We start from the raw sequence: 57671 nt of genomic DNA, 5'->3' as shown, positions 1-57671 counted from the left end.
TGTTTAGCTTATGATTCTCCAAATCCGGCCAGACCTTGCGGGCTATCGCCACCGTATCGCAATAGGCAAAATCCGGATTGGCCAATCCGTATTTTGCCAGACAGGCCCCCAGCACCCCCATATCGAAGCGGGCGTTATGCGCTACTACCATGCGGCCTTCCAAGTGCTGGCAAAGCTCCGGCCAAATCTGCGCAAAATCCGGCGCATCCACAGTATCTTCCCGCGTTATCCCATGAATGCGGGTATTGAAATAATTATACCGGTTAGCCGGCGGCTGAATCAGCGTATAGTAGGAATCATAAAGCTTTCCGTCCTTAACCTCAACTACAGCCACACTACAGGCCGAATCCCTGGATGCCGTTGCTGTCTCAAAGTCAATGGCAGCAAAATTCATCATTTGTTGTTTTTTCCTTCTTTCCCAAATACAATAGATAAATCCGCCTCAATACATAGCTGCGACTGAGACGGACTCTATTCGGTCTTCATTGACCGGAACTATTTCTTATTTCTTTTTGCTTTTCAGATATTCATCGATAGCAGCGGCTGCCTTACGGCCAGCCCCCATAGCAAGGATTACCGTAGCGGCCCCCGTGACGATATCACCACCGGCAAACACGCCCGGTTTGGAGGTGGCGCAGGACTCTTCATCCGCCTCAATATTGCCGCGTTTCGTCGTAACCAGGCCCGGCGTCGTATGGGCAATGATCGGGTTTGGCCCCGTACCAATCGACACGATGACCGTATCGACGGGCAGTTCGAACTCCGAACCTTCCACCGGAACCGGACGACGGCGGCCAGAATCATCGGGCTCACCCAGTTCCATGCGGATGCACTTCATGCCGCTGACCCAGCCATCTTCGTTGCCGAGAATCTCCACCGGGTTGTTGAGCAGTTTAAAGTCAATGCCCTCTTCCTTGGCATGCTCCACTTCTTCCTTACGTGCCGGCAGCTCTGCCTCACTGCGGCGATATACGATATAGACATGCTCAGCCCCCAGGCGCAGTGCCGTGCGGGCAGCATCCATGGCTACGTTGCCGCCGCCGATAACAGCGACATTTTTGCCCACTTTAATCGGGGTTGCATATTCGGGGAACTTATAGGCCTTCATGAGATTGCAGCGGGTCAGGAATTCGTTGGCGGAATAAACGCCGTTAAGGCCTTCCCCCGGAATCCCCTGGAAACGCGGCAGACCGGCACCAGTGCCGATAAATACCGCATCAAAGCCCTCTTCTTCCATGAGCTCATCCACGGTGAACAGGCGGCCAGCGACAGAATCAAGCTCGAACTTAACCCCGAGTTTCTCGATGTTTTCGATTTCCTTTTTGACAACCTTATCCTTCGGCAGACGGAATTCCGGAATGCCGTAGGACAACACACCACCGGCTTTGTGCAGCGCCTCAAAGACCGTGACCTTATAGCCCTTCTTGGCAAGATCCCCAGCACAGGAAAGGCCGGAGGGGCCGGACCCCAGTACAGCAACCTTCTGGGCGTCAGCTGCAAATTCGATGGGCTTTACTTCCTCATTCTTGGCCATATAACGGTCAGCAACGAAGCGCTCCAGACGGCCGATGCCGACCGACTCGCCCTTCTTAGCCAGTACGCAGTACTTCTCGCACTGGTTTTCCTGGGGGCAGACGCGGCCGCAGACAGCGGGCAGGGCATTGGCTTCCTTGATTTTCTCGATAGCACCATCAAAATCGCGCTCTTTGATTTTGCCAATGAATTCCGGAATATCCACCGATACCGGGCAGCCCTTGCGGCACTGCGGGATCTTGCAATGCAAGCAGCGTTCTGCCTCGGCCACAGCCGTTTCTTCATCGTAGCCAAGGGCTACCTCATCAAAGTTATGGGCACGGACTTTCGGATCCTGTACCGGCATTTCGTGTTTTTTCAAAGACAGAGCCATTGCTTACTTCCTCCCCAGTCCGATGTTGCAGATATGTTCTTTTTCCTCGGTCTCGAGGTCGCGATACATGCGCTGGCGGCTCATAAGTGCCTTGAAATCAACCAGATGTCCATCAAATTCCGGGCCATCGACGCAGGCAAACTTCGTCTCATCGCCTACCTGCACACGACAGCCGCCACACATGCCCGTGCCATCAACCATAATCGGGTTGAGGCTGACCACCGTATGGATGCCGAGCTCACGCGTGCAGTCGGCAACGCTCTTCATCATGATAACCGGGCCGATTGCCGTAATCTGGGCAATCTTTTCGCCACGCTCCACCAGTTCCTGCACCGCATAAGTGACAAAGCCCTTGATGCCGCGGGAACCATCATCGGTGGTGATGAGGATTTCATCGGTGATTTCCTTCATTTCATCTTCCATAATCAGAATGTCTTTCGTCTTAGCACCCATGATGGCAATGACCTTATTGCCAGCCTCTTTCATGGCCCGGGCAATGGGGAAAGTCGGCGCTACACCGATACCGCCCCCCACGACGACAACAGTACCATCAAATTTTTTGATTTCCGAAGGCTGCCCCAGCGGACCGACGAAATCCACAATGGATTCTCCTTCTTCCACAGCGGCTAATGCCATAGTCGATGCCCCAATGACCTGGAAGACGATATTGACGACACCGGTTTCACGGTTAAAGTTCGCAATCGTCAGCGGAATGCGCTCGCCCTTTTCATCTACGCGCAGAACGATAAACTGCCCTGCCTGGGCCTTCTTAGCGACGCGCGGTGCATCAATATCCATCGAGAAGACATTCGGGGAAAGCTCCTCTTTCTTCAGGATTTTAAACATGTTTCACTCTCCTAAAATATAACCTAACCTCCGCAAACACAGCGGATTTGTTTGCAAACCTTACAATGTGGCAAAGACACCAGCCAGGTATTCCTCAAGATTCGTGCGGATTGGCATCAAATAGATATTGGCGTCATTCTTTTCCGCCCACGCTTTAACTTCGCGGGAAAAAGCCACACTCCACTCAAGGCCTGGCTCAAAGGCCTTAGGGAATACCACGTTATTCTTACGCTCCCAATAACTCTGCGAACCAGCAGTCATGACCGGCGATACACCCCAGTATACGTTCAAACCATCCAACATGTCCGCATACATCTCCAAATAACGCATATCGTAAAAGGGTTGCGTAAAGAAGCCCTTGGCCCCTGCCTGTACTTTGCGATGAACCCGATAGAGTTCCTCCCGCATGGAGCTTCGATACTGGTCAATGCCGGCATAGACATCAACCTCAGGCATCTCCTCACGGAATTTGCGAATGACATCGGTGCTTTCCGTCGGATAGACTGCATGGGTCATGCGCTGGGGTGGGTCACCTTCGATGACCAGCACTTCCCGGATATCATGTTCCCGCAAATAATCCTTCATCGGCAGCTCCTCACCAAGGTTTATGTCCATAGCGCGGATGTGCGGCATCGCCTGAGGGAAGTATTCCTTAGCCATAGCCGCGCCCTGCCAGCTGCGCGTTTCAAAGCGCAAAAGGTCGGGGATATTGATGACATCAATCTTGTCCTTGTACTGCTGTAAAAGCGCGAGTTCCGCGCGCAGCGATTCTTCATCGCGTGGCACCAGCTCAACCGATACACGTTTCATAGGCAGCCTCCAGATAATTTTTCTACTGGTTATTAGTTACATAGATTATATTGTAAAATGTTTTTATGGATTTTGCAAGTAGATGCCCAATGGTTTAGATAAACTTGATTAATCATAAAATAAGCGCATTGAGAAATCACCTCTCAATGCGCTTATCCTTTCACTTGTCACATAAAGCGACACGAGGATTAAAAGAGTCCCGTAATCTTGCCGCTTTCGTCAATATCCATATTCTCAGCCGCTGGCTTCTTGGGAAGGCCCGGCATCGTGAGGATATTTCCCGTCAGAGCAACGATAAATCCTGCCCCGGCAGCGATGCGAAGTTCCCGCACAGTAATGGTAAAGCCGCTGGGGCGTCCAAGCTTCGTGGCATCATCTGACAGGGAATACTGGGTTTTCGCCATGCAAACCGGCATCTTATCAAAGCCCAGGGCTTCGATTTCCTGCAACTGTTTCTTAGCTGCTGCCGTGAAGTTCACACCATCGGCACCGTAAATCTCCCGTGCGATAGCCGTGATTTTCTCTGGAATCGACTGCTCTGTCTCATAGATGAAATGGAAGTTCTTCTGCTTGGCAAAGGCCTCTTCCACTTTCTCCGCCAGTTTCAGGCCACCTTCGCCGCCTTTAGCCCAAACCTCCGACAAGGCGACTTCGGCGCCAAGCTCGTTGCACTTCTTCTCGACAAAATCCAGTTCTTCCTTCGTATCCGTCGGGAAGGCATTGATGGCAACCACTGCCGGCAAGCCAAACTTCTGGATGTTTTCAATATGCTTGGTAAGGTTGGCCAGCCCCTTTTCAAGGGCTGCCATATCGACATGGTCAAGCTCTTTCTTATCCAGACCGCCATGCATTTTAAGGGCGCGAACCGTCGCCACAATGACCACCGCATCGGGATGGATGCCAGCAAAGCGGCACTTGATGTCGAGGAATTTCTCGGCACCGAGGTCCGCCCCGAAACCAGCCTCCGTGACTACGTAATCGGCAAACTTCAGGGCAAACTTCGTCGCCATGACGCTGTTGCACCCATGGGCGATATTAGCAAACGGCCCGCCATGAATAAAGGCCGGCGTTCCCTCAAGGGTCTGCACGAGATTCGGCTTGATGGCATCTTTAAACAGCAGAGTCAAAGCTCCCGTTACATTGAGCTCCTTGGCCCGTACAGCCCGGCCATCCCGGGTATAGGCGACGACGATTTCTCCCAGGCGCTTTTTCATGTCCTCAAGACCCGAAGCCAGACACAGGATAGCCATCATCTCCGAGGCCACCGTAATATCAAAGCCAGTCTCCCGAGGCACGCCATGTGCCTTGCCCCCCATGCCGATGACCACATGGCGCAGGGCACGGTCGTTAAGGTCTAGCACGCGTTTCCAAACTACTCGGCGCACATCGATATCCAGAGCATTCCCCTGCTGGATGTGGTTATCGATGACAGCAGCCAGTAGGTTATGAGCCGTCGTAATCGCATGGAAGTCCCCGGTAAAGTGCAGGTTGATATCCTCCATCGGTACCACCTGAGCATAACCACCACCAGCGGCGCCGCCTTTGAGGCCAAAGCAAGGCCCCAGCGACGGTTCACGCAAGGCAACGGCCACCTTCTTCCCCTGCTTATGGAAGGCATCGGCCAGCCCTACACTGGTCGTCGTCTTGCCTTCCCCAGCCGGCGTCGGATTGATGGCCGTCACGAGAACCAGCTTACCATTGGGACGATCCTTGACCTTTTCCCAAGCAGCCAGCGTGATTTTCGCCTTGTACTTGCCATAGAGTTCCAGTTCATCTTCCGAGATTTCCAGTTTCTCGGCAATTTTCCGGATGTCCTGCATCTCTGCTTCCTGAGCAATCTCCACATCAGTTTTCATTAGGCTTTCTTCTCCTCTGTTTGTTTCCGTGAAAGATATTCGGTTATTTATTTGCAGGCTGCCTTTTCGGCCGCCTTGACAACATTCTGCATGAGCATAGCCACCGTCAGGAGTCCTACACCTCCCGGCACTGGCGTAATTGCTCCGGCCACTTCCTTGACAGCCTCAAAGTCCACATCACCCACAAGTTTTTTCGGGGCAATGCGGTTGATGCCGACATCGATAACGGTGGCACCCGGTTTTACCATATCCGCCGTGACAAAGTTCGGCTTGCCGATAGCAGCCACCAGGATATCCGCCTCCCGCGTAATCTCCGCCAAGTTCTCCGTATGGGAATGACAGATGGTCACCGTGGCATTCTTGGCCAGCAGCAGGTGCAGCATGGGCTTGCCCACGATATTGCTGCGGCCAATGACCACTGCCCGCTTACCATCTAGGGGAATGTCAGCAAGTTCCAGCATGCGGATACAGCCTGCTGGCGTACAGGGAACCAGTCCATCCTCGCCAGTTACCAGCCGTCCTACGTTGACCGGATGGAATCCATCCACGTCCTTGGCCGGGTCGATGCGATTGAGGATTTCCGCCTCGTCTTTGGCAATCTGTGCCGGAAGCGGCAGCTGTACCAAAATGCCATGGATGCGCTTATCGAGATTGAGTTCATCAATCTTGGCGATAAGCTCCTGTTTCGATGTCGTCTCCGGCATCTCCACCACTTCCGAATAGATTCCCAAAGCCTCACAAGACTTATTCTTATTGCGGACATAAACCTGCGACGCCGGATTGCTGCCGACAATGATGACGGAAAGTCCCGGATTCACACCGTATTTTTCCCGCAAGGCTTCGGCCCGGCGGCCGGCATCCTCCTTGAACTGCTGTGCAAAGACTTTTCCTTCGAGAATTCTCGCTGACATAGAGTCCCTCCCAGATAAATGGATTAAAGATAAAAACTAAGCCAGGTGCATACGCAAATTGCCACCGATACGATGCCATTGCGCATGAAATAGCGCTGCGTGACCCGGGAAAAATCCGTGGGGCTCACGATTTTATGCTGATAAACCAACGTTCCCGCCGCAATACCAACCCCGAAATAATACAGGGAGGACAGCTGCAGCATCACGCCCACCGCCAAGAAACAGACGACACAAATGATATGCAGGGCAACAGCAATCTTAAACGCCCCCGCAGCCCCGTACTCCGTTGCCAGCGAATGCAGGCCCTGACTCTTGTCAAACGCCTCATCCTGAGCGCCATACATGGCATCAAAGCCGCCAATCCAGAGCGCAACAGCAATGCAGAGCAGTACCATCGGCACCGTGACCTGACCGCTGACACCGACCCAGCCCCCTGCCGGCGCCATGCCGATGGCAAGGCCAAGGAACAGGTGGCACCAGCCTGTAAAACGCTTCGTGAACGGATAGATCATAAAGGGAACAGCGGCGATGGGCAAAAGATAAATGCAGATGGGGTGAAGCTGGGTGACAGATGCTACCATCAAAGCCAGGCAGATCACGATAAAGACCTTGGCTTCCCGCTTAGAGATATCCCCTCGCACCATGGCACGATACTGCATGCGCGGCTGCTGGCTGTCATATTTGACATCGGCCAGATTATCCATAGCCAGTGCAGCTGCCCTTCCCGTCGTGATGGCTACCGCAATCCAAAACAAATCATGGAGCGATGGATGTCCACCGGCGGCCAACAGTGCTGCCATAAAGGCAAAGGGCAAATCAAAGATCGTATGATGGAGCGCCACGTTATTGATATGTGCTTTTATGTTAATCAATCGAGACCAAGCTCCTTCCACTTGGCATCGACCTTTTTGCGGATATCCTCAGACATGCTGATCTCTTCCGGCCACTCACGGGTATGGCCCTCTTCCGGCCAGGTCTTCGTAGCATCAATGCCGAGTTTGGCACCCCATTTCGCCATGGGCGAGGAATGATCGAGAACATCGAGGGGGCCTTCCACAATCTCCAGGTCATGTTTCGCGTCGATGTTATTGTAGACGCGCCACCAGACTTCCTTCAGATCCTGGACATTGACATGGGCATCGACAACGATGATCATCTTGACGTTCATCATCTGTCCCATGCCCCAAAGCGCATGCATGACCTTGCGCGCCTGCATCGGATACGATTTCTTGATGGATACGATGCAGCAGTCATGGAATACGCCTTCCAGCGGCATGTTGATGTCAAGGATTTCCGGCTGCATCTGCTGCAATAGCGGCAGGAAGATGCGCTCCGTAGCCTTGGCCAGATAGCAGTCCTCCATTGGCGGCTTGCCGACAACTGTAGACGAATAGATGGCGTCCTTGCGGTGAGTAATAGCCGTGATATGGAATACCGGATAATCGTCAGCCAGGGAATAATAGCCCGTATGATCGCCAAAGGGGCCTTCGCGGCGCACTTCGTCAGTCATTACATAGCCTTCGAGGATGATTTCCGCATTGGCCGGTACTTCGATATCCACGGTCTTGCACTTGACCATCTCGACGGATTTATGACGCAGGAAGCCGGCAAAGACCATCTCATCGATATCCCGTGGCAACGGAGCCGTCGCCGCATAGGTCACAACCGGATCCGTACCGATAGCCACAGCGGCCTCGATGCGGTCGCCGCCCTGTGCCTTCGTATCGCGGAAGTTCTCGGCACCATTCTTATGGATATGCCAATGCATGCCCGTCGTGCGGCTGTCGTACTTCTGCAGGCGATACATGCCCACATTGCGCTTGCCCGTCTTGGGATTCTTCGTAAATACCAAAGGCAGGGTGACAAAGGGCCCCCCATCATCCGGCCAACACTTGAGAATAGGAATCTCATCAAGATTTGGATTCTCCGTCTCGACAACCTCCTGACAAGGTGCATTCTTCACATATTTCGGGAAATTGATGGCGCGCTTAATCATCGGAATCATCGTGACAACGCTCATCTTATTCTGCAACGAAACATACGGAAGTTTCATCATCTCGCGCAGTTCATCGGCAACATCGTCGAGTTTTTCCACCCCTAGCGCCAGCGCCATGCGCTCATAGCTGCCAAAAGCATTCATGAGCACCGGCATCTTGGACCCCTTCACATTTTCAAACAACAAGGCCACATTCTTGTCGCCTTCCATCTTGGACACACGATCCGTGATTTCCGTGATTTCCAGTTCCGGGTCTACCTCCGTCTGGATGCGCTTGAGCAGGCCGCGCTTTTCAAGCTCCGCGATAAATTCCCGTAAATCCTTAAAAGCCAAAATATTTCCTCCCTAAACCAGCCTCAGTGGCGCAGAACATAACGAACGATAAAATAACCGACTTCGTATAGAATGATAATCGGCAAGGCAATCATCGACTGCGTGAAGATATCCGGTGTCGGCGTAATGATAGCACCTACCACAAAGGACAGGAAAATGACGATACGCTGGTACTTCTTCAAAAACGCTGAGGTTATAATTCCCATTTTTCCCATAATTGTAATTACAAGGGGTAATTCAAAAATAAAGCCAAAGGGCATTACGAACATAATGACAAAGTCAAAATATTTGTCAACCGAAAACATCGCTTCCAGTTCGGCACTGTTAAAGCCCATAAAGAAGCGAATCCCCGCCGGCAACACCAAGAAAAAGGAAAAGGCCAATCCTGCAAAGAACAGGACGACCGAAGTCGGCACAATAATGCCGAGAACTGCACGTTCCTTATGGGTAAGTGCCGGCAGAAAAAACCGCCAAACGTGCCAGAACACAACGGGCAGTGCCAACAGGAATCCGGTCACACAGGCAACTTTCAAATACGTGAAAAAAGCCTCTGAAGGCTGCATGTAGTAGAGCTTGCCCGCCGGCAGGGTTATGTAATGCATGATTTTATCAATAAAGAAATACCCTACACAACTGCCCAGGGCAACGGCCACCAGGCATTTGATAAGCCGGCTGCGAAGTTCTGTTAAATGGGCCACCAGTGACATGGTGCCATCATCATCACGAACGTATTCCACCGATCCTGGCTCAATTACTCCTCGCGGCTGCGGCGCCGCGATTTCTTCATATTGTTTCTCTTCTGCCATGTAACTCCACCTGGCTTACTGTTTTGTCGTGTCAGACTTCGACGGCAATTCCTTCGGCTGCTCCGTTACATTAGTCATCGTCTGTTCTGCCTGCTTTGCATCATCGCCAGTTGCACTCGACTTGAATTCACGGATGCCCTTGCCCAGTGCCTTGCCAATTTCCGGCAGACGGCTCGGTCCAAAAATAACGAGGGCAATCAACACTACAATTCCGGCTTGCCATGGACTAAACATAAAAAATCCTCCTAAAAAACAATTCATCTACGCGATTATATTTTCTCTTTTTTATTATAACGAAAAAACATAAAAATCTCAACGAAACATATTGGGCCTATCATATGAAATCCTTATGATGGATATAATAAAAACCATCATTGCCACAGACAATGATGGTTTTTTCACGGTCAACAATTTATTCTGCTTTTTTCCCAGCCTGCTCCTGAATCTGCTGACGCACGGATTCCTGAGTTGGAGCCTGATAAGCCGGAGCAGCAGGCTGCGAAGCCTCCTTTGAAGCGGGCTGTTCAGCCGCCGCATTTACCGTAGGCTCCGGAGCAGTTGGTGCCGGCTGCTGCGCCTGGGGCTGAGCTGTCGCCTGCTGCTGTACGGGAGCCTGCTCCGGTGCATTGATTGCCTGTGAAAGTGCATTGGTCGCCTTTTTGAATTCCCGAACCCCCTTGCCTAAGGAACGGGCTACCTCAGGGAGCTTACCTGGGCCAAAAACCACCAACCCCACTACCAAAATCATGATAAGTTCAGGAGCACTCAACATAATTATCTTCCTCCATACATTCCCAAATCTCTAATCCATCAAAAATCACGGTCGCCAATAAAGTCCGCCACCATGACAAAGGCCTCGCGAATTTCCAGCGCCAGGCTCTCCGGCAGTACCTCACGGGCACGGTCGAGATATTCCTCCACCTTGGCCTTAGCAATCTCAACGCCATCGGTTGCCTTGACGATTGCCAAGGCCCGCGCCACCATTTCATCCGTCATAGCGGGGTCCGTCACGATATTCTCAAGCTCAGCAGCATCCGCGCTTACATTAAGGGCATGGATAACCGGCAACGTGACAATTCCCTGGCGGATGTCATTGCCTGCCGGTTTGCCGATTTTCTCCGAGGTCTGCAGGATATCCAGCAAATCATCGGTAATCTGGAAGGCCATGCCAATGCAATGGCCGTATTCAGCCAGGCGGCGAACTTCCTCTTGCTCGAACCCGCCCACATAGGCACCGAGTTCACAGCATATCTCCAAAAAGTCCGCCGTTTTCTTCTGAATGCGATTGTAGTAGTTATCCAAATCCTTTACCGCATGATAAACCGTATGGTTCTGGATAATCTCCCCAACGCTCAAATTGCAGACTAAATCAGCCAGCCGCTTTGATACATAATTTCCATATTCGCCATCGGCAATGAGACCAAATGCCTTCGCAAAGATATAGTCACCGCTCAAAATTGCCACTTGATTATCCCATTTGGCATTTGCCGTAATGCAGCCGCGGCGCGTATCTGCCTCATCGATAACATCATCGTGTACCAAAGATGCCGTATGGATGAGCTCTAGGGCCTCAGCTAGCGGCAGCAGCCGTTCCAGGCTGTAAGCGGGGCCGCCATGAGCAGCCAGCAGGCAAAGAGCCGGACGAATGCGTTTGCCACCGGCCGTCACCAGATGCGTACCGATTTCCGTCACCAGGTCTACTGGCGAGGACACTGCACCAATCAAGCCCTCATTGAGCTTCTCTATATCCTCTTGTATAACATCAAACATGGAGTTTGACACGCTTATCACCTACAAAAATTCGTATTTCTTTCTTCATAGCATATTGTTCTATTTTACTACAAATACCCATTTTTGTCATCGATAAAACGCATAAAATTTATCGTTAACGGCGTCTACGATAAGCCTTCGGCCGGCCAAGGATTTCCGCAAAAACTACTGCCTGCTGCGCCGTTTCAGGGGTAAGGACAGGAATTTGTAATTTGGGTTTTCTTTTGGAAACACTAACCAATTTCGCCTGCACCTCATAAGCAGCTTCCTCAGCCGCCCGAATATCTGCTTCCTGCTGCAAGCGCTGTTTCTTGTATTCCGCCTCGCGCCGCTTCGCCTCTTGCTCTTTCCGGTATGCTTGTTCCTGCAGACGTATCCATTCCGCATCCCGCTTCGATGAATCCGGCGCATTGCGCAATTCCGGAATCTTGAACCCCAGATTTCCGCTGGTTTTCGCCGCTGAATTTTCCGGTCTTGGCACTGGGGCTTTTTTCTTGCTGCCACTTTTATCCGACAGCACGGCAAACAAGACAAATACGATAATCATCAGGATTGATTCCATGATGACCTCCTTACTTTACTGGCGCCGTTGGTGCCTGGAGCTTCCCTTGTCCTTCGCCAGAGGCACTAATGGCATTGCGCATATCCGTATCTGCCTGAACGTTGTTCAAATTGTAATAATCCATAACTCCTAGTTTGCCTTCGCGCAGAGCCTGGGCCATAGCATGAGGAACTTCGGCCTGAGCCTCGACAACTTTAGCTTCCATCTCCTGGGTATAAGCCTTCATTTCCTGCTCTTTGGCTACGGCCATAGCACGGCGTTCCTCCGCCTTGGCCTGAGCAATGCGCTTGTCTGCCTCGGCCTGATCCGTCTGGAGTTCTGCACCGATATTGCGCCCTACATCCACATCGGCAATATCAATGGAGAGGATTTCAAAAGCAGTACCGGCATCGAGACCTTTGCCCAGTACCGTCTTCGAAATATCGTCCGGATTGGCCAACACATCATTATGACTTTCCGAAGAACCTACTGTTGTAACAATGCCTTCACCAACACGGGCAATGATCGTGGGTTCACCGGCACCACCCACCAGGCGGTCGATGTTGGCACGAACCGTGACACGGGCCTTAATCTTAAGCTCGATACCATTCTTGGCCACCGCCGAAACCACCGGCGTCTCGATAACCTTCGGGTTTACACTCATCTGCACAGCTTCCAATACATCACGGCCTGCCAGATCAATGGCAGCCGAGCGCTCAAAGGGCAGGGGGATCTGGGCACGGTGAGCCGCTATCAGCGCATCTACCACCTTATCGACATTACCGCCAGCCAAATAGTGGGCCTCAAGCTGATTAACCGCCACATTCAGACCGGCTTTATTGGCCTTGATAAGGGGCAGGATAATCTTTGCCGGCGGAACCCGGCGCATGCGCATACCAACCAGCGTGACAATTCCTACCCGAACATCGGCAGCCAGCGCCGAAATCCATAGCCCCAGCGGCACGAAATGCAAAAATATCATGACAAAAGCAATGAGTAATACCAGGAAAAAACCCGATCCGATTATTCCGACCATAACAATACCTCCAGAAAATTAAACTTTACGAACTACTACCCGAACACCTTCAACGGCTACTACCCGTACTTTTTCCCCCTTGGGGATAAAAGCCCCTTCGGAAATCACATCCACGGGAACGCCATCGAGGAGCACCGCGCCGGATGGGCGCAGTTCACTTAACACTTCTCCCTCTTTACCCAGCAAAGACTGTTTGGGTGTTGTGCTGACATACCCTCGGGCAGATTCGGACTGATCCTTCAAAACCACCTTATTCCAAAGCCTGCTGGAAGGAAGGCGTTTTACAATCAGGGCAAAGCCTGCTACCGATACCACGAAGGCAATCAGCATCGCGTAGATAGCCTGAATATCGCCCCCCAGTGCCAGTACCACACTGTATAGCATTGCGGCCACACCAACGCCAGCCAAGAGCCCTATCGTCGGCATGAGCATCTCAAAAACAATGCAAAGGATTCCCGCCAAGAACATGGCAATCTGATAGAGGTCTACTAAGCCCCTTACATATTGGCTTCCCCAAAACACCGCTGCTGCTACCAGCCCCAACAACACGCCAGCGCCCATCCCGCCGGTTTTTATTTCCACCAAAACCGCCAGGAACATAATCGCCAGCAGTAAAACCTGCAGCGCAGGAATACTCACCACATCCATCGATATCACCTCCTAATACTATATTCCCTGCCCAAAGGAAATCACCTGCTTACACACAGAAAAGGCAACAGGTGTTACCTGTTGCCCTTATCTTTGGCACCATTCAATTCAATTAGAGTTTGAACGTCAGGCCCGTGTAAAGGCCTCTGGTCTTGACATCAACCCGATCATCGACATTTTTGGCATCCGTATACTGATAAGAAAGATCCCAATCTACATTCGGAGCCAGCGCATAGGAACCGCCGATTTCTGCACGCCAAAGGTCATCGCCAACGGCGCCGCCAACCCACCAGTTCGTCTTATCACCAGCCGGAGCGACGTACTTAACGCCAACCTGCACACGGTTATCGGAAATGCCCGATGCAGCCGAAGTACCTTTGACATTCAGGTTGCCGGCATAGATGTAGGTGTTTTTACCAGCCTGATAGTTCAGGTTGAACTCCTGCATTCTCATACCAACATTGCTTGCCTTGTTATCGGCATATTTATACTGAAGTGCAAAATTGCTGCCAAGACCAACCGTAGCACCTGCATAGGGTCGAGTCTTATCATCGCCGGAAAAACCGTTGATCTGCATATCCGGAGCAACGCTCATACCTGCCTCAACCGTAACAGCGCCAGCATCGTAATTCGTAGCCGGTGCAGCAAAGCCCGTACCAGCACACATGGTAATCCCCATAACCGCAGCAAATAAAGCCTTCTTCTTCATTGAATTGATCCTCCAAACTTCATGAACAACAGATAAACAATCATTTAACATGCATACTGTATCATTGCCATGTTAACCTTTCCTAAATAACAGTTATTATGTTCATTAGTTTTTCCTTGGAGTTTCATTAGACACCAACAATTTCCTTAACCCTGCAAAAAGCTGCGGACAATCGTATTAACCATTTTACCATCGGCACGCCCTTTTACCTTTGGCATCAGAACACCCATAACCTTGCCCATATCTTTCGGCGAAGCGGCACCAGTCTGCTCGACAGCAGCCTTGACCAATTCACGTACTTCCTCTTCCGACAGCTGAGCCGGTAAGTACGGAAGCAGTACATCAATTTCTGCCTGGGTTTTCTCCACCAAATCCTCACGGCCGCCCTTTTTGAACTCCTCTATGGAATCCTTGCGCATTTTGACTTCTTTGCTCAGTACCGCAATGACATCCTCATCACCCAGTTCCTTCTGTCCATCGATTTCCTGCTGGCGGATTGCACCACGAACCATGCGGATAACTGCCAGGCGATCCTTCTCATGATTTTTCATGGCTTCTTTCATATCATTCGTCAACTGTTCTTTCAGAGACATCGTATTTCCTTCTTTCTATCAAAATAAAATGAGGCGCCTGTCCATAAGACAGGCGCCTCACGCAAAAACCTAGGATTAGCCGCGGAACTTGCGTTTACGAGCTGCCTCAGATTTCTTCTTGCGGCGAACGCTCGGTTTCTCGTAATGTTCACGTTTTCTCACTTCAGCAAGCGTACCAGCTTTCTGGGACATACGCTTGAAGCGGCGGAGAGCACTATCGATTGATTCATTTTTACCAACTTTGATTTCGTTTGCCATCTATTTTTCCCCCCCTCCACTTAACTTGGGAGTTTGTGTTTCATAACTACACCACACAATTATACATCAGCTGGCGCAGCCATGTCAACCACAAACTGATTAGCCTGGAGGCCACTGCAGGGAACGGCCGCCCAGGAGGTGGAAATGCAGATGTTTGACGCTCTGCCCGCCTTCGTCGCCCGTATTGGTGACAACGCGGAATCCCTTCTCATCTACACCCAGTTCACGAGCCAGCTGCGGGATTACATCCACCAGGATATGTGCCGCCAAATCCTTGTCTTCCTTCGTAAAAGCCAGGACACTTTCCACATGTTTCTTGGGAATGACCAGCACATGGACTGGAGCCTGCGGTTCCAAATCCTTGAATGCTACCACCTGATCATCTTCGTAGACAAGATTTGAAGGAATCTCCTTATGAGCAATCTTGCAAAAAATACAATCTGCCATCTTTAACACCTCCCTTGTTGGATTTATCCGTCCATAATGGCAAATACTGCGCATAAACCGGATACATCTATAATAATTCGCCACCAAAAGCGAATTACCTGCTTAATACGGAATTTTATTTTACCTTTTCTACGACTTTACCGAAGACGCCATCTTTATAAAGCCGTTCCAAACGCACCTCATAAAGGTCGCCACAAATAACGGCATCATCGGTGTATACGCGAATGTAATTGTCCGTAAGACCATCCGTAATTCCTTCATTGTTGGTCTCAAACAGGACCCGCATGGTCTTACCGATAAACATGCGGTGGAACTCTTCGGTCTTGCTGGCCGCCAGTGCCTGCATGCGGTGAACCCGTTCCTTTTTCACCGGCTCAGGAATCTGATCCTTCCGCTCGGCCGCTGGCGTCCCGCTGCGGCGGGAATAGGGGAATACATGCATACGGGAAAAATTCATCTTCGCCACAAAATCCAATCCCTGCTGGAATTGTTCTTCGGTCTCCCCTGGGAAGCCCACAATGATATCCGTGGATACCGCCACCCCTGGAACTTCCTTCTCCACATGTTCAATGAGACGGGCAAATTCTGCCGTATCATAATGACGGTTCATATCCTTGAGCACCGAATCCGAACCTGCCTGCAAGGGCAGATGGAGATGGGCACAGAAGCGTTCGTCCTGACGAATGAGTTCAAATAGTTCTGGGGAAAGCTCGATGGATTCCAACGACCCCAAACGAAGCCGCTTTAAGCCCGCTACCTTCAGCACTTCCCGGCAGGCGTCGGCCAGATTGACCTCCTCTGGCAAATCACGACCGTAGGCCCCCAGGTGAATTCCCGTCAAAACGATTTCCTTAAAACCAGCGTCCACCAGTTTTTTAGCCTCAGCATGAATCTTATCCAACTGCCGGGATTTTACCGGGCCCCGGGCGTAGGGAATAATGCAATAGGAACAGAAATTCTGGCACCCATCTTCGATTTTCAGGAATGCCCGGGTGCGCTGTGGCATATCGTAGAGGGGAATATCTTCAAAGTCGCGGGCCTCCATGATATTGCCCACCTCATCGAGAATCCCATCTTCCCGCGCCGCCTGTTCCACGTACTCGACGATGCGGCTACGCTCTTTCGTTCCCAGGACTACCCGGACCCCTTCAATCGCTTTGATTTCTTCCGGATGAACCTGAGCATAGCAGCCGCATACCGCAATGATTGCCTGCTCGTTCTGCCGTTTTGCCCGGCGAATAATCTGACGGGATTTGCGATCACCAAGGCTGGTGACGGAGCAGGTATTGATAACATAGAAGTCTGCCGTTTCGTCAAAGGGCACAATCTCATAGCCCTTCTGCTTGAACAGACCTTCCATCGTTTCCGTTTCAAACTGGTTGACTTTGCACCCCAGTGTTGTTAATGCCACCTTTGGCAAGGTAAAAATCCTCCTTATCCTAAATCTCCACATTCGTATTGAACGACGGACATCGCCGTCAGTGCTGCTGTTTCCGCGCGCAATATCCGAGGTCCCAGCGTTACGCTTTTGCCTCCAGCCTCTTCTACGGCCTTGGCTTCTTCCAATGAGAAGCCGCCTTCGGGACCAACCAGCAGCACAATGCGTCTAGCAGTAATCTTTTGCAAATAATCCTTAACCGTTTGTTGGTCTTCATTTTCATAAAAGAAAACCAGCACGCTGTCCTGCTGCCCATTTTCCGATTCCAGCAACGATTTGATGTCGGTTACCGGAGCCACTTCCAAGAGTGCCGTCCTTCCACATTGCTTTGCCGCTTCATCGGCAATCTTTTGCCAGCGCTGCTGGCGGGCAGCTGCTTTTTTTGCATCATAGCGCACGACACAATTCTGGCTGCGGACCGGAATGACACCTACTGCTCCCAGCTCCACGGCTTTCTGCACGACCATGTCCATCTTATCGGACTTTAACAGGCATTGGGCTAGTATCAGGTCAATGGGTGATTCGGTATCGGCTTGCAGCCGTTCCAAAAGCGTAAGCGTCACCGCGTCTTCGCAAAAAGCCGTCATCTCCATGCGGGCTACCTGATTGGCATCGTCTACCAGAATGATTTGCTGGCCGGCTTTTGCCCGCATGACGTGCATCAGATGATGGGCATCGCTGCCCGTAATCTCAACGGTATCGGCCAGCCGACCCTTATAAAACAAACGCCTCATTTGTCTTCTCCGCGGCTGATGACCATTGCCGCCCAGCCTTTCTCTTCGATGACCTTATCGACGACAAAGCCATTGGCAATGCAGGCTTCCGTAACATCAGCCACCCGTTCAGTGATAATTCCCGACGCCAGCAATTTGCCGCCTGGGGCCAGATGTGCATCGAGCTCCTCAAACAGGCGGATGATAATATCGGCAATGATATTGGCCACGACGAGGTCAGCCTTGCCGTCGAAGGACTTCAAAATATCACTGATACCAGTCTTTACAATATCCTCTACGTGATTTTCACGGATATTTTCCGCCGCCACATTAACGGCCGTGCGGTCATAGTCCATAGCTGTCACATCGCTGGCACCGAGCTTAGCTGCCGCAATCGAGAGCACACCGGACCCCGTTCCGACATCAAATACCCGCATGCCGCCGCGCACGAGTTTTTCGAGTTCGCGGATGCACATTGCTGTCGTAGGATGCGTTCCCGTACCAAAGGCAGCCCCAGGGTCGAGTTCAATGACGATATCGTCCGGACTTGCCGTATAATCCTCCCAAGTCGGTTTGATGACAATCATGCCGCCGACTTTCTCAGGATGGAAATATTTCTTCCAGTTATCCGACCAGTCTTCATCCTGAACCGATTTCCAGGAAATCTCGCATGAGCCCTTCGTGATGCCGTCGCCTTCAACTTCACGGAACTTTTTGATCCGCTGTTCGAAGTCCCGCAGCCTGCCATCGAGGTCTTCATCCATGGGCAGGTATGCCTTGACCGTAACAATCTCTGTATCTTCAGCGCGCTGGATATCGGAAAAGTCCCACATCCCCGAATCTATATAACTGTTCAGGAGTTCCGGGTCCTCGATAACGACACCCTGCGCACCGATATCGTGATAGATTTCCGCCACAACATCTGTAGCTTCATGGGTGGTCAGGATACTTACTTCTGCCCATTTCAAAATACATCGCTCCTTTGCCGTACCTACTATATACGTTGACAATCTATTATACGTTTATCCGCTGAAAAAAACAAGTGAGAGTGTCACACTCTCACTTGTTTGATAATTTCTTGGATTACTTAAAGAGATTCTTGAGGTTATCAAGGAAGCTCTTCTGTTCCGGATTGACTTTATCGCCGCTGATTTCGCCGAACTCTTTGAGAAGTTCTTTCTGGCGCTGGTTGAGATTCTGAGGCGTGAGCACCTTGATGACAACGTGTTCATCACCACGTCCCGTACCGCGCAGATGGGGAATACCTCGTTCGCGCAGGCGCAGGATTTTGCCCGACTGGGTACCAGCCGGCACTTTGACCTCCACCGTGCCGTCAATGGTCGGCACCTGGATTTTATCTCCCAAAGCTGCCTGAACAAAGGAAATCGGCACTTCCACTACAACATCCGTACCCTGGCGCTGGTAAATCTTATGCGGCTTGATAAAGATATATACGTAAAGGTCGCCATGCTCACCGCCGAGTTTGCCGGCTTCACCGCCGCCGCGGACGCGAACCCGCTGGCCATTGTCGATGCCCTTCGGGATATTGACCTTAATCTTGCTGCGGACTTTCTTTTTACCAGTACCATGGCACTCACCGCAAGGATTCTTGACAATCTTGCCGGTACCATGACAACGGCTGCAGGTGGTCTGATTAACCATGCGGCCAAAGGGCGTGTTCTGTACCTGCTGGCGCACGCCCGTGCCATGACAGTCCGGACAGGTTTCCGGGCTGGTTCCCGCCGCTGCCCCAGAGCCATGGCAGGCTTCACACGTTTCCATGCGCGGAATACTTAGTTCCACCTCTTTGCCAAAGGCTGCTTCTTCAAAGGTAATCTCCAAATCATAGCGCAGGTCACTGCCCCGTTCCGGCTGCGGGCCGCGGGAACGCTGACGTCCACCGCCGCCAAAGAACATATCGAAGATGTCATCCATTCCGCCGCCACCGAAACCGCCGAAGCCGCCTCCGCCGAAACCACCAAAGCCGCCTCCGCCGCCCATACCGCCTTCAAAGGCCGCATGACCGAACTGATCGTACTGGGCTTTCTTCTGCGGATCCTTCAAGACATCATAAGCTTCGTTGACTTCCTTGAATTTCTCCTCAGCTTCTTTCGGATTATCGCGGTTGAGGTCCGGATGATATTTACGGGCCATTTTTTTGTAGGCCTTTTTTATATCAGCTGCCGATGCGCCTTTATCAACGCCCAGCACCTCATAGTAATCGCGTTTCTCGCTCACGTTGCACCATCCTTAAATATAATTGTTGGGAGCCCGCAGGCTCCCAACAATCCTTCCATCAAAACCGTGAATTATTTCTTGTCGTCTTTGACTTCCGTATACTCTGCATCAACAACATCGTCGTCGTTCTTGGCATCAGCCTGAGCTGCCTGGTCTGCACCCGGAGCTCCCTGGCCAGCAGCCTGAGCCTGCTGATAAGCAGCAGCACTCATTTCATAAAGCGGTTTCTGAGCCTCTTCCATTGCCTTCTTGATCGTTTCCGTATCATTGCTCTTGAGTGCCTCTTTTACCTTATCGACACCTTCCTGAACTTTGGCAATCTGTGCTTTATCTGCCTTGTCGCCCAGATCCTTAATGGTCTTTTCTGCCTGATATACAAAGCTGTCAGCCTGATTCTTAACATCGATGGCTTCTTTCTGCTTCTTATCCTCTGCTGCATGTGCCTCAGCCTCTTTGACCATGCGGTCGATATCTTCTTTGCTCATACCGCCATCGGACTGAATCGTGATTTTCTGCTCTTTGCCCGTACCGAGGTCTTTGGCCGATACGTGAACGATACCGTTGGCATCGATATCGAAGGATACTTCGATTTTAGGAACCCCACGCGGAGCTGGCGGGATATCGGAGAGCTCAAAGCGGCCCAGCGTCTTGTTACCGGCAGCCATCTCACGCTCACCCTGAAGGACGTGGATATCAACGGAAGGCTGGTTATCGGCAGCCGTGGAGAATACCTGGCTCTTATGGGTCGGAATCGTCGTGTTGCGCTCGATGATTTTCGTGCAAACACCGCCAAGAGTCTCAATACCAAGGGAAAGCGGCGTTACATCGAGAAGCAGTACATCTTTGACTTCACCCACGAGGATACCACCCTGGATAGCAGCACCAACGGATACGCACTCATCCGGGTTAACGCCCTTGGACGGCTCTTTTGCCAGGAACTTGCGGATAGCTTCCTGAACAGCCGGGATACGGGAAGAACCACCGACGAGGATAATCTTGTTGATATCGCTGCCAGAAAGGTCAGCATCAGCCATAGCCTTGCGGGTCGGCTCCATCGTGCGCTCAACCAGGCTGCTGGTGAGTTCATCGAACTTAGCACGGGACAGCGTGAGGTCGAGATGTTTCGGGCCCGTAGCATCAGCCGTGATAAACGGCAGATTGATGTTCGTCTGGGTCATGCTGGAAAGCTCAATCTTAGCTTTCTCGGCAGCCTCTTTGAGGCGCTGAGCAGCCATCTTGTCCTGGGACAGGTCAATGTTGTTCTCTTTCTTGAACTCCTCAACCATCCAGTCCATGATAGCCTGGTCGAAGTCATCACCGCCGAGGTGGGTGTCACCATTGGTTGCCAGAACTTCGAAGGTACCGCCAGAAAGTTCGAGAATCGAGACATCAAACGTACCACCACCGAGGTCAAATACCAGAACCGTCTCGTCATCGTCTTTATCCAGACCATAAGCCAGGGCTGCTGCCGTCGGCTCGTTGACGATACGCAGAACCTCGAGGCCAGCAATCTTACCAGCGTCTTTTGTTGCCTGGCGCTGGCTGTCGTTGAAGTAAGCCGGAACCGTGATGACGGCCTGGCTGACCGTTTCACCGAGATATGCCTCTGCATCAGCCTTGAGCTTCTGCAGAACCATAGCGGAAATTTCCTGCGGCGTGTAGCTCTTGCCATCCACCGTTACTTTGTAGCTGGAATCACCCATGTGACGTTTAATGGATGCAATCGTGCGATCCGGGTTGGATACAGCCTGGCGTTTTGCCAACTGGCCTACGAGACGCTGACCGTCTTTCGTGAAACCGACAACAGACGGGGTGATGCGGCTGCCTTCCGGATTCGTGATGACAGTCGGCTCGCCGCCTTCCATAACAGATACAACGGAGTTGGTCGTACCTAAGTCAATACCAATTACTTTAGACATTTTAAAATCCTCCTAAAAATATCTTTATCCAAAATATATAGAGAAAAACTTTATAAACAACCTTAGTTGGCTACAACCTGAACCATGCTCGGGCGGATTACCCGTCCCTTAACCATGTAGCCCTTCTGAAGTTCCTGAGCGATATCATCATCTTCCAGCTCTTCATTCTGGACACGCATAACCGCCTGGTGGAAATTCGGATCAAATTTCTGACCCTCGGTTTCGATTTTTTCCAAACCATTCTTTTTGAGCACTTCACCAAACTGCGTGAAAATCATCTCAACGCCCTTCTGGAACGCTTCCCCGTCCTTGGCCTCAGCAGCCATAGCACGTTCAAAGTTGTCCAAAAGCGGCAGCATATCCTTGAGGATACCCTGAGTTACGACGGCCGAAAGTTCCTCTTTCTCTTTGGCCGTGCGGCGGCGGAAATTCTCAAAATCAGCCTGCAGGCGAAGAACGCGTTCTTCTTTTTCCTTCAGGTCTGCCATGAGCTTTTCAAGCTGTTGTGCCTCATCGGAAGCTTCCGTCTCCGCAGCCTCCGCTACCTCAGCATCGTCCTGACCTTCAACTTCCTCGGCCTCAGCTTCAGCACTGGCCTCATTGATTTCCTGCTGCATCTCGTCAAGTTTCTGCTCATCTTTTTTCTTTAATTCATCTTTCATAAATGATGGCAATTCCTTCACCTCTTTCAAAGGGGATATCTTATTGCTAAGCACCAGCAGGTTCTACCAGTGAAAGCGTTTGATGACATTGGTAAGATTCGAATTCATGTACTCCAGCAGGCTCATTGCCTTGGCGTATTCCATACGGGTCGGCCCCAATACCGCAATGGTTCCCAAAAGTTCCCCATCGAGATGATAAGTCGCCGTAATGATACTGCTGTCCTTGAAATGCTTATCCTCATTTTCCTGTCCAATGGTGACCTCTAGGCCATCGCCCATATGGGCATAGAGAATATCTTTTATGAGCTCTTCCTCTTCGAGCATCATCAGGGTTTCCTTGACCTTTTCCACGTCGTGGAATTCCGGCTGGTCCAGCATCTGGGTCGTTCCCCCAAGATAAAGCCTTTCCTTTTTCCCGGTATCCAAAGCCCGATGGATAATCTCTAAGGCCGACTCGTAAAGGGGCTCATCGGAGATTTCATCGCGAATCTCTGATAGGGCATGATGATGAATCGTATCGAGGGTATGCCCGGCAAGATTGTCATTGATGACCCGTGCCATTCGCTGGAAATCCTCGAAGGTAGCACCACTTGGCATTTCAATAATCTTGTTCTCGATAAAGCCTGCATCCGTCATAAGCACCGTGATGACGCGATAATCATCAAGGGGCAAAAACTGCAGGCAGCGGAACTTCGCCTGGGTAAACTGCGGCGCCAATACTAGCGATACGTTTTTTGTCACCTGGGATATGATATGAGCCGTCTCTTGAAACACCTCATCAATCCGCTTAACTTTAGCATTATACCAACGGTCAATCAGCGCCTTTTCTTCCTCGCTGACTGGCTTCGGCGGAATCAAGCCATCCACGTAGAAACGGTATCCCTTGGATGATGGCACCCGGCCGGAGGAGGTATGCAGATGCTTAAGATACCCCAACATCTCCAGATCCGCCATTTCGTTGCGAATGGTGGCCGGACTGACGCCCAGGTCATACTTCCGAGCCAAGGTTCTTGAGCCCACTGGCTCGGCGGTTTCGATATAATCGTCGATAACAGCCTTTAACACCCGCTGTTTGCGCTCATCTATCGGTTCGGACATCAGCATCCCTCCTTCGGTATTTATTTTCCTGTTAGCACTCTTATATAGTGAGTGCTAACTTCGAATCTATTAAGATAATACCGCGAATAAGGCAAAAAGTCAACACTAAAAGACAAAAAGTCAAATATAAAAACCCGCTGACTCTTTCCGTCAGCGGGTCTTCCCCTATGGCAGCGGACATTTTATGTAAGTCCCTGCCCCTATTTCTTTTTCTTCTTGAGGGTCGAGGCAAAATACTGCGTCAATTTCTTCATGTCGTCAATCGTATCGCCGCGGCTCGTAAAGCCTTCATTCATGATAACCAGCACAAAATCCCCCTGCCGGCCGTAGAATATGCCGCCATCATCATAAAGGCCGGTGACTTCGCCAGTCTTATGGGCAATGGTGAAATCCGGCAGGGCAGCATTGAAGCACTCCCTGTCCTTCTGTCCAGATAGGACAAGTTCCATAAACCGGTCTTCGGTATCACCTACCAATTGATGATAATACAGCCGGCTGAACAATTTCCCTAAATCCTTCACGGAGGAAAAATTCTTGCGGCCGCCATTCCCAATCATCATCTTGTGAACTAGCTGTGTATCGCCATAACCGTGACCTTGGATATACCGATTGATTTTGTCCATGCCCAAACGGTCTATCAGCATATTGGTGGCGGTGTTGTCACTATTCGTAATCATCCCGGAGACCAGCTCCCGTATGGAACGCGACTCCCCGATGTTGTACCAGGTAATCACCCCGGCACCTCCCACCACATCCGCCTCCTGTATGGTGAGCTTTTCCTCCAGCGACAGCCTGCCATCGTGCACCTCCTGCATAACCGCGGCCATAATGAAGACCTTAATCATACTGGCGGGAGACATGGGACGATTCTGATAAAGAAAGGGTTCTTCTTCCTCGGCAGGCCGCCAAAAATAGATGGCATAGCGGCCAGAATCGCCGCCTAATATGCGCGCAATATTGCGGTTCAAATCCGCGGCATCCCTGGCCGCGGGGGCGCGTTTTTCCTCTCCCCCGGCATCGCGATTTTCATGGGCAGATTCTGCCTGCACCGCAGCCCCCTCATCGTGATGCATCCAAATGGCAATGGACAGCATACTGCCCACTTCCAGGACCACCATTATACAAAAAAAACAAATGATTCGCTTAAACGTCACGGACTGCTCCTGTCTTTCCCCTTACCATGGCTGTGGCGTAATCGGTGTCACCACGCCGAAACGATAGCCCTTCGCCTTCAGCACGTCAATAATTCCCTGCAGTGCCTTAACCGTTTCTTCCTTGCCACCGCAGCAATGCATAAGCACTAATGCCATATTATCCTTAAGGTCACCCTTCGTCATGCTGTCGACGAATTTAATCTGCCGGGCAGCATTGGGCCGTTTCGGCGTTGCATCCTCGGAGCTGACATTCCAGTCATGCTCCACATAACCGGCTTCGGTGAGGGCTGGATAATATTCTGCCGAAAACATCCCCACCGTTCCCCCCGGAGCACGGATGATGAAGGGGCGCACCCCAAGGATATTGAAGATAATATCATCCGTCTGCTGCATTTCCGCCAGGAAACTGTCCTTGGACTGATACAAACGCTTGTAATCATGGTCGTAGCTGTGATTGCCAATGGCATGACCTTCGTCAAAGATGCGCTTGAGCACCGTTGGATTCTCCTGGCACATCTTGCCGGTTACGTAAAAAGTGCCATGAATCCCATTTGCCTTGAGAATATCCAAAATAGCCAAGGTGTTCTTGTTATCCGGACCATCGTCAAAGGTCAGATAGGCAACTTTTTCCTTATTATAAACCGTCAGGGGCGGAAGCATTGTCGGCAGTCCCTTTTCCTGACGCTGCTTTAACGTATAGCGGTCATAGACCGGTTTGTCGACATCGGTAAGGAGTTCCTCCAGGTTGGAATAATCCCCCTTGGCCAGGATATAGGCATCCGATTCCACGCCGGGTTCTTTCTCCGCTTCTTCGGCTATAGCAGCCTGCTGTGCCAGCTGGTTCTGATTGTTTGCCCAGATAAGTCCGCCAACGGCACTGCATCCCATGATAATCAAAGCGGACAAAACAAATTTCTTAATGATTTTTCTGTCCATTCTATCTCCCCGATTCTCATCCAATTTTAAACATACAAAATTATTATAGCAGACTTTCCCCGAATAACCACTAGCCAAGGTCAAAAATCTTGCTCATCCAGCAAAAATTTTTCGAATACCAAATTGCCATACTTCATACCTTGGGAGGTCAAAAAAATACAGCGGCCATCATCGGCAAGCAGCTTTTTGGCAAAAAGTTCTTTCATGACCGTTCCATACAGGTCATCCAATTCCCTGCCAAACTTTTGGCGAAATTTTTCCCGGCTTATCCCCCTGGCCGTTCGCAACGCCAAAAAGCAAAATTCCTCCATGGCAATGGCCGCCGTTGCCGGCTCCTCGGGTTCCACCGGAATGCGGTTCTCCCTAATCGCCTCCATATAATGGTCCAAATCCGCCAAGGCGGCCCAGCGCTGCCCGTCAAGATAGGAATGGGCCGCCGCGCCCAGGCCCAGATAAGGCACGTCCTGCCAATAACTCAGATTATGACGGCTCGCAAATCCCGGCTGCGCAAAATTCGAAATCTCGTAGCGCTCATAGCCCTGTGACGGCAAATATTCCGTCATATAGTCGTACATAGCCTCCGCAACTTCATCCTCCGGCAGGTTGAGTTTTCCCAACTCCTGCATCCGATAAAAGGCCGTGCCTTCTTCGAGCTGAAGCCCGTAAATCGAAATATGCTTCGGCGAAAGAGCCAAGGCCTGCTTGACACTTGCTTGGAGCTGTGCCAAAGTCTGCCCTGGCAACCCGTACATCAAGTCAAGACTCAGATTGGTAAAGCCAGCTTTCTTCGCCATTTCCACGGCTTCTGCAGCCTGTTGGCCGCTGTGAATGCGGCCGATTCGCCTCAGCAGTTCATCATCGAAACTCTGCACCCCAAAGGAAAGGCGGTTTACTCCCTGTTCCCAAAGCATCGCCAAATAAGCCTCATCTACCGTTCCCGGATTGCATTCCACGGTAAATTCCTCGGCCTTGTCATCCGCCAAAAAAACCTGCCGGAGTTTTGTCAACAGCTGAGCCATTAGTTTTGCCGGCAGCACCGATGGCGTTCCACCCCCGAGATAAATTGTGGCCGGTCTTCCCCAAAGCTGCCGATAATAAGAGCCCCGCACCGCAATTTCCCGGCACAGGGCTCCTGTATAGTCTTCCCAGTAACGTTCCCGCCCCGCAAAGGAGGGAAAGTCACAATAGAAGCACTTCTGGCGGCAAAAGGGAATGTGGACGTATACGCCCCATTGTTTTGCATCCATTTATTTTCTCCGTTAATCAATCTTCAAGATGGCCATAAACGCTTCCTGAGGCACTTCCACACTGCCCACTGCCTTCATGCGCTTTTTGCCTTCTTTCTGTTTTTCCAACAGTTTGCGCTTGCGGGAAATATCGCCGCCATAGCACTTGGCCAGGACGTCCTTGCGGCGAGCGCGGACGTTCTCCCGAGCGATAACCTTGCTGCCAATAGCCGCCTGGATGGGGATTTCAAACATCTGCTGCGGAATGATTTCCTTAAGCTTCGATGCCAGCTGACGGCCGCGGCCAGCAGCCCGGTCCTTATGGACAATAGTCGACAGCGCATCCACCGGGTCGCCATTTAAAAGGATATCCACCTTGACCAGTTTCGATTCCTGATAATCCGCCAATTCATAGTCAAGGGAAGCATAGCCGCGAGTCGCCGATTTCAAGCGGTCGAAATAGTCAAAGATGATTTCATTAAGGGGAATGTGATAGGTAATCATGACGCGGTTCTCGTCGAGATAATCCATCGTCTTAAATTCCCCGCGCTTATCCTGAGAAATCTCCATAACTGCCCCGACAAAATCATTGGGCACAATGACCGTGGCTTTTACATAGGGTTCTTCGATATGCTCGATTTCCGTCTGGGGCGGCAAATCGGATGGATTGCTGACATCCACCTTAGTGCCATCCGTCTTGAATACGTGATAGATAACCGACGGTGCCGTGGTGATAAGCTTCAAATTATATTCGCGCTCTAAGCGTTCCTGAATAACATCCATGTGCAAAAGGCCCAGGAAGCCACAGCGGAAACCGAAGCCCAATGCCACCGACGTCTCCGGCTCAAATACCAGCGCTGCATCGTTAATCTGCATTTTTTCCAGGGCATCCTTGAGGTTGTCATAGTCCGAGCTGTCCACCGGATAAAGGCCGCAGTAAACCATCGGCGTAACACCGCGATAGCCCGGCAACGGTTCTGCCGCCGGATTATCGGCAAAGGTAATGGTATCGCCTACCTGAACGTCACGCACATCCTTGAGGGAGCCGGCGACAAAACCTACTTCTCCCACATCGAGATGCCCTACATCGACGGGCTGCGGTTTGAAACAGCCTACATCAGTGACCTCAAAGGTCTTGCCCGTTGCCATCATCTTTAGCTTCATACCCTTTTTGATATGGCCCTGTTTGACGCGGACATGGGCAATAACCCCTTTGTAGGAATCAAAGAAGGAATCGAAAATCAAGGCCTGCAGCGGAGCATTTTCATCCCCCTCCGGGGCGGGTATGTAATCGACAATGGAGTCGAGAATCTCTTCAATGCCGATGCCGGATTTAGCCGAGGCCAGCACCGCATTAGAAGTATCCAGACCGATGGTGTTTTCGATTTCTTCCTTAACCCGATCCGGGTCCGCGCTGGGAAGGTCAATTTTATTGATGACCGGTACAATCTCCAGGTCATTCTCCAAGGCCATGTAAACATTGGCCAAGGTCTGAGCCTCAACGCCTTGGGCAGCGTCGACCACCAACAGGGCCCCCTCGCAGGCTGCCAGGCTTCTCGATACCTCGTAGGTAAAATCGACATGGCCCGGGGTATCAATGAGGTTCAACTGATACAGCTGACCGTCTTTGCCCTTGTAGTCAAGGCGAACCGTCTGGGCCTTGATGGTAATGCCGCGCTCCCGCTCCAGATCCATATTGTCAAGGACCTGTGCCTCCATTTCGCGCTTCGTAAGGGTTCCAGTATATTCAATCAAACGATCCGCAATCGTCGATTTGCCATGGTCGATATGAGCAATAATCGAGAAATTGCGGATATTTTTGTTCTGCATAGTCATTTTCCTTTCAAAATAACAATCCATATCTATCGTATTATAGCATTGAAGGGCGCTTACCTGCAAGAAATAGAAGGACGAACTAAAGAAAACTATTGCTTTTTATATTTTCACATGCTATGATAACAAGGTAACGAATTTGTTAAGGGGGGTGAATTACTTGCCAAATATCAAAGCATCTATTCTTAGTGTAAAATCTGACGCTAAGCGCCATGCAAAGAACGCTGCTGAGAAGTCCCGTGTCCGCACTGCTTCCCGTCGTGTTCTTGACGCTGTTGAGGCTGGAAACGCTGATGAAGCGAAATCCCTCCTTACGGTTGCTTGCAAGACGATCGATCAGGCTGCTGCTAACCATGTTTATCATAAAAATGCTGCATCCCGTAAAAAATCCCGTCTGGCTCGCAAAGTCAACGCACTCGCTAAGTAATTTTCTCAGATGAGATAGAAAAAAGGCCTGCTGTTAAGCAGGTCTTTTTTGTTGTATTCTTTTTTCAGCCGCCTTCACATAAACCCGCTGGATAACGGAAGAGTTCCGATTCCATACCGACTGATCCCCGTCGCTCTTGGGGATGGTTTTCTGCCAGCTTCCATGCCTGCCTCTTCGGATGTAGCTATGAACCTCCCCCACCTTCCGAGACTCTATCAGCTGAGGCGACATGACCAGTCGGACCTTCCCCTTAGGATTGCGAAGTTCCACAGCCACCGTATACGCTTCTCCTGCAGCCAGGGATACCTCCGACGATAACTTCACGGTGCGGTACCCTGCCCATTCCGGCGTATTATCTTCGCCAAAACATCCCTGTTGTACCAAGGCCAAAGTTCCCTGCTTCGGGTCCAGGCTCCCCTGGCGAATGGTGATAGTATATTCCAGCCCATCAGCCAGGGCATAGAAACCTACTGCCTGTAGCCGGCCAGCGTCCTTGGCTTGATAGCCTGCGGCAAAGCCGCTGCCGGACTCCACTTGACGGTACCGCGGGCCACTGCCATTTTCCCAATTCTGCTGCGGCGGCGCCAAGCTATTGGACCGCTCATAGGTATCAATCCAATCGAAGGCAGCAGTATTAAGAGAAGTATCATAAGCCACGTAGTTGCCCAGGGTCTTATCCTCATAGGATAGATAGGCGTAGCCGCCATCTCCCCAGCCTTTTCCCCAACTGTTGCGAATTATCCAGGCACCCTTATGCTTCGGCTTTACCTTAAGCCCCGACTTCGAAAAATCATAGGAATCATCCCAGCCAATGATATTGACCCCATGATTTACCGGCAGGGGCTTGTTCCGATAGTAATCAACAGCCTCCTTTTGCTGCAAAGGCAGGCTGTTGATACCCGCCGCCAAAGCACCGTAAGCCAGCATCATGGACTTCATCCGCGCGATTTCTGCCGGCTGATAAAGCTTCCTGCCGGTACTGGTAAAGACATTGCGAAGGCGAATTCCCGCATCCTCTCCCCAGTCAGCGGGAGCCTTCATATCCTCGGATACACTAGCCCTGGCTTGGCGAAAGCCAATTCCACTGCCAGCTAAAAATTCCGGTGCAAAGAGCGGCCAGCTGCCATGTCCGTAAACGCGGCTGGCCAGCGGCACTGCATAGCTGCCCTTTCGCAGGGGCTTTCCCATAGCACCAGTCAAAATGCCCGGCTGTGCCACCGGCCGGGCATAGGATAACCAGGCCATTTTCCAGGGAGACAAGTGAACCCCCCGACCGTCTACCGAATAGGCAACGCCCTGACGCTGCCAATTTTTATAGACGTTGGATTCCATCGCCGTCGCTGCCGTAAAGGCCCAACAGATATTGGCACTGCCCTGGTTTCCCACTTCGTTCAGCAGGGATTTTCGCCCATCAAAATAGCTGAACCGATCAAAGGGATTGGCCAGCCGCATATCATAAAAGGCCGGCAAAGACTTCGCCGCTGGCGCCTCCTGGGCAAAAACTGCCGTAGGCAGCAGCAGCGGGACAAAAAGGGACACCCAAAATCCTTTTGCCATTTTGCCCATCATCTTACCATACCTCCTGCTGCCAGCCCACTAAATCCTTATCCAATTCATACTGCCGGTCCACCAGGAGTTTGGGATTGCACCGAAGGGCCGCTTTCATGGCTGCCTTGGCGGCCGGCTCAAGCCCCATCTTCGTCAAGATGCGGCTCTGCCGCTGCAGGATACGGGCATGTTTTGACGGATCGCTATCCATAAGCCGAAGAACCTGCTGGCTGTCCCGCAGGGCCTCCGAGTATTGTTCCAATTCGTAATTGGCCACACAGCGGGAAATATACAGATATTCCAGCTGCCTGGGGCTTAGCTTTTGTTTTTTCATGCCCAGGATGGAATCCACCGAATTGACCACTGTCCCATAATAGCCATTTTGAAAGGTGGCATATTTGAGCTGTGCCCCCAGCTTCTGCAGGGCAATCTTTAACCGCCTGGGGTCATCTTCTGCTGTCACCAGTTTCGCTGCCTGGTCATAATCGGCAAAAGCCTGCCGGTAATCGGCCAGCCCCTCATAGTAAAAGTGCGCCCGGCTCTGAAAAATCAACGGATTCTTGTCATCGAGTTTTATCGCCTGTTCATAAGCCAGCCAAGCCCCTTGGCTGTCCCCGGCACAGGCCCGCTCTTCTGCCCGTCCGGTATAGGCCGCCGCATTTTTATCATCCAGCAGAATAGCCTTATCAAAATCGAGCTTTGCCAGTTGGCTTTCCCCTCGCTGCAAATGAACCTTGCCCCGTCTGAGGTAAAAGTCAACGTAAGCAGGATACTGGTCAATGGCCTCATCATAGGCTCGAAGTTGTCTTTCTCCCCGGAGCTTTTCCGCCCGCTGCTGCCACTGGGACACCGTGCGCAGAGGTTCAGCCTGCACCACCTCTAAGGTACTGCCGAAAATCACCAGCACCGCCAATGCTCCCGCACTCCATTTCCCCAGGCGCTTTTTCATAAGGCATCATCTCCTCTGACCCGAAAACTTCCGCTGCACCTGCCCCATGCGAATCTGCAGGCAAACGGCTCCGACCAACACCCCGGCAATAAGGCCAATCCAATACCCATAGGGGCCAACCGCTGTCCAATTGGCCAGCAGCCAGCCGCTGGGAAGGCCGATAATCCAGAAGGACAACACTGCCAGCAAAAACGTCACATGAACGTCCTTGTAACCGCGCAGTGCTCCCTGCAGCGGCGCGTTGATGCTATCCGATACCTGCATGAACACCGCATATACCAAGAAGCCTGTAAGGATTGGCTGGACTTCACGGCTTGACGTATACAAAGCGGCAATTTCGGTCTTGAACTGCGTCAAAAGCAAAGCAAGTGCCCCCACAAAAATCATGGTCAGTACCCGGCTGAGGCGTATGTACTGTTCCGCATCAGCAAAGCGCTTGGCCCCCACTTCGTAGCCAACCAAAATGGTCAGCGTCATGCTGACTGCCAACGGCACCATGTAGACAATGGTGGTAAAATTCATCGCCGCTTGATGGGCGGCCACAATCACCGTACCATAAGCCGTCATAAAAAGGCCCACGGCCCCGAAGATGCTCTGTTCACAAAACATGGTACTACCAATGGGGATTCCAACCCCCAGCTGTTTTTTCCATTCCGACAGCTTAGGCCGCGGAAAATGATGAAAGATACGATAGCTTTTAAAGGGTTCAATATGGGTGACCACCAGCACATTGAGCAGCAAATTCAGCGTAAAGGCAATGGCTGAACCGATGCCGGCACCAATACCGCCAAAGGCCGGAATGCCAAAAAGCCCGTACATAAAGACGTAATTTAAAACAATATTCACCGGCACTGACGTCATGGTGATGCACATGGTAAGCCGCGTATACCCGTGAGCGTCGATAAAATTCCGTAAGACACCTGCCAAAAAGATTGGCACAATACCAAAGGACACCGCCAGCAAATAATGCACTGTGATATAGTGAACCTTCGGCTCCAGATTCAGCAGTGGCAAAATCCGTGGCACCGCCAGCCAGCCTAGGGCTATAAATAAAACAGCCAAGGCCAGGGCCCAATAAAAGCCCTGTTTGACGATAAAACCAATCTTATCCTGCCGGCCGCCGCCATAAAGCTGCGAAATCGTCGGCGTTAAACCGGATATAATGCCCAGAACACTGCCAAAGAAGGGCAGGAACAGATTGACCCCTACCGCCACGCCAGCCAAATCCTGCTGGCTGATATGGCCCGCCATAATCGTATTGAAAAACCCAGTTGCCATAAGTGACAGCTGGGTAATAAAGATAGGCAGCAGCACGGCAAAGAACTGCCGTGCTTTCTGCTGATAACCATAAGTCTGCTTCATTAGTTTTCATCCTTATGCAAGCAACAATTTTTATATTTTTTGCCACTGCCACAGGGGCAGGGCTCATTGCGGCCCACCTTATGACGGCGCACTTCCTCAAAGGGAATCACCTTGCCACGGCCGGCCTTAGCCATGAGTTTTGCCGGCGTATAGCCCTTTAGCGGCCAAAGATGCGTCGAATTATTAAAGGCGATGAGCAGTGGCACGATTGCCTCAGCCTTGCGGTCATCCTTCATCAAGCCAAGCTCATCTAGATATTCGACAGCTTCCTGCATATTTCCTCCATTCTGCAACAGAATGAGGATTTCCCCCACAATATCGGCGGCCTTTAAAACATCGCAGCCGTGTTCCCGCATGAAGAACTGTGCCAGGGCCTTATAAGCATCCGTAGCATCGATATAGCCTTCCGTGCCTGCTTCGTAAACCCGGTTATAGGACAACGGCGCAAAATCCAGATTCCCATGCTCCCGCTGTTCGTCCTCCAGCTTATTCTCATCGATAAGCGTATAATATTTTGCCCCCTGGGGTAACGCCACCAGGGTATTGGTCCAACAGGACGCATTGAGCATGACACCGACAAAATCCATAAAGGAAACCTGCTCGGCCTGAGCTGCATCCAGATAGCTAATGACCTTATCATAGAGCTGTTCGTAATTCATATACCCGTAAAAGAACAGGCAGCCAGAGGCCAGCCGGGTGACCTCGGTGTTGAGCTCTGCCAGGCTACGGAATGTTCCCGAATCCAGCTTTTTAAACTCGGCCTGGATTTCCTTTGGCATATACCAGGCCAGCTTATCCTCTTTGACGCCGCAGGACACCAAACCGAGTCCCCGCAGATAATCGAGGCGAACATCATCGTCGCGGAACTCCATAGTCAGGCCATCATGCTTGAGCAAGTGCTGGAAGCACTCGTATTCCTCCTCGAGAATCGAGGGGAACCAGCGCTGGGAGAATTTAACAATTTCCACCGACAAGCGCGCGGCAAGGTCTGCCTTTTTGAGGGAACTTGCCCCGGTGATATTGAGATTGTAGCGGATATCATCCAGCTCGGCTTTCGTCATTGCCTCCAACATATCCAGCAGTTCCAATTTCTTCGGCAGCTTGTGGCGATAGAGCGCCTTCTTACGTGCCTCCATATCCGCCGCTGCCATCTGCTCCAGCGTCTCGTTGTTCTGTTCGATTTCCGTCTTATTCTCTTCCATTATAAAAGGTTGAATCCTCACTTTCTTATCTATCATCCAAAGAAATCCGCAATGCCATCGGCAATACCCTGCGCGGCTTTCTTGATACCCGCTTCACTGTTCATCAGACGTTCCTCTGACGGATTGGAGATAAAGGCAACCTCCACCAGCGTTGCCGGCATATCCGTATGCTTCACAACGTAAAAATTACTGCTCTGGGTCCCACGGCTCTGGGTTCCCAGCTGATCAATGACTCCGGAACGGATTTTATCGGCCAACTCCCGGGAACGCTTAGACCCCAGGGAATAATAATAACCGGTTGTTCCCTTCGCCGCACCATTGGTGAAAGAATCCATGTGAATCGAAACAAAGATATCCGAACCATTCTGGTTGGGGATATCACAGCGGGCCTGCAGCTCCTCAATGTCGCTGGCATCAGCCCCCTTAGAAGAAACCTCCGTATCCGTCTCACGAGTCATATAGACCGTGGCTCCTTCGGCCACCAGCAGTCGTTTGAGTTCCTGGGCCACCCGCAGCGTAACACTCTTCTCCATTACTCCCGTCGGTCCAATGGCACCGGAATCACTTCCGCCATGGCCTGGGTCAATGGTAATCTTTCTGCCCCGCAGCCCCGTAATACCAGCCAGTTCACCATCCACATCATCCTTTGGCTTGGATTCCGGTTTCTGAGCCGGTTTCGGCGTCGGCTTAGCCGTCGGTTTCGTGGTGGGCTTAGTTGACGGTGCCGGTGTCGGTTTACTCTTAGGCAAGTCAATCTTTGCCCCCGAGTTATCCCCGCTCAGGTCACCAATATCCAGCACCACGCGGCCGGCTACCGGTCCCCCTTTTAGGGAAAACACCTTGTGATTCTGTTTGCCCACCTTGCTCTCCACCACAATCCGCACTGTCTGGGGATTGAACTGAGCCACCCGGGCCTTCCCCACAAAGCGGCTGTTCACCCCATACTCTTTCTTGAGCTTTGGCGAAAGCCAAGCATTGGGAATATCTACCACCAGGCGGTCTGGCTCCCCTAGGGACATCGCCTTGTATGTTACTTCTTTATTGGCATCGATTACGATGCGCGTCTTATTTGCTTCTGTACTGACTCGAACGCCAGTTACCTCAGCCATGCCGCTTACCCGCTGCCCAAAATTCGTATCAGCTGCGAAAGCCGGCAGGGTGAAAAGCATCATATATAATGTGACAAGAATCAAACGAATTATTCTCTGTCTCATCGAATCCCTCCCTACAGGCACATATACTTTATTATCATATGTCTCCTCTAAAAAATCAAGAAACTTATGTACGAAAAAGGCCTTCCTAGGGAAGGCCTAATAATCCTGTAAAGAGAATCCAATAGATTAGAGCATATTATTAAGGAATGCTTTGGTACGTTCCTCCTTGGGATGTGCGAAAAAGGCTTCCGGTTCCCCCTGCTCGACAATATTGCCCCCCGCCATGAAGATAACCTGGCTGGCAGCCTCCCGGGCAAAGGCCATCTCGTGGGTAACCACCACCATGGTCATATGCTCTTCGGCAAGTTCCCGCATCGTCTTGAGCACTTCGCCGGTAAGCTCTGGGTCAAGGGCCGACGTCGGTTCATCAAACAGCATGATATCCGGCTTCATACAAAGGGCTCGGGCAATGGCCACGCGCTGCTGCTGACCGCCGGAAAGCTGGGACGGATAGTAATCAGCCCGGTCTAAGAGGCCCACCTTCGCCAAAAGTTCCCTGGCATAAGGTTCAATCTCCTGGCGTTTAAGGCCCTTCACGTGAATCGGTGCCTCCAAGAGATTTTCCATAACCGTCATATGGTGGAAAAGATTGAACTGCTGGAATACCATGCCCATGCAACCAAGGAGCTTGCGCTCTTTCGCGTTTTCGGCATACTCGGCTTCACCATTTTCCTTGGTGACCGCCAAAAACTCGCCCTCAATCTCAATAGATCCGCTGTTAATCGTCTCCAGCTTGTTGATGCAACGCAAAAGGGTACTCTTGCCGGACCCGGAAGGGCCGATGATTGCCAGCACTTCTCCCCGGCGTACCTCCAGGTCAATTCCCTTCAGAACTTCAAGTGCACCGAAGGATTTATGGATATCATGCATCCGCAGCATGACGTCGCCTTTAGTTGTCGTATTTGCCATAATATGCCTCCAGTTTCTTGAAGCCCCACGTCAATACAAAAGTCATCGCCAGATAGAACACCGCTGCAATCAAAAAAGGCGTCATATCAAATTCCCGCTGAACGATGGTACGGGCCACCCGCAGCAAATCGTTCATCGCCAAAATATAGACCAGCGACGTATCCTTTACCAGATTGATGGTCTCGTTGCTGACCGGCGGCAAAACCATGCGAAACACCTGTGGCAGGATAATACGGCGCATAGTTTGCGGGTAACTCATGCCCAAGGTCTTAGCAGCCTCATACTGTCCCTTCGGTACCGATTGGATGCCGGCCCGGAAGATTTCCGCAAAATACGCAGCATAGTTAAGGGTAAAGGCCAAGAGGGCGGCGGCGATATCCGGCAGTCGGATTCCCACCATAGGCAGAGCAAAATAAACGAACAGCAGCTGCAGCATGAGGGGCGTACCGCGCATGAGCCAAATATAGAACTCCACCAGCCGCGACAACGGTTTCAGGGCGGACAAGCGCCCCAACGCTGCCAACATGCCCAGTGGCAAAGCAATAACCAAGGTAACAAAGAAAATTTCCAGCGTGATTTCTGACCCTTCCAGCATCAACAGGAAGGTATCCAGCAGCTTATCCATCCAACAATCTCCTTTAGTGTAGCAAAGCGTTAATATGCTAATTATACACGAAACCACCGCTGCTGTAAAGCAAAGAGGCAGGCCCATGGACCTGCCTCCTATACACATACTTTATTTTTTCGTAATATCCTTGCCGAACCATTTCTCCGAAATCTTGGCAATGGTGCCATCGGCTTTCATCTCATTGAGAACCTTCTGGACTTCATCGCGAAGCTGCTGATTGTCCTTGCGGAAAGCAATACCAAATTCGCTGACCTCACCCACGACCGCATCAACGGCTTCGATGGAATCGGCATGTTTGCTCATGTAGTAGCGACCCGTAATCTCATCGCCAACTACCGCATCAATCCGGCCATTTTCCAAATCCATGAAGGCCGAGACATAATCGGAATACTTCTTAACCTCTTTGACGTCCTTCTTGAAGAAGTCCGATTTATCCATGTACTCTTCGGCAGTGCCAGCACTCTGAGTACCAACCACCTTACCAGCTAGGCTCTTCTCGTCGCTGATGCCCGTTGTGCCCTTCTTCACGAAGATAATCTGACGGTTATCCATATACGGGTCGGAGAACAGCATATTCTCCTTGCGTTTTTCGGTGATATCGAGGCCATTCCAAAGAATGTCTACGCGACCGCTCTTGAGCTCCGCTTCTTTGCTGGACCAATCGATAGCCTTGAACTCCACTTCACGGCCCAAGCGCTTGGAAGCTTCTTTCGCCAGATCAATATCAAAACCAACGATTTCATTGTTTTCATCTTTGAAGCCCATCGGCGGGAAGTTATCATCAAGTCCCACTACGATTTTTTTGCCATCCGAAGAACCGCCCTCCTTGACTTTATCGCTGCCGCAGCCACTGACAAGCGCAGCCGTCATTACCGCCGCCATGCCGAAGGCCAAAAGTTTTCTCCATTTCATAAGGAACCGCCCCTTTTCTTTTTATTTCTTTATCTAGTTAAAGGATTAACACGATGCTATTATACTGTAACTCTGTAAACAATGTCAAGCACTATTTTTTTACCGAAATCATATTATTTTGCGCAAATGGCAGGTTTTTTCCGGTGAAAGGCGAATAGTATAGTATACAATACGGATTTCCGTAGTCTAAGGAGGGGATTAGTTTGCGAGCTGTTTCCGTAGAGGATTTAAAACCTGGAATGATTCTCGCCCGCACCATCGTCAATCCGGACATGGTCGTGGTTTTATCTGAAGATACATTATTAACCAAAGCCCATATTACCCGTTTGACTTTTTTGAATATCCCGGTGGTTTATGTCAAGGATGAGTATGAACTCAGCCAAAACTATCAGACCGTTTCCACCATATTCAACCGGGGCAATGCCTTCGTCAAAGAATACGAAGGTGTCGTACAGGAAGCCCGCTCCATCTTTGCGGAAACCGGGGCCACTGGTACCATTCCGGTGGAGAAGACCGAAAACCTGATGAAAAGCGATATCGCCCCGATGGCATCCAACAGCGGTACCATCGACTATCTTTATGAGTTGAATCACCTGGCCAGCGATATCTACAACCATTCGCTACGCGTTTCCATTCTGTCCGGCGTCATCGCGAAGTGGATGCATTTTGACCGGGCGAAGCGCCGTGATATCATGCTGGCTGGCTTCCTCCATGACATCGGCAAAACGAAATTTCCGCAGCGCCTGCTGGATAAAAATGTCAACAACCTTCAGGGAGAAGACTATGAAGCCTATATCAAGCATACGGTGGACGGCCATCATATCTTAAATGCCCAACCCGGTCTTTCCGACGGCGTAAAGCTTGCTGCCATGCAGCACCATGAGCGGATGGATGGCACTGGCTTCCCCTTCAACTGCATGGGGGCTGACATTCACGAATACGCCCGCATCATCATGATTGCCGATATCTACGACAACATCACCACGGAACGAGAAGGCTACGTAAAACAGACTCCATTCTCGGCTATCGCCCAGATTACGGAAAACATGTTTACGTCCCTGGATCCCACGGTCTGCGTTCCGGTGCTCACCCATATCAAAGACGCCTTCCTGGGCTCGCGGGTTACACTGAACAATGGCGAAAAGGGTACCATTGCGGCCTATCCCAATGACTTTGCCGCCCATCCCGTCGTGAGCATTTCTCCCGATGAAATCATCAACCTCAACGAACATCCGGAGCTCACGATTACGGAATACAATCCCAAATAACAAAAGGAAATTTTGGCATAACAAGGCCCCGCATAAGCTGGACATCTTAATCCAAGCTTATGCGGGGCTTTTTCATGCCCGCTGACAAAATCAGCGCTCGTATTTTTCACAAAGGCGTTTTAAATCCTCCGCCTCAATCATCAGCGAGTAATCCGCTTTCAACCGCCATTTCCAATTCAGCCCTACCGTTCCCGGCGTATTCATCCGGCTTCGCTCATCCAAATGCAGAATATCCTGCATGGGAACAACTGCCAGACGAGCATTGGATGCATAAGCAAAGGCAATGAGTCCGGCGGCCACATCCTGAGGCCGGTCAGCTTTGGCATGCAGCAGTCCTGCCACTGCTGCCTGTACGGATTCATCAATATCCTGATTGTACCAGCCAACCGTTGTATTGTTGTCATGGGTTCCCGTGTAGACAATGCTGTTCTCCGGAACCACGCACCCCAGCCGTCCTTGCTCATTGAAGTGCAGGCAGAAATGAAGCACCTTCATCCCAGGGAACCCGCAGGCATCGCGAAGCTGTTCCACCTCATCGGTGATGATGCCCAAATCCTCAGCGACAATGCGGAATTTGTCGCCAAATTCCCGGCGAAGCTCGTCAAAAAATGGCTTCCCTGGCCCCTTGACCCAGCGGCCATTGGTGGCAGTTGACGCCTTTCCATCCACTTCCCAAAAGGACTCAAATCCACGGAAATGATCGATGCGGACGATATCCACCATCTCGAACAGCTTATGAAAGCGTTTTTTCCACCAACTGTAATTATCCGCCTTCATCGCCTGCCAATCGTACTGGGGATTACCCCAAAGCTGCCCCGTTGCACTGAAGTAATCTGGCGGAACACCAGCCACTGTATTGGCCGTGCCATCTTCCTGAAGGTCGAAAAGCTTCTGATTCGCCCAGACATCGGCGCTGTCACCAGCCAGGAATATCGGCATATCCCCCATAATCTGAATGCCCTGGGATTTCGCATAGTCATGAAGCCGCCGCCACTGCATGGCGAATAAATATTGCTCGAACTTCACCATGCCAATGGAATCGGCCAAACGTTTTCGCAGATCTGCCAGCGCTTTGGGGTCACGACTCCGGATTGGTTCCGGCCACTTGCTCCACTCCTTGCCCTTAAATTCCCGCTTAGCAGCCTGGAACAAGGAAAAATCCTCCAGCCAATCGGCTTCCTGCCGACAAAATTCCTGATACTCCTGATTTTTGTCCATCGTATGCTGGAATTTCGTCCAGGCCTTTTTGAAGCATTTCCGCTTGAAGTGCTGAACCCATTCAAAATCGATAAAGGAGGAATTGCTAACGTAGGGGACTCTAGCCTCGGCTGCCGTCAGCCAATTCTTCTCAATCAATTCATTCAAATCAATCAACAAAGGATTCCCAGCAAAGGCCGAACTCGACTGATAGGGGGAGTAACCCACGTTATCCACTGGCCCCAGGGGAAGAATTTGCCAGACCTTTTGCCCGGCTGCCTTGAGGAAATCCACGAATTTGTAGGCTTCTTTGCCCAAATCGCCAATACCGTATTTCGACGGCAGCGAGGTGGGATGAAGCAAAATACCCGCCTGCCGCTCATACTCCCGCGGTGCCCGTTTGTGCTGAAGCAGCACACCGGTCAGCGGTTCAAGCCGTAGTTCCACCCTTCCCCGGGTAACTTCATACACATTGCCACTGCCCGTTACATCGACAAAATGGCCTTCGGCAAAATCGCTGACATCCATCTCCAAAGTATGGGTTTCGGTACGGCTCCGATTAAAGGCCGCCAGGAAGGATTCGTCTTTTTCTTCCTTGCCGAACACATCCCTACCACCGCGAATTACCCGGGCATAGGCAATACAATCCCCTTCTGCTAAAATTGGCAGCAGAACACCAGTCTGCAACGCTGGATGCTCCTTACGCAGGCCAATGATTTTCTCATACCACCGTTTCAAATACGGGTCGCCCTTCCCCCAAGGATAGGGACGGCGATTGTATGGGTCTTTGAATCCCTGCATACCGACTTCATCCCCGTAATAAATACAGGGAACTCCTGGATAAGTCATCTGCCACAGGGATGCCATCATCAACCGCTCTACACCAAGATTATACTGGTCCTTATCCAGCTTGGAACGCGACTGCTCCACTGCAGGCATACCATCATAGTAAGCAGCCTCTCCCAGAATGGTTATGGCACGCTGAACATCATGGCTGCCGATGAGATTCATCATGGCATAGAAATTTTCCTTGGGATAATTCTCCCGCAGGCTTTCAAAACGCCGCATCGCCTGCCGCCCGTCGTTTCGATACAACAGGAAATCAAACAGGATATCCCGGAAGGGATAGTTCATGGCCGAATCCATTTCCTGACCGCAAAGGTATTCCCTCGGCGTTCCATAAGCAATCTTATGAGAGGCATCCTCCCATACCTCACCAATCATAACGGCTTCGGGATTGGCCTTTTTCAACTCAGCAAAAAAAGCCTGAGAAAAGGGCTCTGGCAGTTCATCGATGACATCGAGGCGCCAGCCGGCAATCCCCTCCTTCATCCAATGGTGCAGCACGCTGTCCGCATCGTAGATGATAAAATCCATATAAGACGGGGTAGTTTCATTGACATTGGGCAGGGTATTGAAATTCCACCAACTGTCATACTCATAGGGGAAATTGCGGAAGCTGTACCATTCATAATAGGGAGACTCCTTGGACTGGAAGGCCCCTACCGTATCATAGGCGCCAGCCCGGTTAAAATAGCGACTGTTGCTGCCCGTATGGCTGAACACACCGTCAAGGATTATGCGTATCCCCTGCTCCTTGGCCGCCTGGACCAGTTCACGAAAGTCCTCTTTTGTTCCGAGGATCGGGTCGATTTTATGGTAATCCCCCGTATCGTAATGATGATTGCTTTCCGATTCAAATACCGGATTGAAATAGAGGACCGAAATTCCCAGTTTCTTCAAGTAACCGAGTTTTTCCTTAATTCCCTGCAGATTGCCGCCAAAAAAATCATAGGCAACAATCTCTTTCGTATCCGGGTCTTTGTAGTAACAAGGATCATCAGACCAATCGGCATGATATACGGCTCCTTTTTTGGGGATAATCTGCTCCCCTTTCCGATAGAAGCGGTCTGGGAAGATTTGATACATCACGCTGTGCTTGAACCAGTCCGGGGTTTTGGCCCCCTTATTGTATACCGTAATCTGGAAGGAGGGCGGTACATGATCATATACTTCCCCCAGGCCGCCGAGCTGTTCCGGATTGTTTCCATAATAGCAAGTGCCGTCCGCAGTCGTGATGATGAAATAATACCAAAGCAAACAGCCTTTTTCCGGCAAATCCAAGGTAATCGAGTAGAACTTCTCCTCACTGGAAAAGTCATCCTTGGTGGTAAGCGTAAAGAGTTTCTCACCAAACCGGTCATGCCAACCCCGCATGAGCACACTCTGGATAGACTGGCACGTCCGCAAACGAATACCGAGTTTTATTTTAGAACCAGCCTCCGCTGCTCCAATCTGGGAACGAAAATAGACATTTCGGGAATTATGCTCAACCTCATTTCTTCCCAGCATAACATCCCCTCCTTTTCTCGTTTTTCTTGCATAAAAGGCGGCAATTTCATTGCCGCCCTATCCTGCTTTTTATTCCTCTAACAGTTTATGGTACAGCTCCTTGTATTCCCTAGCAGAATTTGTCCAGCTGTAATCCGTATTCATCGCATTTGCCACAATATGCTGCCACTCTTCGAAATTCTCGTAGGCGCTAAGCGCACGCTTCAACGCATACATCATTTCATGGGCATTGTAATCTCCGAAGACAAAGCCATTGCCTTCATTGGTGTATTTATCATACTGCTGAACCGTATCCTTGAGACCGCCAGTCTCGCGAACCACGGGGACAGCACCATAGCGCAAGGCAATCAGCTGACCGATACCACAAGGCTCATAATCCGACGGCATCAGGAAAATGTCAGCTGCTGCATACATGCGCTGAGCCAATTCATTGGAGAACTTGATATTGGCCGAAACCTTATTGGGGAAACGCCACTCAAGCCCTTTGAACCACTCTTCATATTCTCTATCGCCAGTTCCAAGCATAACGAACTGAATATCCTCATGCTGCAAGATTTCATCCATCATGCGAACAATAAGGTCGAGACCTTTCGCAGAAACGAGCCGCGAAACCAGTGCCACCATCGGCGTGCGGCGGTTATTCGGAAGCCCCAGTAAATTCTGCAATTCCGTTTTATTATCAGCCTTACGATCGCGGCTGTCGATATCATAGGTCTCAAACAGATTCGCATCCGTAGACGGATTGTAGACATTGTAATCCAAACCATTTACAATGCCAAACAGCGTATCCTGACGGCTGCGGAGCAGGCCATCTAAGTGCTCACCAAAGTATTCATACTGAATTTCCTGGGCATAAGTCTTGCTGACTGTAGAGATATAATCCGCATAGATAATACCGCCCTTCATGAAATTGACGGCATCATAAAATTCCAAATCTCCATTGTTGAAATACTTCCAGTCAATCCCTAAGACATCGCTCATAACCTCTTTGGGGAACACGCCCTGATACTTGAGATTGTGAATCGTATAAAGCGTGCGAATATCGCGATAGCGTTCATCATCCATATGCTCGAGTTTCAGCAGGACATTGACGAGCCCTGCATGCCAGTCGTTGGTATGAATGACATCCGGCCAAAAATCCATGACCGGCAGCAAATTCAAGACAGCACGACAAAAGAAGGAAAAGCGTTCTGCATCATCGTCATAACCATAGAAACCTTCACGGCCGAAGTATTCCTGATTATCGACGAAGTAATAAGTAATCCCGTCCTTTTCGTATTTATCCAGACCCACATATTTTTTGCGCCAAGCTACATCCAATTCGCCATCATAGACGTGCTCCATAGCGTTGGTATACTTCGGGTCAATCTTGCCAAATTTCGGCATGATGACACGGATATCTACATTCTCCTCTTTCAGTGCCTGAGGAAGAGAACCTGCTACATCAGCCAAGCCTCCCGTTTTGGCAAAAGGCACTACTTCCGATGCTACATAAAGAACTTTCATACCCATATCCTCCTTATTTATCGCCGGCGGCAACTGCTTTTTTCTTCACCGTTTTTTTACGGGCTGCCGTCGTAACAGCAGCAGATTTTTTCGTTGCCTTCTTAGGGGTAGTTGCTTTCTTATCGGCAGCAGCTTCCGATTCTTTTTTTGCTGCTGTCGTTTTTTTCGTGGCCGCTTTCTTGGTGACTGCTTTCGTGGCTGTCTTAGCGGTAGAAGCTTTCTTAGCCACCGCCTTCTTGGGCTTTTCTTCCTTTGGCTTTTCTACTTTTGCTGTCGTCACTTTAGCTGTGGTCTTGCGAGTCGTTTTCTTGGCCGCAGTTTTTTTGGCAGTTTCCGTCTTTTCTGCTTCCGTCTTTTTCGGACGGCCGCGGCGCTTAGCCGGAGCCTTTACTTCAGCGGCTTCTGCCTTATCGGCAGATTCTTTTTCCTCATGGCCTCTGGCATCTACTTCCGCCGAAGCCTCAGGAAAAGACGTGCCTGCACCAGTTTGACCATTTAAACGCAAATAGATGGTTGCCAGTGGCGGAATAGTAAGCGTAATGGACTGCTCCCGATTATGCCAGGGAATATCCACTGAAGCGATTTCATTTGCATTCTTGACGCCACTGCCGCCAAAGGCCTCATCATCCGAATTGAATACCTCCACATAATTTCCCTTGGAGGGCACGCCAATCCGGTAATTATGACGAACTTCCGGCGTGAAGTTGCAGATGGCAATGATGAAATCGTTGCTATCGTCTGCCTTGCGGATAAAGGATACAATGCTGTTCTCATTATCGTTGCAGTCAATCCACTGGAAGCCATTCCAATCGAAATCCACCTGCCAAAAGGCCTTATGGTCACAATAGAATTTATTGAGCGCCTTGGAATATTCCTTCATCTTTGTATGCATCTCATACTGTTCCACCAGATGCCAATCCAAGCTGTCATCGTAATTCCACTCGATAAACTGCCCGAACTCGCCCCCCATGAACAACAGCTTCTTGCCCGGATGAGCCATCCAATAACCAAAGAACGAACGCAAACCTGCAAATTTCTGCCAATAATCTCCAGGCATCTTGCTGATAAGCGAACACTTGCCGTGAACCACTTCATCATGGGACAGTGGCAATACAAAGTTTTCCGAGAACGCATACATGAACGAGAACGTGACCTTATCGTGATTCCATTTGCGATAGATGGGGTCTAAGCTCATATATTTGAGCATATCGTTCATCCAACCCATGTTCCACTTGTAGTTGAAGCCCATACCGCCCATATAGACCGGTTTGGAAATCAACGGCCAGGCCGTAGACTCCTCGGCAATCATCAACGCCTGGGGATGATACTGGAAGATAGCCTCATTGAGCTTCTTCAAAAAATCCATGGCTTCCAGATTGCCCGTGTCACCATATTTATTGGGCTGCCACTCACCGTCTTTGCGCCCATAATTGAGGTAGAGCATATTGGCAACTGCATCAATGCGCAATCCATCAATGTGAAATTCTTCAAACCAGAATATGGCATTAGAAATCAGGAAACTCTGGACCTCCGTACGGCCGTAATCGAAATTCGTGGTTCCCCACTCCCAATTTTCGGCACGAGTCTCATTATCCGACTCATAGAGGGTCTGCCCATCGAAATGACGGAGTCCCTGCTCATCCTTGCAGAAATGCCCCGGTACCCAGTCCATGATAACACCGATGCCATTTGCATGGGCCCGATCAACCAGATAACGGAAATCATCCGGCGTTCCATAGCGGCTGGTAACCGCATAATACCCCGTTGCTTGATAGCCCCACGAACCATCAAAAGGATGTTCGCAAAGCGGCATAAACTCAATATGAGTATAGTTCATGTCCCGAACGTAGTCAATTAACTGGTCAGCCAGTTCGCGATACGACAAATATTCCCCATCGGCATTGCGGCGCCAGGATCCGGCATGAACCTCATAGGTAAGCATCGGACGCTCATAAGAGGATTCCCGGCGTTTCTGCTCAGCCCAAGCATTATCCTTCCATTCATAATGGCTCATGTCATAGACCCGCGAGGCCGTATTCGGTTTCTTTTCCGCATAGAATCCATAGGGATCCGCCTTTAAGATACGAGGCCCCCCCCACTGCGGTTCAATCGCATATTTGTAAAGCGCCCCCTCCGGGATGTTTTCCAAAAAGACCGACCAAATCTCCCCATCGTCCAAACGAGTCATCGGATTTACCCGGTCATCCCAGTTGTTAAAGTCACCAACAACCGTGATGGATTTCGCATGCGGTGCCCAAACCGCAAACCGTACGCCCTTCTTGCCATTTTCTTCCACGAAATGAGCGCCGAGCATCTCATAGGCATGATAATTGGTTCCCTGATGGAATAAATATCGGTCAAATTCACTAAGATCTGATGTTTTCAAATTAATCCCCCTCTGTTATATCCATTGATAGGCAGGCGAATCCCCACTCGCCTGCCATCAATAATCCGGCTTGTTACGGAATCATGACAGGTTTTACCTGCCAGATTTCATTTGCATACTCGTCGATGGTACGGTCAGACGAGAAGCAGCCGGAATTGGCAATATTCATCGCTGATGATTTAAGCCAATGGAACCGGTCCTGATACCGCTTCATGATTTCCACATGAGCCGCAGCATAGGCATTGAAGTCCTTCAGGATAAAGAACTCATCATTGGCATGGACAAGGTATTCATAGAGCGAACGGAAGTCCCCATATGTCCCATCCGTCAGCTGATTCACAACGATGCGAACGTTCTCGTTGGTGTTGTACTCATCCCAAGCGGAATAAGTTCCCGTTGCGTAATAATTCAATACCTCTTCCGCCCGCAGGCCAAAGATGACACAGTGTTCATCGCCGCCTACTGCCTCACGGATTTCCACATTGGCCCCATCCAAGGTTCCCAAGGTAATGGCACCATTCATCATGAATTTCATATTGCCAGTACCCGAAGCTTCCTTCGAGGCGGTGGAAATCTGCTCACTGACATCGGCTGCCGGATAGACGATCTCACCAATCGATACGCCAAAGTTTTCAATAAAGACAATCTTGATTTTCCCCTTGATGGACTTATCGTTGTTGACCTTATCTGCCACAGCCAAGATCAGGCGAATCGTCTCTTTAGCGATATAGTATCCTGGTGCTGCCTTACCGCCAAAAATATACGTAGTCGGCAGCATATCAAAATTCTTATCCGTCTTGAGCTTATGATACTGGTACATGATATGCATGATATTCATAAGCTGACGTTTATAGGAATGGATGCGTTTTACCTGAATATCGAAAATCGAATCCGGGTTGACCTCGATGCCATTGTGTTCCTTAATGTATTTTGCCAGCGCCTCCTTGCGGAGATGTTTGATTTTGCCCAATTCTGCCAAGAACGGTTTGTCCTCTACGTAGTCATTGAGCAAATCCAACTGTTCGGGATGCCGATGCCAACGGCGGCTACCAATAGTCGCATCAATGAGGTCGGCCAGTTCTGGATTAGCCCCCATAAGCCAGCGGCGATGCGTGATTCCATTCGTTTTATTGTTGAACATCTTCGGATTGTACTCATAGAAATCGCGAAGCGTTGTATCCTTCAAAATATCCGAATGAATTTTGGCGACACCATTGACGCTGTGACCGCCTACGATGGAAAGTCTTGCCATATGGACCAAGCCATCCTGAATGATGGACAGGGCATGAACCTTACCTTCGTTGCGCGGATAGCGAGCCCGTACTTCCAAAAGATGACGGCGGTTGATTTCGTCGATAATCATGTAGATGCGCGGCAAAAGCTCCCGGAACATATCCACAGGCCACGTTTCCAAAGCCTCTGGCATAATCGTGTGGTTGGTATAGGCAATGGTATTTTTAGTGATAGCCCATGCCTCATTCCACTCGAAGCCTTCCTCATCCACCAGGATGCGCATAAGCTCTGCCACCGCAACTGCCGGATGGGTATCGTTAATATGGATAGCAATCTTCTGCGCAAAGTCATGAAGGTTCATGCCCGTCTTCTTGAAGTGACGGACAATACTCTGCACGCCAGCAGAAGTCATGAAGTATTCCTGTATCAAACGCATGCGGCGGCCTTCATAGGTGCTGTCATCCGGATACAGGTAACGCGTAATGCTTTCCACAAACAGGCGATATTCATTTTTCTGCCGCATCTGTTCCTGCGTCAACATGCCATAATCCGAGAAATCCCGGTTGACCTCTGCATTCCAGAGGCGCAGCGTATTGACCGTATTGTTGTGATACCCTACAATTGGCACATCATACGGGACTGCCATAACGGTCCGCGCATGTTCGTGAACCAGCTTGAGGCTGCCATCTGGCATTTCCTTCATGTAGGCGTTACCGCCAAACTTAACGTCTACAGCCTTATCTGGCTTGCGGTATTCCCAGGCAAAACCATTTTTCAGCCAATTATCCGGAATCTCAACCTGGTTGCCATTGATGATTTTTTGTTCAAACAAACCATACTGATAGCGGATGCTGCAGCCATGACCAGGCAGACGATGCGCTGCCATCGAATCGATAAAGCAAGCAGCCAGGCGGCCTAAGCCACCATTGCCAAGGCCTGCATCCGGCTCTTCTTCGAATACCTCAGAAAGTTTCAAGTCAAAGCCTTCCAAGACTTCGCGAACAGCTTCTTCAATGCCGAGATTGATCAAATTGGACTTCAGCAATCGTCCCATCAAAAATTCAATGGAGAAATAATAGACCTGTTTCTCCTCACGCTCTCCATAAGTGCGATTCGTCTTAATCCAGTTATCGGAAATGTACTGCTTGGCAGTTGCTGCCACAGTCTGATAGATTTCATTTTCCGTCAATTCATTGAGGTCACGGCCCCACATGATATGAGCGGTGTTCACGAAACGAACTTTAAGACCTTCTTTGAGTTTTTCAAATTCCTTACTCTTTGGTCCCTTCTGTTTTTTTTCTTTCTTTTCTCTTGCCAAATAAAACACTCCCCTTTGGCCTTGAGCCACGAAACCCTTGAGTTTTTATAACAAGAACAGCCGTTGTCCGATCCCACTGCCCGTTATAAGCAATGGTACCTCGTTACAACGGCTGACTTTGCCTATCAAATTACGACATTCTTGGTAACAATCAGCGGATAGTTAGCAGCTCCCTTGAGCCACTTCTCCTTGGAAATGATGACATTCTTATCACAGATGACATTTTCCAGCAGCGAACCTTCTTGGATGTCGCACTTCTGCATAATGATGGAATTCTTGATTTTGACCCCTTCAGCTACCTTGACTCCGCGGAACAGGATGCTGTTCTCCACTTCTCCACGGACAATGCAGCCATTGGCAATCAGTGAATTATTGACCTTGGCAGTTTCCTTATACTGGACCGGCACTTCATCCTTTACCTTCGTGTAAATGGGATGCTGCCCCATAAAGAGCTCCTCCCATACCTCTGGCTGCAGGATATCCATGTTGGCCTTGTAGTATGCTGCCGTAGAATCCACGTGTGCTACATAACCATCATGTTCAAAGCCGTAGATGTTATACTCTGCGGCGCGGCGGATAATACCATCAATCAGGAAGTCCTGTCCGCCATGCTCATAGGTATAGCGAATCATCTCAACAAAGATGCGCTTCTCCATGAGATAGACGTTCGTAGAAACCTGCGTCCCGTCATAAACAGCTGGTTTCTCCGCAATATCCGTAACCAGACCATTCTCAGCGGTTTCGATAACGACATTCTTGCCATGAGCTTCCTCGCTTGCCGTATTGTAAACCACCGTGATATCGGCATTCGTATTCTGGTGGAAGCGCAACAACTGGCTAAAATCCACATTATAGACGAAACTGCCGCTGGTCAGAAGGACGTAGCGCTGGGAACTGTGTTCGAAGAAATCCAGATTATGATAGAAATTCTTCAAATCCCCCTTGCGGTTCATATCTTCCTGCTGTGGGGCGGGAAGATAAAACAAGCCATCATGGCGGCGGGCCAAATCCCAATCCTTACCAGAACGCAGATGGTCCAGTACGGAACGCGGTTTATCCGGCAGCATGACTCCGACATTTGAAATGCCGGAATTCACCATGCTGGACAAGGTAAAGTCAATGAGCCGGTAACGGCCGGCAAATGGAATCGACTCTACGGCACGGCGCGCCGTCAGGTCGCGAATCAAGCTATTATCTTCCTGAAGATTGATAATCCCCATTACTGTTTTCAATTTTATTCACTCCGATCCAACTATGACTAGGTTGCTGTTTATATGCTGCGACTCAGCCAGCCTGTTTGCTGCCTGCCTCACTCTCTACTGTCTCGCCTTCTGCTACGACAGTAATGGCACCTTTCTCACCAGCTACCTTCGCACCTTCTGCGATTTCACAGTTCTGAGCGATAATTGCATAGTCGACAACGGCATTTTCCCGAATGACCGTTGAAGGCATAACGACCGAATTCGTAATCTTCGCGCCTTTCCCGATGCGCACGCCCGGGAAGATGACGGAATTTTCGACTTCGCCTAAAACCATGGAGCCTTCACTTACCATGGAATTCTTGATTTTGGCATCTGGACCGACAAAATGCGGTGGCATAGACGGATTGGAGGAATAAATCTTCCAATCTCCGTTGAGCTCGAAGGGCGGAACGTCCTGCAGAAGGTCCATGTTCGCCTGCCAAAGGCTTTCAATCGTTCCGACATCTTTCCAATAGCCATCGAATGCGTAGGAATAGAGACGTGCTTTATCTGCCAGCATCTTGGGAATGATGTTTTTGCCGAAGTCATGGCTGCTGGTCTCATCTTTTGCATCATCCTCGAGGTATTTCTTGAGGAAGTTCTTGTTGAAGATGTAGATTCCCATCGAGGCCAGATTGCTCTTCGGATTTGCCGGTTTCTCCTCAAATTCTTCGATACGGCCGTCTTTGTCCGTGTTCATGATACCAAAGCGTGGAGCTTCATCCCAAGGGACTTCAATTACGCCGATTGTTGCCTCGGCCTTGTTCATCTTATGAGCATCGAGCATCCAAGAGTAATCCATCGTATAAATGTGGTCCCCGGAAAGGATCAGGACATAGTCCGGATTTGCCAGGTCAATGAAATTGAGGTTCTGATAGATGGCATCTGCCGTTCCGCGATACCATTCTGCCCCCTTTTCCCTCGCATACGGCGGCAGGATAAATACGCCTCCATCTTTCTTGTCCAGGTCCCAGGCACTTCCCGATGCTAAGTAATTATGCAGTTCCAGCGGACGGTACTGCGTCAGCACACCGACTTTCTCAATGCCCGAATTCGCACAGTTGCTCAGCGGGAAATCAATAATGCGGTATTTACCCCCAAACGGTACGGCCGGCTTGGCGATTTTTTTCGTCAACGCCCCCAAACGGCTTCCCTGGCCACCAGCCAGGATCATTGCTAAGCATTCTGTCTTTCTCATAAAAAATCCCCCTTGGATGTTGTGGAAAAGTCGGTCTCCCCTATTTTGACCGCTTTTCGAATATATATCTATAAAAACAGACCTAGTCTGTTAATATACACAAGCCGTATGCAAAACAAGACTCCCACGCATCTTATTTCCTGCACCGTTATCTCCCGTCAGATAGCGGCTGATCTCCACATCAAGGGTCCTTCCGGGCCACCGTCTATCCTCTTGAAAAAATTCTTATACAATGAAATTCGATAAAGTTTTCGATTATCCTGCTTAACAATAAAAAAAAATAATATTTTTATATATTTTTTTATAAAGACCAATTATTATAATTATAAATAAAAAGACGTTTTTATGAAGTCCTCTTCATAAAAACGTCCAAGCCAGCGCACCGATAAAAGTCGCCAGGCTAAACCCCTTAATCACATTGCATATTACCTGCCCGCGCGGCCCATAAACCTTCAGAACAATCGGTTGCAGTTCATAGACCAGAAAGGAAACGCAGACAAAAATCAGCGGCGCATCGTCGTTGACCCACTCATAACACAGGATGACCATGGCCAAAACAATGGCCAGTACCTCGCCCCGGGCATAGCCAGGCGGTTTTGGATGCAGTGCCTCATCATGCTCGGCACGGCTGATCGGTACACCAAACGCATCAACTCGTTCTTCTTCCTTGGCGAACCAGCGATATCGCATAATTATACCTCCCCGTGCATTTTACAAGCATGCTGCATTATATACCAGATTATCCAACATACGATAAAGAATATCCCCTGGGCAGTCCGTGGAATTATACTCGCGGTGCCCCTTGATATGGCTGCGGTTTATGGGGAACCCATAATAGCGGCTCAAGGCCCGCAGCAGTTTGGCCGCTGACTCCATCTGCGCCGAAGTAGGATGCGCTTCCATAAAGTTTCCCACAATATTGACACCAACGGTGTGCCAATTCTGCTGGTAGCAATGGGCCCCCAGCATATTCATGGGACGGCCGCGCTCAATGGTTCCATCTTTCCGAATCAGGAAGTGGTAGCCAATACCAGCCCAACCATTGTTCTTGTGCCACTCATGAACCTCTTCCGCTGAAACATCGCGGTTGGTGCCACCGATGTGATGGATGACAACCCCATCGGTGGTGGTGCGCGCCTGCAAGGAACTAAACTGCAGATAGGTTTCGCGAATGGAAACCCCGGGAAGGTCGTTACCTGCTCCCCAGGCAGCCTCAACCGCCTTATGGTGCATAAGTCCCGGTGCCAGTGCCAAGCCCGCGCCCATACATATAGTATTTTTCAAAAAATCTCTGCGATTCATATTATCAACCTTACTTCTCTACAATGACGAATTCTATTGTATCCTCTCTTTCTGAAAATCATCAGTAAGACCTAATTCCTAAATCCTCCGAATAAAAAACGCAAAATTGACAAGTCAATTGACCGGTCAATTTTGCGTTTTTGCTTTGCTTAATTTTCGGAAGGAATCGGACGCAGCTGCCAAGTGCCGTCCCCTGCCAGATGCAGCTCGGTATCATGCTGGGCAAAGAGCGTGGAACGATGGCCCACACTTACGATGCTGGCCTGAGGAAGTTCCCGCTTTAGCAGCTCATACATTTCTTGCTCCCGGGGCTCATCGAGGGCCGAGGTAGCTTCATCCAGGAAAATCCAATCCGGCCTCACCAGCAGGACCCGGGCAAAAGCCAGCCGCTGCTGCTCACCTAAAGAAAGGATGCGGCTCCAATCGTCCACCTCGTCGAGTTTGGCGATAAATTTCTCCAAGCCCACCAGCCGCAAAACTTTTTGCAGCCCTTCATCGCTTCCAGATGCCGACAGCGGATAGTAAAGGGCACGACGCAGGCTGCCAAGTGGCAGATAAGGCCGCTGAGGTAAAAACAACGTCCGGCTGCCTGTGGGAAGAACGACTTTCCCTTTGCCATAAGGCCAAATCCCCGCTAACGTGCGCAACAGCGTACTCTTGCCACAGCCAGAGGAGCCCGTCACCAGCGCATACCGTCCCTGGGAAAGCTGCAGGGTACAAGCCGACAGCAGTTTCCGCTCATCCGGCAGCTGAACCTGAAGATTTTCCAAGCTCAGCTTATCCCCCTCTTTTTCCAACCGGCAGACGCCGTTTTGAATTTCGCTTACATCTGCCATATGCCCAGTAAAGGTCGTAAGTCGGCGAATAACAGCCGCCAATTGGGCGATGGTATCGTAGGACTCAACAAAATAGGACAGGGCATCCTGCACCCGGCCGAAAGCCGATACCGTCTGCATGAGTCCCCCCAACGCCATCGCTCCGGCAAAATACCGCGGAGCCGCCAGCACCAGCGGTACGATAATGGCCAGCTGGGCATAGCCATTTACATAGAAATTGAGCAATTTCGTCTGCCGCATGAGCTGCCAGTAATTCTCGATAACTTTGGCAAACCGCTCCTTAAAGCCCACGGATTCCGGCTGTTCTCCGCGATAGAAGGCAACGCTTTCACTGTTTTCCCGCACCCGCATCATATTGAAACGGAAGTCTGCCTCAAATCGCTGCTGGTCAAAATTCAAGCCGATAAGTTTCCGGCCCACCAAATGGGCGCAGATGGTACCCGCCGCCGAATAAATCAGCGAAAACCAGAACATGTAGCCATAGATAACAAATTCATGACTGCCCACTGGCACCGTAAACGCGCCAGACAGGTTCCAAAGCACTACGCCAAACGCCGCCAAGGTTGTCAGCTGTTTCAAGAAGCCAATCAAAAGCTGCAAGGTCAGCGTGACAAACTGATTGATGTCCTCACTGATTCGCTGATCCGGGTTATCCGTATCGCTCTTTAAAACCTGCAGGCGATAGTAAACCTGCTTCTTCATCCACTTGCCGAGATACTGATTGGTCAGCCAGGTGCGCCATTTAATCTGAACGGCCTGCCGCAGGTAAATCGCATAGACGGCGATGAGGATATGCAACATGGCCAGTCCCGTGAACTCACCTACCAGCGGCCAGAACTGATCCGCCTGGTACCCCTGCAAGGCGTTATAAAATTCGTTATACCAGCTGTTGATACAGACCAGCAGATATACGTCAAAAAAATTAAGTCCAATTACAAAAGCCAGCAGGCCTCTGGCCCGCCATTTGTGTTCCGAATTCCAATAGCCGCGGAAGAGCTGCCAAAAACCGTGCAGAAACTTCCCCTTCATAAAAACCACATCCTTTTACTTGCTGTGTCACAGATAATTTCAGTATAGCTTTTTCGCTTATTTCCCGCAAGGCTTGATTATGATAGAATAAAAGAAGTTTCATCCGTTTCATCGGGGAGGTTTTAACCGTAATGTTTCTATATATATTACTCATAATCGGGCTTATCCTACTGGGACTGCTCTATCGCTATCTGCCCAGCAAGCGAATCTTTTTCTTTTTCTGCCTGACGCTTTGCGCAGCTGGCGGCGTCGCCTATTTCTTTTGGCCCGTCAAAACGCCGGAACCAACCATCATGACCGAAGACGAAGTCAACTACCAGCTGGAGCAGCAGCAAATATTTGCCACCTGGTACGCCGGCTATCAAAAGGACATCAGCGAACTTGACCGGAACTGGCAATGGTATCACAATATCCTGGAGAATTTCAAAGAAGATAACATCAGCATCCAAACCACCTATGTACGCCTCAAGCAGTTGGAACAGGATAGCCAGCTGTTGCGGGACCGCATCAATCACAATGCCCCGCCGCTGGCCCTCAACGATGGCTGCTACGATTTGCTGATTGAAGTCATGAAAAAAACCAATGCCTACGCCGATGCCCAGTACCGTACCATTGCGCTAACCAAGGCTGCAGCTGACCCCGCCAATCTGCGCACCACGGACCAGGTTGAACAGAGCCGCATGCTTCAAGCCATTATGATTCGTGAACAGCCCGTCGGCCTTTATACCGCCAAAGAAATCGCGGCCATTCGGGATTACCTCGACATCCAGCAGGATACTCCCACTGAAAAATAACAAAATAAAAAAGGAGGTCCGCTAGCACAGTTACGGCCAGCGGGCCTCCTTTTATTTCGTTATCGAAGCTATTCACTTATCAGCGCATAGCTCTTGCGGCTACTGCTGCCCGATGTTTTTCCCGAAAGTGATACCATACCATCGGCAGAATCAGCATCGGAATGCCGGCGAATAAAGCCTCCTGCAAATCCGGCGTAAAGACCATGACCACCAGGCAGAACACCTGGGACCAAATGCCAAACAAGGTGACATAGGGGAAAAACGGTGTCTTATAGCGAAGTTCCGCCACCGTTCCTTCCGCCATCTTCAGCTTGCGGAAGCGATACTGGCTCCAGCATATGGAAATCCAGGCAATGGCACCGGTAAAACCAGATACCGCCAACAGATAGGTGTAAATTACCGAATCCGGATTAAAGGCGTAAATCAGGATTACCGCCCAGCAAGCCCAAAGAGAAACCATAACCGACCGGGACGGCATACCATTGTTGTTGAGTTTCCCCAGCGACTTCGGCGCCATATCCATCTTAGCCAGTGCGTGCATCGCCCGGGCTGCGCCGTAAAGTCCTGAGTTAGAACAGGAAATAGCCGCCGTCAGGATGACAAACGCAAAGAACGCACCAAATCCCGTAAAACCATACTGATTGACGGCCGCTGCAAAGACACTTTCCTCGAGGGAAGCCTTATCCCACGGAAGAATGGAAATAAGCAGCGAAATCGGGATAATATAGAGGGCGATGATACGCCAGGTTACATTACGGACGGCAATGGGAATGCTCTTGGCCGGCTCTTTGCATTCGCCGGCAGCCAGCCCAATAATCTCCGTTCCCTGGAAATTAACCAGGATGATGACCATCGTGAGCACAATGGACCAATACCCGTTCGGGGCAAAACCACCGCTCCCCAGCAGCACGCTGGTACCGATAAATCCCTGGTCCCCAATCAGACCGAGACAGATAAGACCTGCCACCGCAGTGAAGGCCACGAGAGCAAGAATCTTGATAAGAGAAAGCCACGATTCACTCTCGCCGAACTTATCGACATGAAACAGATTGATACAGGTCACAATCAGACTAAAGAGCACCGCCCACCAAAGCTGACTGACCATCGGCAAAAAATTATTCATGATGATTCCCGCGGCTATCATTTCCGAGGGAACATAGGCGACCCAGGTTATCCAATAGGCCCAACCTACGCCACACGCCCAAGTTGAAGAAATATGCTCCTGCGCATACGTAACAAAAGAACCCGAGACTGGTTTATCTACTGCCAGCTCTGCCAGACACAGCATGACGCACAACACGATAAGACCGCCAAGCAAATAGGCCAGTATCGCTGCCGGGCCCGCTTTTTCGAGGACATACCCCGTACCAAGGAAATAGCCGCTGCCGATTACTCCCCCAAGGGAAATCAGCTGCAAGTGCCGATTCTTCAACCCTCTGTTCATTTTCGATTCGTTCATGACCTTACTAACACAACCTTCCCAGTGCCGCTGCCTATTTGTGATTTGTATAGCATCTGCCATCCGCGGCACTTCATTTTATATCCCTAAGAATACTACAAATCGCTGCAGAATACTATAGTTTTATAAAATAAATTTCCCATACCCCCAGCGGCAGCAATCGGTTATAATAATAGAGACAAATCCAGCCAAAGAGGTGTTTTCATGAACCCATACCGCACAATCGAGGAAGCCGATGATTCCATCGAAACCCTTTACGAAATACAAAAATCCAAATTCATCACCCATCTTCGCCATGTTGACAGCGAAGAAGAGGCTCGCGCCTTCATCCAAGCCATGAAGAAAAAATATTTCGATGCCCGCCACAACTGCTCGGCCTATGTCCTCGGCGAAAGCGCCGATAAGCAGAAATCCAACGATGACGGCGAACCAGGGGGCACCGGCGGCAATCCCATCCTCGAAGTCATCCGGAAAAACGACCTGACCAATATCGTCGTGGTAGTTACCCGTTACTTTGGCGGCATCAAGCTCGGCGCCGGCGGACTCATCCGCGCTTACAGCCATGCAGCCGTTCTCGGCGTCGAAGCGGCCACAGTCCTCGCCATGACCCCATTCATCCAGCTTAACGCAGTGGTCAGCTACGACCTGCTGGCCACCGTTGAGCACTGGATGCGCCAAAAGGAAATTCGCAGTCTTGAAGCAGACTATGCCGAAAACG

The 57671-nt window shown here is 50.5% G+C and carries 52 protein-coding genes (2 of these 52 cut by a window edge); 4 read left to right on the top strand and 48 right to left on the bottom strand.

What is annotated here, in order from left to right:
• From BLQ36_RS05000 to lepA, 30 genes are all read right to left on the bottom strand, one after another.
• Window positions 1-397, bottom strand: partial view of a 3'-5' exonuclease gene (locus BLQ36_RS05000; RefSeq protein WP_081342229.1) — the 5' portion only. Its footprint begins 182 nt before the window's first position; only the first 397 of its 579 coding nucleotides appear in the window; the start codon lies at window positions 395-397; the stop codon falls past the left edge of the window.
• 105 nt (window positions 398-502) lie between these two features.
• Window positions 503-1906 (bottom strand): NADPH-dependent glutamate synthase, encoded by a 1404-nt coding sequence (gene gltA / locus BLQ36_RS04995; protein WP_074514328.1) that lies wholly within the window; start codon window positions 1904-1906, stop codon window positions 503-505.
• 3 nt (window positions 1907-1909) lie between these two features.
• Window positions 1910-2752 carry a sulfide/dihydroorotate dehydrogenase-like FAD/NAD-binding protein gene (locus tag BLQ36_RS04990; RefSeq protein WP_074514326.1) on the bottom strand — a complete coding sequence of 281 codons (843 nt, stop codon included), beginning with the start codon at window positions 2750-2752 and terminating at the stop codon, window positions 1910-1912.
• A gap of 60 nt (window positions 2753-2812) precedes the next feature.
• Entirely contained in the window at window positions 2813-3562 is a 750-nt protein-coding gene (locus BLQ36_RS04985) for a methylenetetrahydrofolate reductase (RefSeq protein WP_074514325.1), read from the bottom strand.
• A 188-nt stretch (window positions 3563-3750) separates the two neighbouring features.
• The gene (locus BLQ36_RS04980; RefSeq protein WP_074514323.1) at window positions 3751-5418 is read right to left on the bottom strand and encodes a formate--tetrahydrofolate ligase; all 1668 of its coding nucleotides are present in this window, start codon (window positions 5416-5418) and stop codon (window positions 3751-3753) included.
• Between the two features lie 47 nt (window positions 5419-5465).
• Window positions 5466-6329, bottom strand: coding sequence for a bifunctional methylenetetrahydrofolate dehydrogenase/methenyltetrahydrofolate cyclohydrolase FolD (gene folD / locus BLQ36_RS04975; RefSeq protein WP_074514321.1), 864 nt, complete (start codon window positions 6327-6329; stop codon window positions 5466-5468).
• A 23-nt stretch (window positions 6330-6352) separates the two neighbouring features.
• Window positions 6353-7201 carry a 4-hydroxybenzoate octaprenyltransferase gene (locus BLQ36_RS04970; RefSeq protein WP_081342228.1) on the bottom strand — a complete coding sequence of 283 codons (849 nt, stop codon included), beginning with the start codon at window positions 7199-7201 and terminating at the stop codon, window positions 6353-6355.
• Window positions 7198-8658: a menaquinone biosynthesis decarboxylase gene (locus BLQ36_RS04965; RefSeq protein WP_074514318.1), complete on the bottom strand. Its 1461-nt coding sequence runs from the start codon at window positions 8656-8658 to the stop codon at window positions 7198-7200. Before BLQ36_RS04965 ends, BLQ36_RS04970 begins: the two co-directional genes overlap by 4 nt.
• Window positions 8659-8681: 23 nt before the next feature.
• Entirely contained in the window at window positions 8682-9464 is a 783-nt protein-coding gene (tatC, locus tag BLQ36_RS04960) for a twin-arginine translocase subunit TatC (protein WP_074514316.1), read from the bottom strand.
• Between the two features lie 15 nt (window positions 9465-9479).
• On the bottom strand, window positions 9480-9698 hold the full coding sequence (locus BLQ36_RS04955; RefSeq protein WP_074514314.1) for a Sec-independent protein translocase subunit TatA/TatB: 219 nt from the start codon (window positions 9696-9698) through the stop codon (window positions 9480-9482).
• A gap of 178 nt (window positions 9699-9876) precedes the next feature.
• On the bottom strand, window positions 9877-10236 hold the full coding sequence (locus tag BLQ36_RS04950) for a twin-arginine translocase TatA/TatE family subunit (RefSeq protein WP_074514313.1): 360 nt from the start codon (window positions 10234-10236) through the stop codon (window positions 9877-9879).
• A gap of 38 nt (window positions 10237-10274) precedes the next feature.
• Window positions 10275-11234: a polyprenyl synthetase family protein gene (locus BLQ36_RS04945; RefSeq protein WP_180364834.1), complete on the bottom strand. Its 960-nt coding sequence runs from the start codon at window positions 11232-11234 to the stop codon at window positions 10275-10277.
• A gap of 115 nt (window positions 11235-11349) precedes the next feature.
• Window positions 11350-11796: a hypothetical protein gene (locus BLQ36_RS04940; protein WP_074514310.1), complete on the bottom strand. Its 447-nt coding sequence runs from the start codon at window positions 11794-11796 to the stop codon at window positions 11350-11352.
• 10 nt (window positions 11797-11806) lie between these two features.
• On the bottom strand, window positions 11807-12811 hold the full coding sequence (gene floA / locus BLQ36_RS04935; protein ID WP_033170155.1) for a flotillin-like protein FloA: 1005 nt from the start codon (window positions 12809-12811) through the stop codon (window positions 11807-11809).
• Window positions 12812-12829: 18 nt separating this feature from the next.
• Window positions 12830-13459, bottom strand: coding sequence for an NfeD family protein (locus BLQ36_RS04930; RefSeq protein WP_074514309.1), 630 nt, complete (start codon window positions 13457-13459; stop codon window positions 12830-12832).
• A 112-nt stretch (window positions 13460-13571) separates the two neighbouring features.
• The gene (locus BLQ36_RS04925) at window positions 13572-14168 is read right to left on the bottom strand and encodes an outer membrane beta-barrel protein (protein ID WP_074514307.1); all 597 of its coding nucleotides are present in this window, start codon (window positions 14166-14168) and stop codon (window positions 13572-13574) included.
• Between the two features lie 146 nt (window positions 14169-14314).
• On the bottom strand, window positions 14315-14761 hold the full coding sequence (locus BLQ36_RS04920) for a GatB/YqeY domain-containing protein (protein ID WP_074514305.1): 447 nt from the start codon (window positions 14759-14761) through the stop codon (window positions 14315-14317).
• A gap of 75 nt (window positions 14762-14836) precedes the next feature.
• Window positions 14837-15019 (bottom strand): 30S ribosomal protein S21, encoded by a 183-nt coding sequence (rpsU, locus tag BLQ36_RS04915; protein ID WP_033170151.1) that lies wholly within the window; start codon window positions 15017-15019, stop codon window positions 14837-14839.
• Between the two features lie 99 nt (window positions 15020-15118).
• Window positions 15119-15466, bottom strand: coding sequence for a histidine triad nucleotide-binding protein (locus BLQ36_RS04910; protein WP_074514304.1), 348 nt, complete (start codon window positions 15464-15466; stop codon window positions 15119-15121).
• 115 nt (window positions 15467-15581) lie between these two features.
• Entirely contained in the window at window positions 15582-16886 is a 1305-nt protein-coding gene (gene mtaB, locus BLQ36_RS04905; protein WP_074514302.1) for a tRNA (N(6)-L-threonylcarbamoyladenosine(37)-C(2))-methylthiotransferase MtaB, read from the bottom strand.
• A gap of 14 nt (window positions 16887-16900) precedes the next feature.
• Window positions 16901-17638, bottom strand: a complete 738-nt coding sequence (locus BLQ36_RS04900; protein ID WP_074514289.1) for a 16S rRNA (uracil(1498)-N(3))-methyltransferase — start codon at window positions 17636-17638, stop codon at window positions 16901-16903.
• Window positions 17635-18585, bottom strand: a complete 951-nt coding sequence (prmA, locus tag BLQ36_RS04895) for a 50S ribosomal protein L11 methyltransferase (protein ID WP_074514288.1) — start codon at window positions 18583-18585, stop codon at window positions 17635-17637. Before prmA ends, BLQ36_RS04900 begins: the two co-directional genes overlap by 4 nt.
• A 115-nt stretch (window positions 18586-18700) precedes the next feature.
• Window positions 18701-19855: a molecular chaperone DnaJ gene (gene dnaJ, locus BLQ36_RS04890; RefSeq protein ID WP_074514286.1), complete on the bottom strand. Its 1155-nt coding sequence runs from the start codon at window positions 19853-19855 to the stop codon at window positions 18701-18703.
• Between the two features lie 71 nt (window positions 19856-19926).
• A complete protein-coding gene (gene dnaK / locus BLQ36_RS04885; RefSeq protein ID WP_074514285.1) occupies window positions 19927-21774 on the bottom strand; it encodes a molecular chaperone DnaK in 1848 nt (615 codons plus the stop codon).
• 62 nt (window positions 21775-21836) lie between these two features.
• Window positions 21837-22436, bottom strand: a complete 600-nt coding sequence (gene grpE, locus BLQ36_RS04880) for a nucleotide exchange factor GrpE (protein ID WP_074514283.1) — start codon at window positions 22434-22436, stop codon at window positions 21837-21839.
• 63 nt (window positions 22437-22499) lie between these two features.
• Complete coding sequence (gene hrcA / locus BLQ36_RS04875) at window positions 22500-23534, bottom strand: heat-inducible transcriptional repressor HrcA (protein WP_074514281.1); 1035 nt, start codon at window positions 23532-23534, stop codon at window positions 22500-22502.
• A 200-nt stretch (window positions 23535-23734) separates the two neighbouring features.
• Window positions 23735-24628: a serine hydrolase gene (locus BLQ36_RS04870; RefSeq protein ID WP_318260915.1), complete on the bottom strand. Its 894-nt coding sequence runs from the start codon at window positions 24626-24628 to the stop codon at window positions 23735-23737.
• Between the two features lie 81 nt (window positions 24629-24709).
• Window positions 24710-25624 carry a polysaccharide deacetylase family protein gene (locus BLQ36_RS04865; RefSeq protein ID WP_074514280.1) on the bottom strand — a complete coding sequence of 305 codons (915 nt, stop codon included), beginning with the start codon at window positions 25622-25624 and terminating at the stop codon, window positions 24710-24712.
• Between the two features lie 80 nt (window positions 25625-25704).
• Entirely contained in the window at window positions 25705-26871 is a 1167-nt protein-coding gene (gene hemW, locus BLQ36_RS04860; protein WP_074514279.1) for a radical SAM family heme chaperone HemW, read from the bottom strand.
• Window positions 26872-26883: 12 nt separating this feature from the next.
• The gene (gene lepA, locus BLQ36_RS04855) at window positions 26884-28680 is read right to left on the bottom strand and encodes a translation elongation factor 4 (RefSeq protein WP_074514277.1); all 1797 of its coding nucleotides are present in this window, start codon (window positions 28678-28680) and stop codon (window positions 26884-26886) included.
• Between the two features lie 163 nt (window positions 28681-28843).
• Here lepA and rpsT point away from each other — a divergent pair, with 163 nt between their 5' ends.
• Window positions 28844-29110: a 30S ribosomal protein S20 gene (rpsT, locus tag BLQ36_RS04850; RefSeq protein WP_033170139.1), complete on the top strand. Its 267-nt coding sequence runs from the start codon at window positions 28844-28846 to the stop codon at window positions 29108-29110.
• A gap of 33 nt (window positions 29111-29143) precedes the next feature.
• Here rpsT and BLQ36_RS04845 read toward each other — a convergent pair whose 3' ends face one another.
• The 8 genes from BLQ36_RS04845 to BLQ36_RS04810 form a co-directional block, all read right to left on the bottom strand.
• Window positions 29144-30679, bottom strand: coding sequence for a C1 family peptidase (locus BLQ36_RS04845; protein WP_074514275.1), 1536 nt, complete (start codon window positions 30677-30679; stop codon window positions 29144-29146).
• 1 nt (window position 30680) lies between these two features.
• The gene (locus tag BLQ36_RS04840; RefSeq protein ID WP_074514274.1) at window positions 30681-31607 is read right to left on the bottom strand and encodes a tetratricopeptide repeat protein; all 927 of its coding nucleotides are present in this window, start codon (window positions 31605-31607) and stop codon (window positions 30681-30683) included.
• Window positions 31608-31613: 6 nt separating this feature from the next.
• The gene (locus BLQ36_RS04835; protein WP_074514272.1) at window positions 31614-32969 is read right to left on the bottom strand and encodes an MATE family efflux transporter; all 1356 of its coding nucleotides are present in this window, start codon (window positions 32967-32969) and stop codon (window positions 31614-31616) included.
• Window positions 32969-34171, bottom strand: coding sequence for a YecA family protein (locus tag BLQ36_RS04830; protein WP_074514270.1), 1203 nt, complete (start codon window positions 34169-34171; stop codon window positions 32969-32971). The genes BLQ36_RS04835 and BLQ36_RS04830 overlap by 1 nt, the downstream gene beginning before the upstream one ends.
• Before the next feature lie 32 nt (window positions 34172-34203).
• Window positions 34204-35385 (bottom strand): N-acetylmuramoyl-L-alanine amidase, encoded by a 1182-nt coding sequence (locus BLQ36_RS04825; protein WP_074514268.1) that lies wholly within the window; start codon window positions 35383-35385, stop codon window positions 34204-34206.
• A gap of 126 nt (window positions 35386-35511) precedes the next feature.
• Window positions 35512-36294 (bottom strand): amino acid ABC transporter ATP-binding protein, encoded by a 783-nt coding sequence (locus tag BLQ36_RS04820; protein WP_074514267.1) that lies wholly within the window; start codon window positions 36292-36294, stop codon window positions 35512-35514.
• On the bottom strand, window positions 36275-36919 hold the full coding sequence (locus tag BLQ36_RS04815) for an amino acid ABC transporter permease (RefSeq protein WP_074514265.1): 645 nt from the start codon (window positions 36917-36919) through the stop codon (window positions 36275-36277). Before BLQ36_RS04815 ends, BLQ36_RS04820 begins: the two co-directional genes overlap by 20 nt.
• Window positions 36920-37030: 111 nt before the next feature.
• Window positions 37031-37834: an amino acid ABC transporter substrate-binding protein gene (locus BLQ36_RS04810; protein ID WP_074514263.1), complete on the bottom strand. Its 804-nt coding sequence runs from the start codon at window positions 37832-37834 to the stop codon at window positions 37031-37033.
• A gap of 203 nt (window positions 37835-38037) precedes the next feature.
• On the opposite strand from BLQ36_RS04810, the gene BLQ36_RS04805 reads away from it, so the two are divergent.
• On the top strand, window positions 38038-39102 hold the full coding sequence (locus tag BLQ36_RS04805; protein WP_318260912.1) for an HD-GYP domain-containing protein: 1065 nt from the start codon (window positions 38038-38040) through the stop codon (window positions 39100-39102).
• Between the two features lie 90 nt (window positions 39103-39192).
• Here BLQ36_RS04805 and malQ read toward each other — a convergent pair whose 3' ends face one another.
• The 9 genes from malQ to BLQ36_RS04760 all read right to left on the bottom strand — a co-directional run bounded on the left by malQ (window position 39193) and on the right by BLQ36_RS04760 (window position 54700).
• A complete protein-coding gene (gene malQ, locus BLQ36_RS04800) occupies window positions 39193-42651 on the bottom strand; it encodes a 4-alpha-glucanotransferase (protein WP_074514262.1) in 3459 nt (1152 codons plus the stop codon).
• A gap of 69 nt (window positions 42652-42720) precedes the next feature.
• The gene (glgA, locus tag BLQ36_RS04795) at window positions 42721-44157 is read right to left on the bottom strand and encodes a glycogen synthase GlgA (RefSeq protein ID WP_074514260.1); all 1437 of its coding nucleotides are present in this window, start codon (window positions 44155-44157) and stop codon (window positions 42721-42723) included.
• Window positions 44158-44170: 13 nt separating this feature from the next.
• A complete protein-coding gene (glgB, locus tag BLQ36_RS04790) occupies window positions 44171-46543 on the bottom strand; it encodes a 1,4-alpha-glucan branching protein GlgB (RefSeq protein WP_074514259.1) in 2373 nt (790 codons plus the stop codon).
• A gap of 73 nt (window positions 46544-46616) precedes the next feature.
• Window positions 46617-49103 (bottom strand): glycogen/starch/alpha-glucan phosphorylase, encoded by a 2487-nt coding sequence (locus BLQ36_RS04785; RefSeq protein ID WP_143558673.1) that lies wholly within the window; start codon window positions 49101-49103, stop codon window positions 46617-46619.
• A gap of 116 nt (window positions 49104-49219) precedes the next feature.
• Complete coding sequence (gene glgD, locus BLQ36_RS04780; protein WP_074514257.1) at window positions 49220-50326, bottom strand: glucose-1-phosphate adenylyltransferase subunit GlgD; 1107 nt, start codon at window positions 50324-50326, stop codon at window positions 49220-49222.
• A 52-nt stretch (window positions 50327-50378) separates the two neighbouring features.
• The gene (locus BLQ36_RS04775) at window positions 50379-51533 is read right to left on the bottom strand and encodes a glucose-1-phosphate adenylyltransferase (RefSeq protein WP_074514256.1); all 1155 of its coding nucleotides are present in this window, start codon (window positions 51531-51533) and stop codon (window positions 50379-50381) included.
• A 357-nt stretch (window positions 51534-51890) separates the two neighbouring features.
• Window positions 51891-52223, bottom strand: coding sequence for a hypothetical protein (locus tag BLQ36_RS04770; protein ID WP_074514254.1), 333 nt, complete (start codon window positions 52221-52223; stop codon window positions 51891-51893).
• Window positions 52224-52244: 21 nt separating this feature from the next.
• A complete protein-coding gene (locus BLQ36_RS04765) occupies window positions 52245-52835 on the bottom strand; it encodes a peptidoglycan recognition family protein (protein WP_074514253.1) in 591 nt (196 codons plus the stop codon).
• 149 nt (window positions 52836-52984) lie between these two features.
• Window positions 52985-54700, bottom strand: a complete 1716-nt coding sequence (locus tag BLQ36_RS04760; protein WP_074514252.1) for an ABC transporter ATP-binding protein/permease — start codon at window positions 54698-54700, stop codon at window positions 52985-52987.
• A 131-nt stretch (window positions 54701-54831) separates the two neighbouring features.
• Here BLQ36_RS04760 and BLQ36_RS04755 point away from each other — a divergent pair, with 131 nt between their 5' ends.
• A complete protein-coding gene (locus tag BLQ36_RS04755) occupies window positions 54832-55494 on the top strand; it encodes a hypothetical protein (RefSeq protein ID WP_074514250.1) in 663 nt (220 codons plus the stop codon).
• A 79-nt stretch (window positions 55495-55573) separates the two neighbouring features.
• On the opposite strand, the gene BLQ36_RS04750 is transcribed toward BLQ36_RS04755, so the two are convergent.
• Window positions 55574-56953 (bottom strand): amino acid permease, encoded by a 1380-nt coding sequence (locus tag BLQ36_RS04750; RefSeq protein ID WP_180364832.1) that lies wholly within the window; start codon window positions 56951-56953, stop codon window positions 55574-55576.
• Window positions 56954-57157: 204 nt separating this feature from the next.
• On the opposite strand from BLQ36_RS04750, the gene BLQ36_RS04745 reads away from it, so the two are divergent.
• Window positions 57158-57671: the 5' portion of a YigZ family protein gene (locus BLQ36_RS04745; protein WP_074514249.1), read on the top strand. Its footprint extends 131 nt past the window's final position; the window shows 514 of its 645 coding nt (coding positions 1-514); it begins with the start codon at window positions 57158-57160; the stop codon falls past the right edge of the window.

The organism is Selenomonas sp. WCT3 (genome assembly GCA_900100835.1).
GTDB lineage: Bacteria > Bacillota > Negativicutes > Selenomonadales > Selenomonadaceae > Selenomonas_A > Selenomonas_A ruminantium_E.
The sequence above is the reverse complement of the archived record's forward strand: the minus strand, read 5'-3'. Positions and strand labels throughout refer to the sequence as shown.

What these genes read in the sequence shown, in the direction of transcription:
- glgA (WP_074514260.1), bottom strand. Translation starts at nt 44,157, where the DNA reads ATGAAAGTTCTTTATGTAGCATCGGAAGTAGTGCCTTTTGCCAAAACG.
- lepA (WP_074514277.1), bottom strand. Translation starts at nt 28,680, where the DNA reads ATGCAGAACAAAAATATCCGCAATTTCTCGATTATTGCTCATATCGAC.
- BLQ36_RS04940 (WP_074514310.1), bottom strand. Translation starts at nt 11,796, where the DNA reads ATGGAATCAATCCTGATGATTATCGTATTTGTCTTGTTTGCCGTGCTG.
- BLQ36_RS04980 (WP_074514323.1), bottom strand. Translation starts at nt 5,418, where the DNA reads ATGAAAACTGATGTGGAGATTGCTCAGGAAGCAGAGATGCAGGACATC.
- BLQ36_RS04770 (WP_074514254.1), bottom strand. Translation starts at nt 52,223, where the DNA reads ATGCGATATCGCTGGTTCGCCAAGGAAGAAGAACGAGTTGATGCGTTT.
- floA (WP_033170155.1), bottom strand. Translation starts at nt 12,811, where the DNA reads ATGGTCGGAATAATCGGATCGGGTTTTTTCCTGGTATTACTCATTGCT.
- BLQ36_RS04865 (WP_074514280.1), bottom strand. Translation starts at nt 25,624, where the DNA reads ATGGACAGAAAAATCATTAAGAAATTTGTTTTGTCCGCTTTGATTATC.
- tatC (WP_074514316.1), bottom strand. Translation starts at nt 9,464, where the DNA reads ATGGCAGAAGAGAAACAATATGAAGAAATCGCGGCGCCGCAGCCGCGA.
- BLQ36_RS04945 (WP_180364834.1), bottom strand. Translation starts at nt 11,234, where the DNA reads ATGTTTGATGTTATACAAGAGGATATAGAGAAGCTCAATGAGGGCTTG.
- malQ (WP_074514262.1), bottom strand. Translation starts at nt 42,651, where the DNA reads ATGCTGGGAAGAAATGAGGTTGAGCATAATTCCCGAAATGTCTATTTT.
- BLQ36_RS04815 (WP_074514265.1), bottom strand. Translation starts at nt 36,919, where the DNA reads ATGGATAAGCTGCTGGATACCTTCCTGTTGATGCTGGAAGGGTCAGAA.
- BLQ36_RS04925 (WP_074514307.1), bottom strand. Translation starts at nt 14,168, where the DNA reads ATGAAGAAGAAGGCTTTATTTGCTGCGGTTATGGGGATTACCATGTGT.
- rpsU (WP_033170151.1), bottom strand. Translation starts at nt 15,019, where the DNA reads ATGGCAAACGAAATCAAAGTTGGTAAAAATGAATCAATCGATAGTGCT.
- BLQ36_RS04840 (WP_074514274.1), bottom strand. Translation starts at nt 31,607, where the DNA reads ATGAAAAAGCGCCTGGGGAAATGGAGTGCGGGAGCATTGGCGGTGCTG.
- gltA (WP_074514328.1), bottom strand. Translation starts at nt 1,906, where the DNA reads ATGGCTCTGTCTTTGAAAAAACACGAAATGCCGGTACAGGATCCGAAA.
- BLQ36_RS04900 (WP_074514289.1), bottom strand. Translation starts at nt 17,638, where the DNA reads ATGAGGCGTTTGTTTTATAAGGGTCGGCTGGCCGATACCGTTGAGATT.
- BLQ36_RS04810 (WP_074514263.1), bottom strand. Translation starts at nt 37,834, where the DNA reads ATGAAATGGAGAAAACTTTTGGCCTTCGGCATGGCGGCGGTAATGACG.
- BLQ36_RS04820 (WP_074514267.1), bottom strand. Translation starts at nt 36,294, where the DNA reads ATGGCAAATACGACAACTAAAGGCGACGTCATGCTGCGGATGCATGAT.
- hemW (WP_074514279.1), bottom strand. Translation starts at nt 26,871, where the DNA reads ATGGATGCAAAACAATGGGGCGTATACGTCCACATTCCCTTTTGCCGC.
- BLQ36_RS04825 (WP_074514268.1), bottom strand. Translation starts at nt 35,385, where the DNA reads ATGAGACAGAGAATAATTCGTTTGATTCTTGTCACATTATATATGATG.
- BLQ36_RS04830 (WP_074514270.1), bottom strand. Translation starts at nt 34,171, where the DNA reads ATGGAAGAGAATAAGACGGAAATCGAACAGAACAACGAGACGCTGGAG.
- hrcA (WP_074514281.1), bottom strand. Translation starts at nt 23,534, where the DNA reads ATGTCCGAACCGATAGATGAGCGCAAACAGCGGGTGTTAAAGGCTGTT.
- BLQ36_RS04990 (WP_074514326.1), bottom strand. Translation starts at nt 2,752, where the DNA reads ATGTTTAAAATCCTGAAGAAAGAGGAGCTTTCCCCGAATGTCTTCTCG.
- BLQ36_RS04845 (WP_074514275.1), bottom strand. Translation starts at nt 30,679, where the DNA reads ATGATGGGCAAAATGGCAAAAGGATTTTGGGTGTCCCTTTTTGTCCCG.
- BLQ36_RS04870 (WP_318260915.1), bottom strand. Translation starts at nt 24,628, where the DNA reads ATGCTGTCCATTGCCATTTGGATGCATCACGATGAGGGGGCTGCGGTG.
- BLQ36_RS04835 (WP_074514272.1), bottom strand. Translation starts at nt 32,969, where the DNA reads ATGAAGCAGACTTATGGTTATCAGCAGAAAGCACGGCAGTTCTTTGCC.
- BLQ36_RS04760 (WP_074514252.1), bottom strand. Translation starts at nt 54,700, where the DNA reads ATGAAGGGGAAGTTTCTGCACGGTTTTTGGCAGCTCTTCCGCGGCTAT.
- BLQ36_RS04930 (WP_074514309.1), bottom strand. Translation starts at nt 13,459, where the DNA reads ATGGATGTGGTGAGTATTCCTGCGCTGCAGGTTTTACTGCTGGCGATT.
- BLQ36_RS04910 (WP_074514304.1), bottom strand. Translation starts at nt 15,466, where the DNA reads ATGGCAGATTGTATTTTTTGCAAGATTGCTCATAAGGAGATTCCTTCA.
- BLQ36_RS04955 (WP_074514314.1), bottom strand. Translation starts at nt 9,698, where the DNA reads ATGTTTAGTCCATGGCAAGCCGGAATTGTAGTGTTGATTGCCCTCGTT.
- BLQ36_RS04775 (WP_074514256.1), bottom strand. Translation starts at nt 51,533, where the DNA reads ATGAGAAAGACAGAATGCTTAGCAATGATCCTGGCTGGTGGCCAGGGA.
- folD (WP_074514321.1), bottom strand. Translation starts at nt 6,329, where the DNA reads ATGTCAGCGAGAATTCTCGAAGGAAAAGTCTTTGCACAGCAGTTCAAG.
- BLQ36_RS04920 (WP_074514305.1), bottom strand. Translation starts at nt 14,761, where the DNA reads ATGTCTCTGAAAGAACAGTTGACGAATGATATGAAAGAAGCCATGAAA.
- BLQ36_RS04985 (WP_074514325.1), bottom strand. Translation starts at nt 3,562, where the DNA reads ATGAAACGTGTATCGGTTGAGCTGGTGCCACGCGATGAAGAATCGCTG.
- grpE (WP_074514283.1), bottom strand. Translation starts at nt 22,436, where the DNA reads ATGAAAGATGAATTAAAGAAAAAAGATGAGCAGAAACTTGACGAGATG.
- dnaK (WP_074514285.1), bottom strand. Translation starts at nt 21,774, where the DNA reads ATGTCTAAAGTAATTGGTATTGACTTAGGTACGACCAACTCCGTTGTA.
- BLQ36_RS04950 (WP_074514313.1), bottom strand. Translation starts at nt 10,236, where the DNA reads ATGTTGAGTGCTCCTGAACTTATCATGATTTTGGTAGTGGGGTTGGTG.
- BLQ36_RS04765 (WP_074514253.1), bottom strand. Translation starts at nt 52,835, where the DNA reads ATGAATCGCAGAGATTTTTTGAAAAATACTATATGTATGGGCGCGGGC.
- BLQ36_RS04755 (WP_074514250.1), top strand. Translation starts at nt 54,832, where the DNA reads ATGTTTCTATATATATTACTCATAATCGGGCTTATCCTACTGGGACTG.
- BLQ36_RS04750 (WP_180364832.1), bottom strand. Translation starts at nt 56,953, where the DNA reads ATGAACGAATCGAAAATGAACAGAGGGTTGAAGAATCGGCACTTGCAG.